The sequence below is a fragment of the Ruegeria sp. AM2 genome (assembly GCF_056540685.1).
This window is the reverse complement of the sequence record NZ_JBQFXE010000011.1, coordinates 1-57,671: the sequence shown is the minus strand read 5'-3', so window position 1 is coordinate 57,671 and position 57,671 is coordinate 1. Positions and strand designations below refer to the sequence as shown.

General features: G+C 56.6%; 50 protein-coding genes (1 of these 50 running past the window's edge). 22 read left to right on the top strand and 28 right to left on the bottom strand.

Annotated features, from left to right (window positions below):
- From ACR0CR_RS17045 to ACR0CR_RS17025, 5 genes are all read right to left on the bottom strand, one after another.
- Window positions 1–212, bottom strand: partial view of an NAD(P)/FAD-dependent oxidoreductase gene (locus tag ACR0CR_RS17045; protein WP_480601385.1) — the start only. 1,024 nt of this gene lie to the left of the window's left edge; the window shows 212 of its 1,236 coding nt (coding positions 1–212); its start codon is at window positions 210–212; its stop codon lies off the left edge, out of view.
- A complete protein-coding gene (locus ACR0CR_RS17040; protein ID WP_480601383.1) occupies window positions 209–1,141 on the bottom strand; it encodes a 4-hydroxyproline epimerase in 933 nt (310 codons plus the stop codon). The genes ACR0CR_RS17045 and ACR0CR_RS17040 overlap by 4 nt, the downstream gene beginning before the upstream one ends.
- Window positions 1,132–2,091 (bottom strand): dihydrodipicolinate synthase family protein, encoded by a 960-nt coding sequence (locus ACR0CR_RS17035; RefSeq protein WP_480601381.1) that lies wholly within the window; start codon window positions 2,089–2,091, stop codon window positions 1,132–1,134. The genes ACR0CR_RS17040 and ACR0CR_RS17035 overlap by 10 nt, the downstream gene beginning before the upstream one ends.
- A gap of 155 nt (window positions 2,092–2,246) precedes the next feature.
- On the bottom strand, window positions 2,247–3,305 hold the full coding sequence (locus ACR0CR_RS17030; RefSeq protein WP_480601379.1) for an ABC transporter ATP-binding protein: 1,059 nt from the start codon (window positions 3,303–3,305) through the stop codon (window positions 2,247–2,249).
- Window positions 3,302–4,108: an IclR family transcriptional regulator gene (locus tag ACR0CR_RS17025; protein ID WP_480601376.1), complete on the bottom strand. Its 807-nt coding sequence runs from the start codon at window positions 4,106–4,108 to the stop codon at window positions 3,302–3,304. The genes ACR0CR_RS17030 and ACR0CR_RS17025 overlap by 4 nt, the downstream gene beginning before the upstream one ends.
- 139 nt (window positions 4,109–4,247) lie before the next feature.
- Here ACR0CR_RS17025 and ACR0CR_RS17020 point away from each other — a divergent pair, with 139 nt between their 5' ends.
- The 12 genes from ACR0CR_RS17020 (at window position 4,248) to ACR0CR_RS16965 (ending at window position 17,663) form a co-directional block, all read left to right on the top strand.
- Window positions 4,248–5,507: an ABC transporter substrate-binding protein gene (locus ACR0CR_RS17020; RefSeq protein ID WP_480601374.1), complete on the top strand. Its 1,260-nt coding sequence runs from the start codon at window positions 4,248–4,250 to the stop codon at window positions 5,505–5,507.
- A 96-nt stretch (window positions 5,508–5,603) separates the two neighbouring features.
- Window positions 5,604–6,527: a carbohydrate ABC transporter permease gene (locus tag ACR0CR_RS17015; RefSeq protein ID WP_480601372.1), complete on the top strand. Its 924-nt coding sequence runs from the start codon at window positions 5,604–5,606 to the stop codon at window positions 6,525–6,527.
- Between the two features lies 1 nt (window position 6,528).
- Window positions 6,529–7,377 carry a carbohydrate ABC transporter permease gene (locus tag ACR0CR_RS17010; RefSeq protein ID WP_480601370.1) on the top strand — a complete coding sequence of 283 codons (849 nt, stop codon included), beginning with the start codon at window positions 6,529–6,531 and terminating at the stop codon, window positions 7,375–7,377.
- Between the two features lie 22 nt (window positions 7,378–7,399).
- Complete coding sequence (gene melA / locus ACR0CR_RS17005; protein ID WP_480601368.1) at window positions 7,400–8,740, top strand: alpha-galactosidase; 1,341 nt, start codon at window positions 7,400–7,402, stop codon at window positions 8,738–8,740.
- Between the two features lie 290 nt (window positions 8,741–9,030).
- On the top strand, window positions 9,031–9,798 hold the full coding sequence (locus tag ACR0CR_RS17000) for an SDR family NAD(P)-dependent oxidoreductase (protein ID WP_480601366.1): 768 nt from the start codon (window positions 9,031–9,033) through the stop codon (window positions 9,796–9,798).
- Between the two features lie 4 nt (window positions 9,799–9,802).
- Window positions 9,803–10,696 carry a 2-dehydro-3-deoxygalactonokinase gene (locus tag ACR0CR_RS16995; RefSeq protein ID WP_480601364.1) on the top strand — a complete coding sequence of 298 codons (894 nt, stop codon included), beginning with the start codon at window positions 9,803–9,805 and terminating at the stop codon, window positions 10,694–10,696.
- On the top strand, window positions 10,693–11,298 hold the full coding sequence (locus tag ACR0CR_RS16990) for a 2-dehydro-3-deoxy-6-phosphogalactonate aldolase (RefSeq protein WP_480601361.1): 606 nt from the start codon (window positions 10,693–10,695) through the stop codon (window positions 11,296–11,298). Before ACR0CR_RS16995 ends, ACR0CR_RS16990 begins: the two co-directional genes overlap by 4 nt.
- Entirely contained in the window at window positions 11,295–12,155 is an 861-nt protein-coding gene (locus tag ACR0CR_RS16985; protein ID WP_480601359.1) for an SMP-30/gluconolactonase/LRE family protein, read from the top strand. The genes ACR0CR_RS16990 and ACR0CR_RS16985 overlap by 4 nt, the downstream gene beginning before the upstream one ends.
- Window positions 12,152–14,062 (top strand): beta-galactosidase, encoded by a 1,911-nt coding sequence (locus ACR0CR_RS16980; RefSeq protein WP_480601357.1) that lies wholly within the window; start codon window positions 12,152–12,154, stop codon window positions 14,060–14,062. The genes ACR0CR_RS16985 and ACR0CR_RS16980 overlap by 4 nt, the downstream gene beginning before the upstream one ends.
- 88 nt (window positions 14,063–14,150) lie before the next feature.
- Window positions 14,151–16,016, top strand: a complete 1,866-nt coding sequence (locus tag ACR0CR_RS16975) for a family 1 glycosylhydrolase (RefSeq protein ID WP_480601354.1) — start codon at window positions 14,151–14,153, stop codon at window positions 16,014–16,016.
- A 39-nt stretch (window positions 16,017–16,055) separates the two neighbouring features.
- Complete coding sequence (locus tag ACR0CR_RS16970; RefSeq protein ID WP_480601352.1) at window positions 16,056–16,982, top strand: carbohydrate kinase family protein; 927 nt, start codon at window positions 16,056–16,058, stop codon at window positions 16,980–16,982.
- Window positions 16,983–16,997: 15 nt separating this feature from the next.
- Entirely contained in the window at window positions 16,998–17,663 is a 666-nt protein-coding gene (locus ACR0CR_RS16965; protein ID WP_480601350.1) for a D-lyxose/D-mannose family sugar isomerase, read from the top strand.
- 68 nt (window positions 17,664–17,731) lie between these two features.
- Here ACR0CR_RS16965 and ACR0CR_RS16960 read toward each other — a convergent pair whose 3' ends face one another.
- From ACR0CR_RS16960 to ACR0CR_RS16950, 3 genes are all read right to left on the bottom strand, one after another.
- On the bottom strand, window positions 17,732–18,997 hold the full coding sequence (locus tag ACR0CR_RS16960; protein WP_480601348.1) for an ABC transporter permease: 1,266 nt from the start codon (window positions 18,995–18,997) through the stop codon (window positions 17,732–17,734).
- The gene (locus ACR0CR_RS16955; protein ID WP_480601345.1) at window positions 18,994–19,800 is read right to left on the bottom strand and encodes a taurine ABC transporter ATP-binding protein; all 807 of its coding nucleotides are present in this window, start codon (window positions 19,798–19,800) and stop codon (window positions 18,994–18,996) included. The genes ACR0CR_RS16960 and ACR0CR_RS16955 overlap by 4 nt, the downstream gene beginning before the upstream one ends.
- Before the next feature lie 77 nt (window positions 19,801–19,877).
- Window positions 19,878–20,873: a taurine ABC transporter substrate-binding protein gene (locus ACR0CR_RS16950; protein ID WP_480601342.1), complete on the bottom strand. Its 996-nt coding sequence runs from the start codon at window positions 20,871–20,873 to the stop codon at window positions 19,878–19,880.
- Window positions 20,874–21,052: 179 nt separating this feature from the next.
- On the opposite strand from ACR0CR_RS16950, the gene ACR0CR_RS16945 reads away from it, so the two are divergent.
- Entirely contained in the window at window positions 21,053–22,027 is a 975-nt protein-coding gene (locus ACR0CR_RS16945; protein ID WP_480601340.1) for a LysR family transcriptional regulator, read from the top strand.
- Between the two features lie 14 nt (window positions 22,028–22,041).
- Here ACR0CR_RS16945 and ACR0CR_RS16940 read toward each other — a convergent pair whose 3' ends face one another.
- The 7 genes from ACR0CR_RS16940 to ACR0CR_RS16910 all read right to left on the bottom strand — a co-directional run bounded on the left by ACR0CR_RS16940 (window position 22,042) and on the right by ACR0CR_RS16910 (window position 32,601).
- Window positions 22,042–23,751 (bottom strand): ABC transporter ATP-binding protein, encoded by a 1,710-nt coding sequence (locus ACR0CR_RS16940; RefSeq protein WP_480601338.1) that lies wholly within the window; start codon window positions 23,749–23,751, stop codon window positions 22,042–22,044.
- 4 nt (window positions 23,752–23,755) lie between these two features.
- Complete coding sequence (locus ACR0CR_RS16935) at window positions 23,756–24,706, bottom strand: ABC transporter permease (RefSeq protein WP_480601336.1); 951 nt, start codon at window positions 24,704–24,706, stop codon at window positions 23,756–23,758.
- Complete coding sequence (locus ACR0CR_RS16930) at window positions 24,703–25,680, bottom strand: ABC transporter permease (protein WP_480601334.1); 978 nt, start codon at window positions 25,678–25,680, stop codon at window positions 24,703–24,705. The genes ACR0CR_RS16935 and ACR0CR_RS16930 overlap by 4 nt, the downstream gene beginning before the upstream one ends.
- A gap of 48 nt (window positions 25,681–25,728) precedes the next feature.
- Entirely contained in the window at window positions 25,729–26,676 is a 948-nt protein-coding gene (locus ACR0CR_RS16925) for a glutathione S-transferase family protein (RefSeq protein ID WP_480601332.1), read from the bottom strand.
- A 4-nt stretch (window positions 26,677–26,680) separates the two neighbouring features.
- A complete protein-coding gene (locus tag ACR0CR_RS16920; RefSeq protein ID WP_480601330.1) occupies window positions 26,681–28,246 on the bottom strand; it encodes an ABC transporter substrate-binding protein in 1,566 nt (521 codons plus the stop codon).
- A gap of 150 nt (window positions 28,247–28,396) precedes the next feature.
- Window positions 28,397–29,977 carry an ABC transporter substrate-binding protein gene (locus tag ACR0CR_RS16915; RefSeq protein ID WP_480601328.1) on the bottom strand — a complete coding sequence of 527 codons (1,581 nt, stop codon included), beginning with the start codon at window positions 29,975–29,977 and terminating at the stop codon, window positions 28,397–28,399.
- A gap of 179 nt (window positions 29,978–30,156) precedes the next feature.
- The gene (locus tag ACR0CR_RS16910; RefSeq protein ID WP_480601326.1) at window positions 30,157–32,601 is read right to left on the bottom strand and encodes an alginate lyase family protein; all 2,445 of its coding nucleotides are present in this window, start codon (window positions 32,599–32,601) and stop codon (window positions 30,157–30,159) included.
- Window positions 32,602–32,764: 163 nt separating this feature from the next.
- Here ACR0CR_RS16910 and ACR0CR_RS16905 point away from each other — a divergent pair, with 163 nt between their 5' ends.
- From ACR0CR_RS16905 to ACR0CR_RS16885, 5 genes are all read left to right on the top strand, one after another.
- The gene (locus ACR0CR_RS16905; RefSeq protein ID WP_480601324.1) at window positions 32,765–34,075 is read left to right on the top strand and encodes a UDP-glucose dehydrogenase family protein; all 1,311 of its coding nucleotides are present in this window, start codon (window positions 32,765–32,767) and stop codon (window positions 34,073–34,075) included.
- A gap of 36 nt (window positions 34,076–34,111) precedes the next feature.
- Window positions 34,112–34,765 (top strand): glutathione S-transferase, encoded by a 654-nt coding sequence (locus tag ACR0CR_RS16900; RefSeq protein ID WP_480601322.1) that lies wholly within the window; start codon window positions 34,112–34,114, stop codon window positions 34,763–34,765.
- Window positions 34,766–34,853: 88 nt separating this feature from the next.
- Window positions 34,854–35,666, top strand: a complete 813-nt coding sequence (locus ACR0CR_RS16895) for an ABC transporter substrate-binding protein (protein WP_480601319.1) — start codon at window positions 34,854–34,856, stop codon at window positions 35,664–35,666.
- Complete coding sequence (locus ACR0CR_RS16890) at window positions 35,667–36,500, top strand: amino acid ABC transporter permease (RefSeq protein ID WP_480601316.1); 834 nt, start codon at window positions 35,667–35,669, stop codon at window positions 36,498–36,500.
- The gene (locus ACR0CR_RS16885; protein WP_480601313.1) at window positions 36,500–37,231 is read left to right on the top strand and encodes an amino acid ABC transporter ATP-binding protein; all 732 of its coding nucleotides are present in this window, start codon (window positions 36,500–36,502) and stop codon (window positions 37,229–37,231) included. Before ACR0CR_RS16890 ends, ACR0CR_RS16885 begins: the two co-directional genes overlap by 1 nt.
- Before the next feature lie 66 nt (window positions 37,232–37,297).
- Here ACR0CR_RS16885 and ACR0CR_RS16880 read toward each other — a convergent pair whose 3' ends face one another.
- The gene (locus ACR0CR_RS16880; RefSeq protein WP_480601310.1) at window positions 37,298–38,017 is read right to left on the bottom strand and encodes a glutathione S-transferase family protein; all 720 of its coding nucleotides are present in this window, start codon (window positions 38,015–38,017) and stop codon (window positions 37,298–37,300) included.
- Window positions 38,004–38,612 (bottom strand): NAD(P)H-dependent oxidoreductase, encoded by a 609-nt coding sequence (locus tag ACR0CR_RS16875; protein ID WP_480601308.1) that lies wholly within the window; start codon window positions 38,610–38,612, stop codon window positions 38,004–38,006. The genes ACR0CR_RS16880 and ACR0CR_RS16875 overlap by 14 nt, the downstream gene beginning before the upstream one ends.
- 125 nt (window positions 38,613–38,737) lie before the next feature.
- Here ACR0CR_RS16875 and ACR0CR_RS16870 point away from each other — a divergent pair, with 125 nt between their 5' ends.
- On the top strand, window positions 38,738–39,160 hold the full coding sequence (locus ACR0CR_RS16870) for a winged helix-turn-helix transcriptional regulator (protein ID WP_480601305.1): 423 nt from the start codon (window positions 38,738–38,740) through the stop codon (window positions 39,158–39,160).
- Here the strand turns inward: ACR0CR_RS16870 and ACR0CR_RS16865 are convergent.
- Entirely contained in the window at window positions 39,125–39,997 is an 873-nt protein-coding gene (locus ACR0CR_RS16865; protein ID WP_480601303.1) for a glycosyltransferase family 2 protein, read from the bottom strand. The two genes, ACR0CR_RS16870 and ACR0CR_RS16865, sit on opposite strands and share 36 nt — an antisense overlap.
- A gap of 43 nt (window positions 39,998–40,040) precedes the next feature.
- Window positions 40,041–41,822, bottom strand: coding sequence for an ABC transporter ATP-binding protein (locus ACR0CR_RS16860; protein ID WP_480601300.1), 1,782 nt, complete (start codon window positions 41,820–41,822; stop codon window positions 40,041–40,043).
- Window positions 41,823–42,319: 497 nt separating this feature from the next.
- Here ACR0CR_RS16860 and ACR0CR_RS16855 point away from each other — a divergent pair, with 497 nt between their 5' ends.
- Window positions 42,320–43,768 carry a mannose-1-phosphate guanylyltransferase/mannose-6-phosphate isomerase gene (locus ACR0CR_RS16855; protein WP_480601297.1) on the top strand — a complete coding sequence of 483 codons (1,449 nt, stop codon included), beginning with the start codon at window positions 42,320–42,322 and terminating at the stop codon, window positions 43,766–43,768.
- Here the strand turns inward: ACR0CR_RS16855 and ACR0CR_RS16850 are convergent.
- From ACR0CR_RS16850 to ACR0CR_RS16810, 9 genes are all read right to left on the bottom strand, one after another.
- Window positions 43,765–44,763, bottom strand: a complete 999-nt coding sequence (locus ACR0CR_RS16850; protein ID WP_480601294.1) for an ABC transporter ATP-binding protein — start codon at window positions 44,761–44,763, stop codon at window positions 43,765–43,767. The genes ACR0CR_RS16855 and ACR0CR_RS16850 overlap by 4 nt on opposite strands.
- Window positions 44,760–45,755, bottom strand: coding sequence for an ABC transporter ATP-binding protein (locus ACR0CR_RS16845; protein WP_480601291.1), 996 nt, complete (start codon window positions 45,753–45,755; stop codon window positions 44,760–44,762). The genes ACR0CR_RS16850 and ACR0CR_RS16845 overlap by 4 nt, the downstream gene beginning before the upstream one ends.
- Window positions 45,752–46,882: an ABC transporter permease gene (locus ACR0CR_RS16840; protein ID WP_480601288.1), complete on the bottom strand. Its 1,131-nt coding sequence runs from the start codon at window positions 46,880–46,882 to the stop codon at window positions 45,752–45,754. The genes ACR0CR_RS16845 and ACR0CR_RS16840 overlap by 4 nt, the downstream gene beginning before the upstream one ends.
- Window positions 46,883–46,887: 5 nt before the next feature.
- Window positions 46,888–47,892, bottom strand: a complete 1,005-nt coding sequence (locus ACR0CR_RS16835) for an ABC transporter permease (RefSeq protein WP_480601286.1) — start codon at window positions 47,890–47,892, stop codon at window positions 46,888–46,890.
- A 69-nt stretch (window positions 47,893–47,961) separates the two neighbouring features.
- Entirely contained in the window at window positions 47,962–50,001 is a 2,040-nt protein-coding gene (locus ACR0CR_RS16830; RefSeq protein ID WP_480601284.1) for an ABC transporter substrate-binding protein, read from the bottom strand.
- 26 nt (window positions 50,002–50,027) lie between these two features.
- Window positions 50,028–50,882, bottom strand: a complete 855-nt coding sequence (locus ACR0CR_RS16825) for a DeoR/GlpR family DNA-binding transcription regulator (RefSeq protein WP_480601282.1) — start codon at window positions 50,880–50,882, stop codon at window positions 50,028–50,030.
- A 164-nt stretch (window positions 50,883–51,046) separates the two neighbouring features.
- Window positions 51,047–51,826: a carnitinyl-CoA dehydratase gene (locus ACR0CR_RS16820; RefSeq protein WP_480601280.1), complete on the bottom strand. Its 780-nt coding sequence runs from the start codon at window positions 51,824–51,826 to the stop codon at window positions 51,047–51,049.
- Between the two features lie 3 nt (window positions 51,827–51,829).
- Entirely contained in the window at window positions 51,830–53,845 is a 2,016-nt protein-coding gene (locus ACR0CR_RS16815; RefSeq protein WP_480601278.1) for an acetate--CoA ligase family protein, read from the bottom strand.
- A gap of 2 nt (window positions 53,846–53,847) precedes the next feature.
- Complete coding sequence (locus ACR0CR_RS16810) at window positions 53,848–55,008, bottom strand: acyl-CoA dehydrogenase family protein (RefSeq protein ID WP_480601535.1); 1,161 nt, start codon at window positions 55,006–55,008, stop codon at window positions 53,848–53,850.
- 98 nt (window positions 55,009–55,106) lie between these two features.
- On the opposite strand from ACR0CR_RS16810, the gene ACR0CR_RS16805 reads away from it, so the two are divergent.
- Window positions 55,107–56,024: a GlxA family transcriptional regulator gene (locus tag ACR0CR_RS16805; protein WP_480601276.1), complete on the top strand. Its 918-nt coding sequence runs from the start codon at window positions 55,107–55,109 to the stop codon at window positions 56,022–56,024.
- A gap of 87 nt (window positions 56,025–56,111) precedes the next feature.
- Window positions 56,112–57,419 carry an aminotransferase class I/II-fold pyridoxal phosphate-dependent enzyme gene (locus tag ACR0CR_RS16800; RefSeq protein ID WP_480601274.1) on the top strand — a complete coding sequence of 436 codons (1,308 nt, stop codon included), beginning with the start codon at window positions 56,112–56,114 and terminating at the stop codon, window positions 57,417–57,419.
- Window positions 57,420–57,671 lie beyond the last annotated feature (252 nt).

The window sequence follows — 57,671 nt, the reverse complement described above, 5'->3', positions numbered from 1 at the left end:
TCAAGCAGCCATTTCGGGGCCTTTCGCATGATCCCCGGCGTTGCCAGAGGCTCAACTTCGGGGAACGCAAACGCCCCGGCATTCCCGGCTGACGTTTGCGCGGCCACACCGTCACGATCCAGAACAAGAACCGAATGCCCTCGGCGCTGTAGTGCCAGAGCGGTTGTGATCCCGACCACACCAGCACCGATGACAACAACGGGGTGCGTCACATTTCGATCCCATCTTTGAACGGATCGCTTTCGCCGAATATCAGGTGTGACTTTGCCATGACGAAGGCCTGCCCTGTGATTGATGGGGTGACCCCACCCTTTTGCCCAAGTTGATAGGACAATCGGTACGGGCTGCCGATAACGCTTTGCTGCACAATCTCCTCTCCAGGGCTCAAAAGACCGTCGGCGGCAAGACACGCGAGACGCGCCGAGCTGCCAGTGCCGCACGGGGACCTGTCATAGTTATCATCCGGGCAAAGGACAAAGTTGCGACTGTGAACACCTTCGACCGAATGCGGATCCTGCAAAATGACATGGTCGACTGGCTCACCCTGCTCGCCACCAATGCCTTGCGCAATGGATGCCTCGCGGATCGCGATGGTCAGATCGGTCAACTTGCGGATATTTCCGGGCTCAACGGTAATTGGGCTGGGGTCCACGATGAAGAACCAGTTGCCACCAAAAGCCACGTCTCCGGTCACAGGGCCAAACCCTGGCACGTCCAACGTCACTTCTGCGGCTACGCGGCGGCTTTCGATGTTGATCACGGTGACGGTGTTGGCGTCCCGCAGCTCAACTGTCACCACACCGACCGGTGTTTCAATCCTGTGAATTCCAGCTTCGATTTGCCCGAGATGCGCAAGAGTCACGACCAGACCAATCGTGCCGTGGCCGCACATACCCAGAACGGCTTCGGTGTCGAAATAGATCACTCCGGTCACGCAGGTCGGGTCGACGGGTTCAACCAATAGAGCCCCGACCATGGCGGGTTGACCCCGAGGTTCCAGCAGTATGGAGCGGTAAAACGACCTGTGTCTTTTCGCCAGACGTTCCGCCCGATCCGCAACTGATCCGCCCCCCAAGTCGGGACCGTCGGATAGGATGACCCGCGTCGGCATCCCTCCGGTGTGGCTGTCGATCACATGCATTCGGCGATAACCCCGCCCTGCCCCGCCCAGTCCTTAAACCAGTTTTGGAACAGGCGATATTGCGCTTCGCAATAGTTGCGCTGCGCATCTGTCAGCTCATCCGTTTCGTTGAAATGCAGGCGATATTCCTCTTCACCGTTCAGGACCAAAAGGTGCTTGTAATACAGCACCAGATCGGGGCCTTCGTCAAAGCTGGACAAGACGTGGATTGCCTCGGTCAATTCCTGTGCTCGTAGCCGTGCCTCAGCATGGCCCTGCGCAGCTTTTTGCGACAGGGCAGCCAACAGCAACGCCTCATGCGGCAAGGCCGTTCCGATGCCCGTTATTGACCCCGTCGCACCGCAATTGACGAATCCATGGTAGACCTCGGTGTCGACCCCGACCATAAGCGTCACCTGATCGTCCTGGCTCGTAATGTTTTCCGCCGCGTAGCGCAGGTCATCTTTTCCGCCGAATTCTTTGAAGCCGATCAGGTTGGGGTGCTCGTCGCGAAGCGCAAAGAACAGATCGGCCCGCGTCGCAAACCCGTAATGCGGGCTGTTGTAGATGATCGCGGGGACGTCGGGTGCCGCTGACAGGATCGCTTTGAAGTGGTTTTTCTGTGCTGCCGGAGAGCTGCCGCGCGACAGAACCCGAGGGATGACCATCAGCCCTACGGCACCCGTCTTCTGCGCATGGGCCGCGTGGTCGACGGCGGATTTTGTGTTGATCGCCCCAGTCCCGACGACAACCGGCAAACCTGCCGCGATCAACCGTTCCACGCCTTCCATACGCTGTTCATCCGTCAGCAATGGCCAGTCACCCATCGAGCCGCAGTAGACAACCGCCGACATCCCTGCCTCAATCATCTGCTTCCCCTTGCGAACAAGCGCGTCAAAATCCGGTGTACGGTCAGCTGTGCAAGGCGTCATCAGCGCGGGCATAGTTCCCGAAAATATATTGGCTGGCATAGGTTTTGTCCTTTGATTTAGCGCCAAAAACGGGCGGCCTTTGGTTTAGTCTATTGCGTACTAATGGATATTGGATACAAAATCTATTGATAATTGAAATGGAAATCGTGCCAGAGTTGCGGGCTGGCACGCTGAACAGTTTTGAAACGTATGGTTTAGCGGAACCGTTGGCCGCTTTGGGGATCAAACATCATAGAGCGTTCGGGGCGCACGATGATACCGATCTTGTCACCCTGTTTGCTGCGCTGATCATCGCGTTCTTCGACAATCAACTTGTCGCCGTTCGGAGCCACCAGATACGAATAGCTTACACCGCCAAGCGCCTCGGTCAGATCAACCGCACAGGTGTCGCCCGATCGATCAATCTCGATATGCTCAGGGCGAATGCCAAGTGTTACTTTGGTGGACCCTGCAGGAACAGTCCCCGTCAATGGCACAGATGTACTGAGCGCGGGATGAGTGACCTGACCATCGACAATATCGCAGTCCAGAAAATTCATCGCCGGAGAACCAATGAAACCAGCCACAAAGCGATTGTCCGGATCGCGGTACAGGTCCATTGGTGCGCCAACCTGCTCGATCCGGCCATCGCGAAGCACAACGATCTTGTCGGCCATCGTCATCGCTTCGACTTGATCGTGGGTCACGTAAATCATGGTCGCGCCGATTTCATTGTGAAGCCGCGCAATCTCAACCCGCATTTCGACCCGCAATTCGGCATCGAGGTTGGACAGCGGTTCATCGAACAAAAACACCTCGGGGCCGCGCACGATCGCCCGTCCGATGGCGACACGCTGCCGCTGGCCGCCGGACAGGGCTTTGGGCTTGCGTTTGAGGTATTGGTCCAGCTTCAGGATATTCGACGCTTCCTGAACCTTTTTGTCGATCTCGCCTTTGGCGACTCCGTTCATACGCAGACCGAACCCCATGTTCTCGGCCACCGTCATATGTGGGTAAAGCGCATAGGTCTGAAATACCATCGCGACCCCACGCTTGGCCGGGTCCATATGGGTCACATCGCGGGACCCGATATGAATCTGACCCTCGGTGGTTTCTTCCAACCCCGCGATCATACGCAACAGCGTGGATTTTCCACAGCCAGAGGGGCCAACGAAGACACAGAACTCGCCATCCTCAATCTGAAGATCAATGCCGTGAATTACCTGCGTCTCGCCATATCGCTTGATCGCCTGGTTCAGAGTGACACCTGTCATGTCGCTTGCATCCTGTCATTGTTTTCGTTTGGGCGGATTTCAGGGAACCGCCATGCCTGGGCCTCGGCCCCGATCTGATCGGCCACACGGCGTACACGGGGCACCCAAGCTTGCAACTGGTCAAACTTCATCCGTTCGGTCGATCCGGTGATTGAGATCGCCCCCAACATCCGTCCTTTTTCCGTCAGGACCGGGCAGGCAACGCAGATGATGCCGGGTTCGTGTTCTTCATCATCAACGGCATAACCCCGAGCACGGATCACTTGCAGATCGGCGCGCAAAAGCTGCTCCGAAGCCAGCGTTTTTTCAGTAAACCGGTGAAAACTTTGCTGCGAGACCGCCTTGTCCAACGCGTCAGGCTCAAGATGTGCCATCATCGCTTTGCCGACGCCCGTGCAATAGGCCGGTCCGACTTTGCCCGCCTGCGAATACATTTCAACCGGTTGCGTCGCATTGCGCTTGTCGACGTATAAAACCTGCCCGGCATCCAACTGGGCGAGGTGAACGGTTTCCCCGGTTTCCCGGCTAAGCGCATCCAGAAACGGCCGTGCAATCGGCGCAAGTGAACTTTGGGTCCAGGCCGCATGCGCAAGACGTACCAGCCGCAACCCAGGCGTATAGGTCTGCCGGTCAGGATCGTAGGACAACATTCCCTGATTGGTCAGCGATTGCAGAAACCGGTAGAGTGTCGCCTTTGGAAAATTGCTTTGATCCAGCAACTCGCCAAAGCGGACCGGGCGCGCGAAGGCCGCGACCTGATCCAGCACATCACAAGCTTTGCCAATTGTTCCGTCACCAGCCACGAGCGGGTTTTCTCCTCCTATTCCCCGCGGCCATTGGCACGAGGGTCTTGACAAGACTAACCGAGTCGATGTGTAGTTTTCAACATATAAAACTAAGTTCCACAATTTGGAACCAGTATGGAAGCTAAGGGAGGACACTATGCATTCCATCTACAAGCGCACAACGGCCGCGCTGGCCATGAGCGTTGCACTTGCTGTTCCGGCATATGCCGAGCTGAGCGGCGAGCTGCGAATCTTTCTTGATACATCGAACCCGGCGCCACGCGCGACGATGGAAGCGATGATCGACCGGTTCGCGGCAGAACACCCCGGACTTGAGATCGAAACAACGGTGATCGACCGGGAGGCGTACAAAACGCAGATCCGCAACTTCCTTACGGCTGACACTCCGGACGTGGCCACATGGTACGCTGCCAACCGCATGAAGCCTTATGTCGAAGCCGGCCTGTTCGAAGACGTCTCGGACCTGTGGGCCGAGCCTGAGATCGCAGAGAACCTTGCCTCGACCAAAGGCGCGATGACCATTGATGGCAAGCAGTGGGGCGTGCCCTACACCTATTACCAGTGGGGCGTTTATTACCGCAAAGACATCTTTGATGAGTTGGGCCTGTCCGAGCCGACCAGCTGGGAAGAAGAACTGGCCAACTGCCAGAAAATCGTCGATTCCGGCCGCGCCTGCTATACCATTGGCACCAAATTCCTGTGGACCGCTGGTGGTTGGTTCGACTACCTGAATATGCGCACCAACGGGTTTGACTTCCACAATCAGCTTGCCAACGGTGAAATCAGCTGGGAAGACGACCGTGTCAAGCAGACCTTCGCCAACTGGAAACAGCTGATCGACATGGGCGCGTTCATCGACAATCACCAGACCTACAGCTGGCAGGAAGCCCTGCCCTTCATGGTGAATGGTGAGGCCGCCGCGTATCTGATGGGCAACTTCGCTGTGGCTCCATTGCGCGAAGCGGGCCTGTCCGACGACCAACTGGACTTCTACCAGTTTGTTGCCATCAACCCAGACGTTGAACTGGCCGAAGACGCGCCGACCGACACGTTCCACATCCCTGCCAACGCATCGAACAAAGAAGCAGCACGTGAATTCCTGCGCTTTGTGGTCTCGGCTGATGAACAGACCGAAATTAACAACGGTTCGAACCTTGGTCAGTTGCCGGTCAACGCCAAATCCTCGGTGGACAATGACAAGTTCCTGCAGCAGGGATTCAACATGCTGTCATCGAACAGCCCCGGTGGCGTAGCGCAGTTCTGGGATCGTGATGCGCCTGCTGAAATGGCCAAAGTATCGATGGAAGGGTTCCAGGAATTCATGGTCAAGCCCGACAATGCTGACCGCATTCTGGCCAAGCTGGAACGCGCACGCCAGCGTATTTACGACAACTAAACCGGACAGAGCGGGCCATGGCCCGCTCTGATCCGAAACCTGCGTAAGGCGGGTGCAGACCCGCCTTACTCCATTGACCAAACCCCGAGATTCAAAATGTCCGCTGTCGACGTTCCCGAACAAGAAAGCTGGTTCCACAGAAACCAACAGCGCATCGCGCCATGGCTGTTTCTGGCCCCGGGCCTGCTGTTCTTCATGGTTTACGTGATTATCCCGGTCTTTCAGTCCTTTAACCTATCGCTTTACGAATGGGACGGGTTGGGTGCCGCGGAATATGTCGGTGTTCGCAACTACGAAGATCTCTACTGGGAATTGGTCGACCGCGACGCGTTCTATATTTCGCTCAAAAACAACCTGATCTGGCTGATCCTATATCTGGCCGCGATCCCGGCGGGTCTGTTCATCGCCTTGTTCCTAAATCAGACCGTAGTCGGTATTCGCCTATATAAGTCTCTGTTTTTCTTCCCCTTCGTGATTTCGCAGGTCGTGGTTGGGCTTGTCTTTACGTGGTTCTACGACCCCACGTTTGGCCTGCTGAACGAATTCCTCGGCCTCTTTGGCCTCGGCCCGCTCAACGTTCTGGGCGACGAGCGGTTCGTCACATACGGCATCATCTTCGCGGGGCTTTGGCCGCAAACCGCCTATTGCATGATCCTCTACCTGACCGGCTTGAACGCCGTAGACCCTGAACAGATTGAGGCTGGACGTCTGGACGGGGCCAAAGGCGCGCGGATGCTATGGCACATCATCCTGCCGCAACTGCGACCTGCGACGTTCATCGCCTTTGTCGTTACAATCATTGGCGCGCTGCGCAGCTTTGACCTGATCTCGATCATGACCCAAGGCGGTCCGTTCGGGTCCTCTCGCGTCTTGGCCTACTATATGTTCGAGGTCGCCCTGTCCGAGTACGGTTTCCGCATGGGGTACGGCGCGGCCATCGCGGTAATACTGTTCCTGATCATGCTGTGTTTCATCGCCTATTTCCTCTGGTCGATGTACCGCGAAGAAAGGGGGCATTGAGATGTTTCCCAAACCCATCGAAAAACAACCCCGTGCTGCGCAGATTACTTACCAGGCCATGTTACCTCTTGCCTTGCTTTTGTGGCTTGGCCCCCTGCTGGCAGTGGCTTTATTCTCGGTCAAACCCGCTGCGGATTTCACCAACGCGAATTATTGGGGCCTGCCGTCAAGCTTTGAGGGTGCATTCAACTACGGCCAGGTGTTCTTTAATTCAGACATGCCACGGTATCTTTTGAATTCATTCCTGATCACCATTCCCACGGTGATCGGAGCCGTGGCGCTCAGCTGCATGACCGGCTATGCACTTGGCATCTACAAGTTCAAATCGAACTTGTGGATCTTTTTCATGTTCGTCGCAGGCAACTTTGTGCCCTTCCAGATCCTGATGGTTCCTGTTCGCGATCTGACCTTGCAACTTGGCCTGTACAACACCAAGACCGGGCTGGTCCTGTTCCACATCGCTTTCCAGACCGGATTCTGCACCCTCTTTATGCGCAACTTTATCCGCGCCCTGCCGTTCGAGCTGATCGAGGCCGCACGGGTCGAAGGTATCAGCGAATGGCGCATCTTCTGGTACGTCGTGCTGCCGCTGATGAAGCCAGCAATTGCGGCGCTCAGCGTGTTGATCTTTACCTTCATCTGGAATGACTATTTCTGGGCGGTTGTCCTGACCCAGGGCGCTGAAAGCCAACCTGTCACGGCGGGCATTACCAGCTTTAACGCGCAATTCCGCGCGGCCTACCAACTGATGAGCGCCGGTTCCATTGTCGCGGCGCTGCCGCCGGTGGCCATGTTCTTCCTAATGCAGAAACACTTCATCGCGGGCCTGACCCTCGGTGCCGTAAAATAACGTCAAGCCAAAGGTTTGCCTGATGACCAAGATAGCTTTCGTCGGAGCGGGTTCCACGATCTTCATGAAGAACATTGTGGGCGATGCGCTGCTGACCCCAGCCCTGGCCGATTGTCACTTTGCGCTGATGGACATCGACGTTCAGCGCCTTGCAGAAAGCGAATCCGTGGCACGCGCCATGATCCGCTCGGTAGGAACAGGCGCGTCGGTCTCAACACATACAGACCGGCGCGCGGCTCTGGACGGGGCCGATTTCGTGATCACCGCCTTTCAAGTCGGGGGCTATAAGCCCTGCACCGTCACGGATTTTGAAATTCCCAAGCAGTACGGCCTGCGTCAAACCATTGCGGATACACTGGGTGTTGGTGGCATCATGCGCGGATTGCGTACAGTCCCGGTCCTGTGGGACGTGGCGCGGGACATGATGCAGCTTTGCCCGGACGCAACACTGCTGCAATATGTCAACCCGATGGCCATCAATACCTGGGCGTTGTCGCAGCAATTTCCGATGCTGAAACAGGTCGGTCTGTGCCATTCGGTGCAGAATACAGTTGAGGAACTGGCCCACGATCTGGATTTGCCCAAAGCCGACATTCGGTACAAGGTCGCAGGCGTCAATCATGTTGCATTCTTCCTGCGCCTGGACCATGACGGCCGCGATCTCTACCCGGCGCTGCGCCAGGGATATGCGGATGGACGATTGCCAAAGGCTCCCCTGCTGATGCCCCGCTGCCCGAACAAAGTGAGATACGAAGTCATGGATCATCTGGGCTATTTCTGCACGGAAAGCTCGGAACATCTGGCCGAATATGTTCCATGGTTCATCAAGAATGGCCGCCCGGACCTTATCGAGCAATTTTCGGTTCCACTGGATGAATATCCCACCCGGTGCGAAGAACAGGTCGCGACATGGAAAGAGCAGGCTAAAACGCTGACCGATGGCAAAGCCATGGACGTAGAGCGCAGTCACGAGTTTGCTGCCGATCTGATAAATGCGATTGTCACGGACACACCTTATGTGGCCTATGGCAACTTGCCCAACACGGGGCAGATCCCGCAACTCCCGCTGGGGGCTGCAGTTGAAACACCTTGTCTGGTTGATTCAAATGGCGTCCAGCCCTCACTCGTCAAGGACATTCCGCCACAGTTGGTCGCGCTGATGCGCACGCAAATCAATGTGCAGGAGCTGACCGTCCGTGCCCTGACCGAGCAGAACCCGGAATACATCTACCATGCCGCCATGATGGACCCGCACACCGCTGCCGAGCTGGACCTGCGCCAGATCCGCAGCCTTATCACCGACTTGCTGACTGCGCACGAGGATTGGCTGCCTGAATGGTGCCTCCCGGCGCGCGCCGCTTGATCATCACCTTTTCAAAAACACTCAGTTCCAACATCCGCCAAAGAAATACAACCAAGTATGAAGACTCGTCACTCACAACACTGGTATGGCAAACCGGCCCCTGACGAGGCCAGTGTAAACCTTTCGGCAGCGCAGGATGACTTGTTGGAGACCAGAGCCAAAGCGTTCGGCGTTGCGAGCTCCAAGGATCCAAAGGCCAACTTCGGCCATGTTTTTCAGTCAGGCCGCGGCGCGGAACTTGATTTTCTGGTGGGCAAAGACACCCACCTTGTGACCATAGTGAGCCACTGATGGAACAACCTGCAACTTTCCACGATCTGAACGGAGCCTCGGTATTTATCACCGGTGGAGGCTCGGGCGTCGGCGCCGCTTTGACCGATGGGTTTTTGGCACAGGGCGCAAATGTCGCCTTTATCGGTCGGTCAGATGCGAGTTTGTTTGTCGAGGAAATGCGTGACAAACATGGCCGCGCGCCGCTGTTTTTACAGGGCGACATGACAGACACAGAGCTGTTGCGCGCAACAATGGCAAAAGCGGCCGAGGCTTTTGGCCCGATTGACGTACTGGTCAACAACGCCGCCAATGACAAGCGCCATTCGCTGGACGAGACCACGCCCGAGTTTTGGGACTGGATGATCGAGGTCAACCTCAAGGCCTATTTCTTTGCTTGCCAGGAGGCCGCGCGCCAGATGCAGGGCAAGGGCGGATCGGTCATCAATTTCAGCTCAATCAGTTACATGATGGGCAATGCAGGATATCCGATTTACACCACATCCAACGCGGGCATAACCGGTATGACCCGGTCGCTTGCGCGAGAGCTCGGGCCGCAGAACATCCGGGTAAACGCACTTGCACCGGGCTGGGTTCTGACACAAAAGCAACTGGACATGTGGGCGACACCTGAGGATCTGGCCGCACATATGGACCGCCAATGCCTGAAAGAACATCTGACCCCCGAGGATATGATCGCGCCCACTTTGTTCCTTGCGTCCAAGGCCAGCCGCGCCATGACCGGTCAATGCATGGCAGTAGACGGCGGCGTTGTGGTGACGGGGTGATGCGATGAACGCGGATTGGATTGCGGTCGACTGGGGAACTTCTCATCTGCGCGCGTGGGCTATGCAGGGTGATGCGGTTCTGGATCAGGCGCATTCCGAACGTGGCATGGGGCGGGTGGTCAATGGCGCGTTTCAGGCCGCACTGCTCGAACTGATCGAACCATGGTTGGGCCCGTCACGGCTTGACGTGGTTGCCTGTGGCATGGTCGGTGCGCGTCAGGGCTGGGTTGAGGCGCCTTATTCAGCGGTGCCGTCGGAGCCTGTGCCGGCTCCTCCGATCCGGGTCCCCAATACCGATCCCCGTATTCGGGCCTTCGTTGTCCCGGGGCTTAAGCAACAATCGCCACCCGACGTCATGCGCGGCGAGGAAACGCAGATCGCGGGCTTCCTGGCCGAACGGCAAAATTGGGACGGTGTCATTTGCCTACCCGGAACACACACGAAATGGGTGCAGGTCAGTGCCGGAGAGGTCGTAAGTTTCCGTACATTCATGACAGGTGAAATGTTCGAACTTCTGCGCGGTCAGTCCGTCCTGAAACACTCGATTGGCGAGGGGTGGAGCAACGATGCGTTTGCCCAGGCCACAGCGGATGCATTGTCAAAGCCGGAACAGCTGGCTGCCCGCCTCTTTGGTCTGCGCGCAGCAGATTTATTGCATGGCCAGGATGGTGGCGTCGCGCGTGCAACGCTTTCCGGTTATTTGATCGGCGCAGAATTGGCTGCCACGCGCCCTTATTGGCTGGGTCAGCAGATCGCGATTATCGGGGCCAAGGGCCTTTCCGACGTCTACGCAAGCGCGCTGAGACAACAGGGCGCGTTTGTTGAGGTCGCCGACAGCACTCAATCCACTCTTGCAGGCCTGTTGAAGGCCAGAAATCTGACGAGGCAAACCGTATGAGCCGTCCTATCATTGCGATCCTACGTGGCCTTAAGCCGACCGAAGCCGCAGATGTCGGTCATGCTCTGATCGATGCGGGTATCCACCGGATTGAGGTGCCGTTGAACTCGCCCGAGCCCTTGGAAAGTATAAGGATCCTGGCAGACCGTTATGGCGATACAGCACTGGTCGGTGCGGGCACTGTATTGACCCAGGCGCAGGTTGATGCGGTTGCCGCGGCTGGTGGCAAGCTGATTGTTTCACCCAATTGCGATACCGACGTCATCACACGGTCGGTTGCGCTGAACCTGCAAAGCTGGCCGGGAATTTACACGCCCACCGAAGCTTTTGCCGCACTCAAGGCTGGCGCGACCGGGCTGAAACTCTTCCCCGGCGTGATGGCAGGCCCAAGCGGCATTGGGGCTTTGCGCCCCGTTCTACCAGAAGGGACGCTTGTCTTCGCTGTAGGTGGTGCTGGACCCGAGAACTTTGCGCAATGGATCAAGGCGGGTGCCGATGGCTTTGGCATCGGTTCGGCGCTTTACAAACCGGGTATGACGGTTGCCGATGTCGCAACGCGGGCCAAAGATATCGTTGCGGCCTATGATGAGGCCGCTGCATGAGTTTGGTTTTTGACGACCGCCCCTGCGCGCTTGGCGAAGGCCCGCTGTGGCACCCGGAACGTCAACAACTGTTCTGGTTCGACATCATCAACAAGTGCCTGCTGACTCAGGTCGACGGATCGCAAATGCGCTGGGATTTTTCCGAGCGAGTTTCGGCTGCGGGTTGGGTCGATCGGGACACGCTTCTGATCGCATCCGAAACTGCGCTTTGGACGTTCGGGCTGGAAACCGGGCGGAAAGAAAAAATAACTCCGCTAGAGGCCGACAATCCGGACACGCGGTCCAACGATGGGCGCGCTGATCCCTGGGGCGGGTTCTGGATTGGGACAATGGGCAAGAATGCCGAAAAGGGTGCCGGATCAATCTACCGGTTTTGGCGCGGAGAGTTACGGCGGTTGGTGCCGGATGTAACGATTTCAAACGCGATCTGCTTCGCCCCTGACCGGTCTTGCGCGTATTTTGCGGACACAGCAACCAAACAAGTCATGCGCCAGACTTTGAACGCGGACACCGGCTGGCCCGAAGGCGACGCCTCGGTCTTTCTGGACATGCGTGCCGACGGGCTAAACCCGGACGGTGCTGTGGTGGATGCCAAGGGAAACATCTGGATCGCGCAATGGGGCGCAAGCCGGGTGGCTGAATACGACAGCAACGGCAGCTTTCTGAGCGCAACCGAATTTCCCGCCGCTCACACCTCGTGCCCTGCTTTCGGCGGAGAGGACCTGACGACGCTGTTCTGCACCTCGGCACAAGAAGGGCTGGACGCGGACGCCCTGCGAGGGCAACCCACAAACGGAATGACATTTGCCCGGCCCGGTGCGGGCAAAGGGCAAGCAGAACACAGAGTCATCATATGAAACCCGAACTTGGCGTTTGCTATTATCCCGAACATTGGCCCGAGGCGATGTGGGCGCAAGATGCTGCCGCGATGGCCAAAGCGGGCCTGTCCTGGGTCCGGATCGGTGAATTTGCCTGGAGCAGGATGGAACCCGCACCCGGCGATCTGCAATTCGACTGGTTGGACCGCGCAATCGAAACATTGGGATCCGCCGGGCTGAAGGTCGTGTTGGGAACGCCGACCGCGACACCCCCGCGCTGGATGCTGGACAAATACCCGGACATGCTGGCCGTGGATGAACATGGGCGGACGCGCAAATTCGGATCGCGCAGGCATTATTGCTTTAGTCATTTGGGCTATATCGACGAATGTGTTCGCATCGCGCGCATCATGGGCGAGCGTTATGGGCGCAATCCCCACGTCGCGGCATGGCAAATCGACAATGAGTACGGATGCCATGACACGACGATCAGTTACAGCCCGGTCGCGTTACGCGCATTTCGTCTCTGGTTGGCTGATCAGTTTGGCAACATTGACGCATTGAACAAAGCCTGGGGCAACGTGTTCTGGTCGATGGACTATGGCAGCTTTGATCAGATCGATCTGCCCACCCAAACAGTAACCGAGCCCAATCCGGCGCATGTTTTGGCATTTCGGCGGTTCAGCTCGGATCAGGTTGTCACATTCAACGCGGCGCAGGTCGACACGCTGCGACCCCTGACCGATGCGCCATTGCTCCACAACTATATGGGTCGCGTGTTGGAGTTTGACCATTTCAAGGTGGGTGCAGATCTGGATATTGCCACCTGGGACAGTTACCCCATCGGGTTCCTGTCTGACCGACTGGAAGCCGATCAGGCGCACAAAACGACCTTTTTGCAGCAGGGCGATCCGGATATGCAGGCCTTTCACCACGACCTCTATCGCGCAGTTGGGCGCGGTCGATGGTGGGTGATGGAACAACAGCCCGGCCCGGTGAACTGGGCCCCATACAACCCTGCTCCGCTGCTCGGTATGGTTCGGTTGTGGTCGCTGGAAGCTGTGGCGCATGGGGCCGAAGTGGTCAGTTACTTCCGGTGGCGGCAAGCACCGTTTGCACAGGAGCAGATGCATGCAGGTTTGCTGACTCCTGACAACCGCCCTGCCCCGGGCCTTGCCGAGGCGCAACAGACCGCGGGTGATCTGAAGGAACTTGGTGACGTCCAGCCTTGCAAAGCTGAGGTTGCGATCCTTTTTGATTACGCCTCTGATTGGGCCTGGAAAACGCAGCCTCAAGGCGCCGGGTTTGACTATTTCATGCTGGTGTTTGCGGCGTACCGCGCTCTGCGCCGGGCGGGTCTGTCGGTTGACATTGTTTCGGCGTCCAACCCGGCACCTGAGGGTTACAAGGTGGTGCTGGCCCCTGGATTGGCGACAATTTATAATGCGTTGGTATCCAGTCTGGCTGGCAACGCGCTGACGATTTTTGGCCCGCGTTCTGGGGCAATCAGCACCGATTTTCAAATCGCAGGCCGCCCTGGATTGAAGGATCTTGAATGCGCCGTTGATCTGATCGAAACGATCCCGCCAAACGTAGAACGGTCTGTACAGGGCGGAGGCGCTGCAGTGCATTGGATTGAGCGGTTGTCGGGCAACGCCCCGGACCTGCTCGTCTTTGACGACGGCACTTCGGCACTAAAAGGGTCCGGCGCCCTATGGTATCTGGCTGGCTTCCCCAACGACGCGCTTTGGGACCGGATAGTGGAACTTGCCGCGCACCAGACAGGGTTGAAGTTGCATCCAATGCCGCCCGGACTGCGCCGACGTGAAACGGCCACGCATGAGGTGCTTATCAATTATGGCGCGAATCCCGTGGATTGGGACGGAACGCAAATCGACGGCTGCGATGTTGTCTTTCGCAAGAAACCGTCTACCGACGCCGCTTGATCCGCACGGCCAATCAAAAAAATTGATAACGCTAACATAACCTGCTAGGTGGCGTGAGGCTGTCCACTCCATCTGACAGGTCGCAAGAATGAAATACACCCGCGCTGACTTTCCCACAGGCTTCCTTTTTGGACATACGGGCCCTGATTCAGAGTCCAGAGTATTCGATTGCCAGGAAGTCCTGATCCGCTGGTCAGATGTGATGCCAGAGGGCCGCGGAAAGCCTGACGAACGCGCGCTGGGTCGCTATGATCGGCTGGTGGATGACATCTTGAAACCGGGGCAGCGGCCGTGCCTTTTGCTCGATCAATCCTCCTTGCCTGTTTCGCTGGACGACTTGGGAGGGTGGCGCAATCGCGATGTCGCGCGCTGGTTCGCGGAATTTACCGAACACGTGGTCGCACGGCTCGGAGATCGTGCGTTCAGCGTTTCTCCGGGCCCGTTGGCGTATGCCGAACAAATTGATACGCGAAGCGCGGCGCGCGCGTTGCACCATCGCCTGCTGGCACATGGTTGGGCCATCCGGGTGATGCGGGGTTACGGCATGGGCAACCTCGGCCTGTCGGTAGACGCCAGATCAGATGGATACCGGGACGTCCTTTGTGCGGCGTTCTTGGGTCGATATCCGGAAGCACTGTCAGAGGTAATGTCAACATCTTTGCCGGATGATTGGGATAAGGATCTTGAAGCCATTGCCGAACCTGTTGATTGGTGCGGACTGACCATTGATGAAGCAACTTCCGAGGATTTGGCTCAAATTTCACGGCGATTCACCAAAGACACGCCGCTATGGATGGCGGCAAGCGCATCGACCGCCGAGGAATTGCGCAGTCAGCTGGGTGTCCTCAGCAGCGCTTTGGATAAATCCGTTCCGATCAAGGGGTTTACGGTAAGCGGCACGGCGAAAAAAACACTGCAGCATATCCTTGAAATGGACGGGGTGCCAAAACCCTGGACGCGACCCTCCGGTAACATCCATGCGCATTGGAATCTTGTGGCCGATATTGGGGGCACAAATACCCGGTTTGGAGTCGTCACGAACGGTGAGTTGACCGAATTGCGCAAACACCCCACCGGAACACTGGAAGACCTGCGCACCGCGTTGCATGAGTTGTGCGATGACATTGGCACCTCTCCGCGCGCGGTTGTTGCGGCAGGTGCGGGTCCTGTGCAGGATGGCACAATCCACTTGACCAACGCACATTTGAAACTGTCCGAGAGTGAACTTGCCCACGCCACCGGCGCAAAGCACACGTTCGTAATCAACGATTTCACCGCGGCGGCATGGTCGGTCGCGGAAATCACTTCCAAGGACGTCGAAGTTCTGCAAGGCGCGTCCGAACCCCAACAAGGAACGCGGCTGGTGGTCGGACCGGGAACGGGCTTGGGCGTGGGTGCATTGCTTTTCTCCGAGGGGCATTTTCACACCGCCTCGGGCGAAGGCGGTCACATGGGCTTGTCCCCAAGACACAAAGACGAGGTAGATGTCTTTGATGCTGCACGGCGGATCGCGCCTGAATGTTTCTTTGGCGACACCCTTGTCCTTGAGGCTGAGATGTTCTTGAGCGGCACTGGCCTTCCCGTTCTTTACCAAGCCGTCAGTATGGCCGCCGGAACTGAAATGCCCATTGCGCGCTCAGCGAAGGATATTCTCCAGGACGCCCGAGATGGAACTGACGTTTGCGCCATCAGAACCGCGCGCATGTTCACAGAACACCTTGGAGCGATCATGGGTGACCTGGCCGTGGCTCTTGTTCCGAGAGGAGGCGTTTTCCTGGTTGGTGGTGTTGCCGAGAAAAACCGTTGGCTGTTCGGACAGGACTTTCTGGACGCCTTCAATGCAGGCGGGCGCTTTGATGATTTACGCCGTTCCATGAACCTGTATGTATCGAAACAACACGAATTTGGTATCGTTGGGGCCAACAACTTCTGCAAAAACGCGCTTTTGCACTAGTTTTGACCTGCGACTGCCGTCGGGAAAGAGGACTTCGGTATGATCCTTTGCTGTGGTGAAGCCCTGATTGATATGATCGCTGCGCCAACCGTTTCTGGTGAGCAGGGTTTTATTCCCCATGCCGGGGGGGCAATTTTCAATACTGCAATAGCTCTTGGTCGACTGGACGCGCGGACCGGAATGCTGACGGGCCTGTCGTCGGACATGTTTGGCCAAACCCTGACCGCGTCGCTGCAAATCAGCCACGTGGATACAAGTCACGTTGTTGAATCAGACAGACCGACAACGTTGGCTTTTGTTCAGCTGGAAGACGGGCATGCATCCTACAGTTTCTTTGATGAGAATTCGGCCGGGCGGATGTTGCGACCGGAGGATATGCCGGATCTGCTGCCCGGCGTCACGGCACTTTACTTTGGGGGGATCAGCCTTGCCTGCGAGCCATGCGCAGACGCATATGCGGCGTTGCTGGAGCGTCAGGGATCGGACCGTGCGGTTATGATCGACCCTAATATCCGCCCTACTTTCATCAAGGATCAGACCCGCTACCGCACGCGTTTGAACAAGATGATTGCGCAGGCAGACATCGTAAAAGTCTCGGACGAGGATCTGAACTGGATCGTGCCCGGTCCGGAAAGCATCGCGGAAAAAGTCCCGTTGCTGCTTAAGGCGGGGCCTTCCGTGGTGATCGTAACGCGCGGCAGCGAAGGCGCGACCGGATACATCGCCGATGGGTCCGAAGTTTCCGTCCCGGTGACCGAAGTTCAGGTCGTGGACACGGTAGGTGCAGGCGACACGTTCAATGCTGGTGTCTTGGCGGAACTCGATCGCTCGGGGAACCTGACCAAAGAAGCCCTGCGGGTTATGTCGCCGGAAACCCTCCGATCCGCCCTGGAATTGGGGGCCAAAGTGGCCGCGATAACCGTATCGCGTGCAGGTGCAAACCCACCGTGGGCAAGAGAACTCTGAAAACCGGAAAAGCTGATGAAACGTTCTGAGATCAACCGTATCAAATCCGACGCGCAAAGCTTCATACAGTCGTTTGGCGCCGTCCTACCACCCTTTGCGAACTGGTCGCCTGAGCAAATGCGCAGCGACGAGGCTCAGGGCATTCGTGAACGTGGTTTAGGCTGGGATATCACAGACTATGGGCAGGGCCGATTTGACGAACTGGGTCTGTTTCTGTTCACCCTGCGCAATGGCGACGTCAACGATCTGAGCCAAGGGCGCGGGATGCTCTACGCGGAAAAGCTGCTGATTTCACGCGACAAGCAATTGTCCCCGATGCACCGCCACATCCTCAAGGCCGAAGACATCATCAACCGAGGCGGCGGGGATCTGGTGATGGAGCTTTACGCGTCAGACCCCAAAGGCGGCATTGATCGGGACAATCCAGTGACGGTTCCCAGCGATGGCTGCCCTGTTACGGTTCAACCCGGCGAACTGATGCGCCTAAAGCCAGGTCAAAGCGTCACGCTTATGCCGGGCGTCTGGCACGCGTTCTGGGCTGAGCAGGGCGATTGTCTGATCGGCGAAGTTTCAACGGTAAACGATGATCGCACGGACAACGTGTTTGAAGATCCGATCCCACGATTTGCCACGATCGAAGAAGACACGACACCGGATTTCTTGTTGGTTGCCGACTACTAAAACGGAACACCCAAAAGCAAAACGGCCCGCCAATTGAGCGGGCCGTTTTTATTGAAATGGGTATCAAGTCAGCTGCGGCCCTTCCAGGGCACCAGCCAGTTCTCGGCCTTGCGCATCAGGATGTCGATGCCATAACCGATAACCCCGATCAGAACGATGCCCATGATCACGATATCGGTCAGCTGGAACTTCGACGCCGCGATGATCATCATCCCCGCGCCTTTTTGTGCCGCAACCAGTTCCGCCGCAACAACCGTACCCCAGCACACGCCCATTGCGACGCGCGCGCCTGTGAAAATCTCAGGCAAGGAGTTCGGCATGATCACATAGCGCATGATCTGCCATTTTGAGGCACCCAGCGAATAGGCCGCGTGGATCTTCGAGATATTTACGCCAGACACCCCAGCCCGCGCCGCGATGGTCATGATCCACAAAGCGGCGAGGAACAGCAGAACGATCTTGCCGGTCTCCCAGATGCCGAACCAGATGATGACCAGCGGGATCAGGGCCAGAGGCGGCACCGGGCGCATGAATTCGACGATGGGATCAAACCAACCCCGGAACCATCCGGACAGACCCATGGCGTAGCCCAGTGGAATTCCCACAATCGCGCCCGCCACAAACCCGGCGATCACGCGAAGAAGCGACCATCCCAGATGCTGCCAGAGTGAGAAATTCTGATAGCCTTCGCTCGCGATCTCAAAGAACCGTGCGACGACGGTTTCCGGCGCGGGCAACCAGATCGGGTTCATCTGCAGACCCTGATTTGGCGTGAAACTGATGGCCCCTTTGTCGGTCAGAACAACGCTGCCATCTCTGGTATCAACACGTACACCCGGTCCAATTGGCGTGCCGTTGATTGCGATGATCTTGGCACCTTCTTTCCGCGTCACATCGTCGTTTTTGTCGAACAGAATAGTCGAGGACCGACCCGCAGCGGCGGAGAACGCGTCATCTTTGGCGAAACCGCTACCAGGTTCTACTTCGAACTTTTCAGCTTCTTCGCCAAAGGCCGGAACACGTACAAACACGGTTGCGTCGTCCGTGGTGCCATCTGCGTTTTCCAGTGTGTAGGTAAATTCAGTCTCGCCAACGAATGGACCCGGCACATGAAGTGGGATCAGCTTTGACCCTGTGAAGGCCCCCCAGATCACAAAGATCACAAGCACCGATATTATAGATGCCGCGCGATCCGCGCGTACCGCGCTTTCGTCACCAAAGGTCACCGTTTTCAAGCTGGTAAAATCATGGCGTGCAGTCAATCCGCGCCGCATGAAATGGACGATGAAGAACGCCCCACCAAAAAGGCCAACATAGAAGAGAAGTACAATCATGCGACCTCCTCCGTCCGACCCATGATTTCCTCTTCCATCTCCCAGATCATCGAGAGGATCTCATCACGTTTTTCAGCAAATCCTTCGGATTTCTTGACGTCGCGCAAATCTGCGTTCACCCCGCGCTCGGCGAATGGCAGATTGTACTCGCGGTGAATGCGGCCCGGACGCGGGGCCATCACGATCAGCCGCTCACCCAGCAACAACGCTTCTTCGACCGAGTGCGTAATAAGGATGATCGTCTTGCCAGTCTCTTTCCAGAGCTTCAGCACCAGACCTTGCATCTTTTCCCGCGTCAGCGCGTCCAGCGCGCCAAGCGGTTCATCCATCAGGATAACATCAGGTTCATTGGCAAGACACCGTGCCAGCGCGACGCGCTGCTGCATACCGCCCGAAAGCTCGTAAACGGCCTTTTCCTTGAAGTCCTGAAGCCCGACGACCTCAAGCAGATGATCCGAGATTTTCTCTCGCTCTGCTGTGGCCATGCCTTTCATCCGCGGACCGAATTCAACGTTGTCTCGGACATTCATCCACTCGAACAGCGCGCCCTTTTGGAACACCATGCCGCGTTCCGCGTCAGGACCCTTCACATCATGGCCGTTCAATATGATGCGGCCTGATGTAGGAGCCAGAAACCCGGCGACAATGTTCAAAAGGGTCGTCTTGCCGCAGCCCGATGGGCCAAGGACTGACATCAGCTCACCCTCTTTCAAACTGAGGGACACGTCCTGCAGCGCCTGAACCGAAGAACCGTTCGGCAGGTCAAAGCGCATGGACAAATCGACAATGTCCAACTCGGGCATCCGGTTTCCTTCCTGCTAAAATTTTTTTTCAGACCGGCCCGCCACGGGGCCGGTCATTAGTTTGATTACGGTCGTAATCAGTTGCTGGCTGCAGTCAGCGGCGCAGCGTTCACTGCACCATCGTATGAATCCAGTGCGGACTCGATGCTTCCGGCAGAAACAAAGACGTTTGCAACGCCCTTCATGAATTCCTGCGCACCGCCGCCCAGCCACTTGTCAGACAGCTGCTCGTCGACCGACGGGAAGGTGAACGTGGCGATGGTGGCCTCGGCATCTGCCGGGTCCATACCCGCGTCCTTGGCGATCACGGGCAGCATTTCATCCTTGCTGTCGCCAGCGTTCCATTTCGCGTTGGCATCTGCGGTCACTTTCAGGAATTTGGACAGCAATTCAGGCTCTTCTTGGATGAAGCTCGACGGCGCGCTGGTCACGTCGAAGACGAGGATGCCGAGTTCTTCTTTCTCAGCACCGGTCAGAAGGATGTTACCGTGTTCGACCATCCGACGCAGAGCACCGCCCCAGCCGCAAACCATGTCGAGGTTGCCTTGTGCAAAGGCCGCCGCACCATCCGCGGGCGCCATATCCACAATTTCCATCGATCCGACGTCAACGCCGAAATGGCCCATCTGGGACAGGAAGCCGTAGTGCGCCGCCGTACCGATCGGAACACCGACCTTCTTACCATTCAGCTCTCCGGCGTTTGACTTGTCGATTTCAAGCGCTTCGGCGACAACGCAGTTGTCGTTGTCCGAATAGCTGACGGCCACGTCGACGATCTGGATGTCCTGTCCTGCCGAAGTTGTCACAACGAAAGGCGGCACACCCTGGCTGACCGCAATCTGTACGTCGCCCGAGGCCATGGCCGCGGACATTGCCGTACCTGTGTCAAACGACACCCAGTTGATTTTGACACCCAGCTCTTCTTCATAGGTGCCATTGGCCTTGGCATATTGGAACGGCATCGGCCATTCCAGGAAATACGCAACGGTCAGTTCATCCAGTGCCGCCGCCTGCGAAGCAGTCAAAGCAGCCACACCGGCAAATGCTGTCGAAAGCAGTTGTTTCTTGATCATTTTGTCTATTTTCTCCCTGCTGGTCTCGTTTGTTCGATTGTTCTGAGTCTTCCGAACTTCGGATCAGTCCCAAAACCATAGACGGCGGGTCCAAAAACAGTGAAACAATTTCTTAGTTGCGAAAAAAGCGAAACTTTGTTTCGATCATCGGGCAAGGTTCATCGTACAAAAGGCCGAAAGTGACCAATAAATCACTCAGTTTGAAATGGCTCGATGTCTTTCAGCTTATCTCCAAGCTCGGCTCCATTCAGAAGGTCGCGGCTGAGACCGGATTGTCGATCAGCACAGTTTCTAACCACCTGCGCAGTCTGGAGGCGGCGCTTGAGGTTGAACTGGTTGATCACAGCCGCAGACCCATGCAATTGACACCCGCCGGGACAGTGTTTGCGCGCTATGTGCAAGAGGGGCTGCTGGCGCTTCAACGCGGCGAGGCTGAACTGCGTTCCGGCACATGGCAACATGCGACCGACCTGCGGCTGGGTTTGATTGACGATTTCGATAACCAGATCGTACCGGAACTGTTCCGTTTGCTTGCTGCCAACCTGCCGCGATGCAGCTTTCGTCACTTTACCCGGCCGAGCCACGAGATCGTTGAAAAGCTGCAAACCCATAAACTGGATGCCGGAGTGGCAACACGCCCAGCCGAAAGGATCACGGGTTTGATCGAATACCCTTTGATGCGTGATCCCTTTATCATCATTCTGCCAAAGGCCTACGATGAAGCCGTTGAAAACTTGCTGAGCGCTCGTAGTTCACTGCCGTTTTTACGCTATTCGCGCGATCACACGATAGGTAAGCTGATTGAAATCCAACTGACGCGCAGCAAAATATCGCTGCCCAATCGGTTCGAACTGGAAGGCAACCAATCCCTGATTGGCCTTGTGGCCGAGAACAGCGGATGGACGATCACGACCGCTGCCAGTTATCATCAGGCCGGGCGTTTCCACGATGACACACGCATCTTGCCGTTCCCGGGCAAAAGCTTTGCCCGCACGGTGTCTTTGTTCACCACAGACGTGTATCCTGAAACAACATCCCGGATGATCCATCGAACGTTGCTGAGCCTGATCCGCCGACATGTGACTGGGCCAACGACCGCGCAATATTCTTGGCTGGCGGATGATTTCCGGACGTTGTCCGATCAGGCTGTGTGACAGAGTTCGGTATGCTAGTCCTCAGGCCCTAGCCCTTCGGTCGACAGGTCATCCAATTTGGGCATCAGGCGTAGAAGCTCGCGGGTGTAATCTGTCGTGGGATTGGTGAACAGATCATTGGTTTCCTGCAACTCGACGACCTTGCCCTGCTTCATCACCGCCACCCGGTCGCACATCTGACGCACCACCGGCAGGTCGTGACTGATAAAAAGCAGTGTCAGGCCCAAATGTTCCTGCAAATCCTTCAGGATATTCAGGATCTGAGCCTGAATGGACACGTCCAGCGCACTTGTCGGTTCGTCACAGATCAGAAACCGAGGCTGCGTCGCCAAGGCCCGCGCGATTGAGATGCGCTGACGTTGCCCGCCCGAGAATTCATGCGGGTATTTCATCCCCGCCTCATGGCCCAGACCCACCTGATCCAACAGTTCATCCACGCGGCGCTTGATATCCTCGCCGTCCATCAGACGGTGATGACGGATCGGTTCGGCGACGATGTCGTCTACCCGCATCCGCGGATTGAGCGAGGAATATGGATCCTGAAAGATCATCTGGATGTTTTTGCGATAAGCATCCAACGCGGCTTTGTTTGTCAGGTCACTCACGACCTGACCCTGAAAGCTGATGGTTCCTCCATCGACGGGGTACAGCCCCGCAATCATTCGTGCGACGGTCGATTTGCCAGAACCGGATTCGCCTACGACCCCAAAAACCTCTCCTGCGCGGATATCGAAGCTGACATTGTCAACGGCAGTGAAATAGGTGCGGTCCCACGGCAGCAGGCCCCGTTTTTGCAGGAATTTCTTGGTCAGGTCCCGAATTTCGAAAATGGGTTTGCTGGTGTCATTGTCCACCTTGGGCCAATGACGGGCCATGTCTTCAATCGCGAACCGCGTCTCGCGCCCGCCATAGCTAATCTGAGGGAAACGGTGCAGCTTGAGCGTCGGGCGCGGCACGGCAGCAATCAGAGACTTGGTGTATTCGTGGCTTGGCTGGCCCATGACCTGAGACGTCGGGCCGCTCTCGACCACTTTGCCTGCATACATCACGGTCACCTTGTCAGTCGTGTCGGCGATCACGCCCATATCGTGGGTGATCAGGATGACCCCTACCTGCCGTTCTGTGGCAAGCTCCTTGATCAGGTCCAGAATCTGCGCCTGAACGGATACATCCAGCGCCGTGGTTGGTTCGTCCGCGATGATCACGTCGGGTTCCGTGCAAAGCGCCAGAGCGATCACTACGCGTTGGCGCATTCCGCCCGAAAACTGGTGCGGATACTGATCCAGCCGCGTGTCGGGATCGGGGATACCCACCCGGTCGATCAGATCACGGGCGCGCTGGTTAGCCTCGGCATCCGATCCGCCCAGATGCGCCTGAATCGTCTCGACAAGCTGTTCGCGCACGGTGAATAGCGGGTTCAACGAGGTCAGCGGGTCTTGGAAGATCATCGAGATCTTTTTGCCACGCAGCCCGCGCATCGCCTCGGCATCCAGACCGCTGATCTGATCGCCACTCAGCTTGATCGTGCCGCTGGCGATGCGGCCAGGGCGGTCAAGCAACCCCATGATGGCCGCGCCAATTGTGGATTTACCAGCCCCGGATTCGCCCACAAGCCCGTGGATTTCTCCGGGTTCCACCGACAGGTCCACGTGATCGACGGCGGTGAACAATTGGCGGCGGGTCGGGAATTCGACCGTCAGGTCATTGATCGTCAAAAGGCTCATGAAATCACCGCAGCTTGGGGTTCAGCGCGTCGCGCAGCCAGTCGCCCAGCAGGTTTACTGATAAGGCCAGCGCCAGAAGGGTGCAGGCCGGGAAGAACAGGATCCACCACTCACCCGAGAACAGGAACCCTTGCCCGATCCGGATCAGAGTACCCAGCGAAGGTTGGGTTGGTGGGGCGCCAACGCCAAGGAAACTCAGCGTCGCCTCTGCAATGATTGCCAAGGCCAGTGAGATCGTCGCGATCACCAGAACCGGGCTGAGGACGTTGGGCAGGATGTGGCGGAACATGATCGGGAAGGACCCGCGCCCGATCAAGCGCGCGGCCTGAACGTATTCCTTGTTTTTCTCAACCAAAGCCGCGCCGCGTACAACCCGCGCAAACTGCACCCAATCCGACAGCGCAATTGCGATGATCAGCACATAAATCGCCATCTCATCCCGGTATTCCGGCGGCGTGACCCCCTTGGCGATCCCAAAAATCAGCATGGCGACCAGTATGGCCGGGAAGGTCAGTTGGACATCGGCAATCCGCATGATCAGCGTCTCGATCCAGCCGCCGAAATAGGCGGCGACCAGCCCCAGAACGACGCCGATGATCAACGCCAACAATACAGCAGCCGCGCCGACAAACAGCGAAATCCGCATCCCGTATAGAATGGTCGAGAATACGTCCCTGCCCTGATCATCGGTGCCCAACAGAAATGTTTCCTGTGTGAACGCGTTCGGCGTACCGGGCGGCGTAAAGCCGTTCATCAGGTTCAGCGTTGCTGGGTCGAACGGATTATACGGCGCAATCAAAGGCGCAAAGACAGCGGCCAGCACAAGGATAACCACGACAAGTGAAGCAGTGATAGCGACGGGCGAGTGCCGAAATGACCACGCAAAATCGCTGTCCCAGAACTTGGCGAAGCGCGATTTTTCGGGCGCTTTGGAGGTTTCGAGAGTATCGGTCATGTGGCCCTCGCGTCGACACGCAGGCGCGGGTCAATGGCATAATATAGAAGGTCGACAATCAGGTTGATCGTCACGAACATGACTGAGATCAGCATGAGATATGCGGCCATGACGGGAATATCGACGAATTGGATCGCGTTGATGAACAGAAGGCCCACGCCGGGCCACTGGAACACAGTCTCGGTGATGATGGCGAATGCAATGATCGACCCCAACTGCAGACCGGTAATGGTGATGACTGGCACCAGCGTGTTTTTCAGCGCATGGCGGAAGTTGATCACGCGGTCTGACAGCCCGCGGGCGCGGGCAAAGCGGACATAATCAGCGCGCATCACCTCCAGCATTTCGGATCGGACCAGTCGCATGATCAGCGTCATTTGATAAAGCCCCAGCGTGATCGCCGGCAGGATCAGCGCTTTCAGCCCCGAGGCGGTCAAGAACCCCGTGGACCAATTGCCAATCATAACGGTCTCGCCCCTCCCAAAGCTAGGGAGGAGGTCCAGTTCGACCGAGAAGATGTAGATCAGCAATATCCCGATCAGGAAAGTTGGTAGCGAGACCCCTATTAGACTGACCGTCATGATCACGTTCGCCGCGATCCCTTGTCGTCGGATCGCGGTGAAAACGCCCAAGGCGATCCCCATGGTGATTGCCAAAAAGCCCGAGACAAATGCCAGCTCCAATGTCGCTGGAGCACGTTCGACAATGATTGTCGAAACCGGGCGGCCCTGTCTGTACGAGACACCAAAGTTTCCCTGCACAGCGCCTTGAAGGAATTTGAAGTACTGAACCGGGAATGGCTGATCCAGCCCAAGCTCAGTCCGCAACCGGTCGATATCGGCCTGAGTCCGCTCCTGCCCCAACATGTTGTCGATTGGATCGCCAACAAATCGGAACATCGAAAACGCGACCAAACCCACGACCAGCAGCACGATCACGGATTGGAACATCCTTCGGACGATATATGCGAACATTTAGCTTCCCCGTTGATCTGCCTGTCTACGCATGGGCTTGGGAGATGGTCAAGATGCCGCGGCGGTCAGTTCGTGTCTGTCATGCGGAACGCTCCAATCGACGTCTGGCCCAAGGGGCACGATGCCCAGCGGGTTGCGCAGTTCCGATGGCGAGAAATACCCGGCCTTGTAGATGTCAAACTTCACCGTCTGCGCGATGTCCGGACGCGAATAGAGGTCTCGCGCATAGCCCCAGAGGTTTGGATAGTCGATCAGCCGTCGCAGATTGCAGCGGAAGGCATAGTGGTAGGCCACATCGAACCGTGCCAGCGTTGGGAAAAGGCGAAGATCGGCCTCGGTGAGAGTGTCTCCACAGAGATACCGGTTTGTGGCCAAATGCGTTTCAATCTCGTCCAGCATCGAGAAGACATCGTGAAACCCGGCCTCATAAGCCTCTTGCGTCCGGGCAAACCCCGCACGGTAGACGCCATTGTTCAGGCGCGGATAAATCTTCGCGTTCCAATCGTCGATCTGATCCAGTTTGTCTGGCGGCGCGAGGTTTGGGCCATAGCCTTCAAGCGATCCCAGCATCCGAACCAAATCCGCAGATTCGTTGGACACGGCGCGGTTTTCCAACCGATCCCACAACAAGGGCACGGTGATCCGCCCCGTGTAGGACGGATCAACCTTGGAATAGACCTGATGAAGCGCTGAGGCTCCAAACAGAGGGTCTGAAAACGCGCCGCTTTCGTCATAAACCCAGCCATCCGGTGTTCGGCGCGGACGGGCGTAGGCGACGGTGATCACGTTCTCCAGCCCTTTAACCGCGCGGGTCAGCAATACCCGATGCGCCCATGGGCAATTCCAGGCGGCATAGAGGTGAAACCGTCCGGCCTCAAACGGCCCGTCCGGCAGGTTGTTGCGGATGGTAGACGCCTGACGGCGAAATTCACCGTCAAGCGTCGTGTCTGGCGCGGGGTCTTCCACATGGTAGACTCCGCCTATCATCACGCCCATGAGGTCAGTTCACCGTCACCCAGCGCAGGATGAAGAAGTTGTCGGGGCGTTGGGTCAGCTCGACGTTGCTGCGTGTACCCCAGACAAGCGGCTGCACGTACATCGGCACATAGACATGCTCGTCCTGATAGATTTGCGTGACCTCATCCAGCATGGCCTGGCGTTTCGCGGCGTCCAGTTCGGATTGAATCATCGGCAGCAGTTCATCTACACGTGCGTTTGAAAACCCGCCGAAGTTCCAACTGCCCAGCTTCTTTTCTTCGTTCGGAGTGGCCACGAGGAAACGCACCGGGTGTTCAGCGTCGAAAGTGCCTGGGCTCCACCCCAGCAGATACATGTCGTAATTGTCTTCACGCAGTTCCGGCCAGTAGTTGCGCACCGGCATGGCGTCGAGTTCCGCCGTGACCCCAATCTGGGCCAACATGCTGACAACGGCCTGACAGACCGCCTCGTCATTCAGGTAGCGGTCATTGGGACATTTCAGGCCAAAGGAGAACCCATCGCCGTAACCCGCGTCGGCCAGCAACGCTTTCGCGCCGTCGACATCAAAGGCCGGGCGATCCGCATTTGCCGCCGAATAACCGCTCATCGCCGGGCTGACGAGTTGTGAAGCGGCCTCGGCATTGCCACGCATGATGGTGGCCAGAATGGCATCGACATTCACCGCTTTGGCGACCGCTTCACGCACCCGCGCGTCACGGAACGGGTTCGGTTTGCCCGCATCGTCTGTGTACTTCAATGTCTCGGATTCGTGGTCGAATCCCAGCATAATCACGCGTGCCTCAATCCCTTGAATGACGTCCACATCCCCGCTTTCTTTCAAGCGCGCGACGTCCTGAATCGGAACCGGGTTGATCATATCCACTTCACCTGACAATAGCGCCGCAACGGCGGTGGCCGGGTTCTGGATCGGGTTGAACTCGGCGCGGGTCACGTTGTGCTCAACCTCGCCCCACCAGCCTTCGTGCGGTTCCAGAACAGTCTTCAATCCCGGCTCACGGGCGGTCACCTTGAACGCGCCTGTACCGTTGGCATTGATTGTCGCATAGTTGCCGGACTCTTTGTCAGGCACGACCGCATCATTCGCCTCGGTCCAACCCTGATCCATGATCATCCAGTTGGCGATCGACGATGGGAACAAAGGGTTGGGCGCTGAGGTCATGATATCGATAGTGTAATCATCGACCACGATCACATCGCTCACCGGGGCAAACCAGCTGCGTGTATCGGATGCCTCACCTGAGGCGCGTTGGTAACTGAACAGTACGTCCTGCGCGTTGAATTCGCTGCCATCGTGGAACGTCACACCTTCGCGCAGGTTGAAGCGCCAGCCGTCGCCGTCTCCAATCGGCTCCCAACTCACGGCCAATGCGGGTTCGACGGTCATGTCTTTGCCGCGACGAACCAGACCTTCGTAAACGTTGTTAAGAAACCCAAGCACGGGTGCCGAATTGACCGCGTGCGGGTCCATCGTTTGCGGGTCGGTGGTCGAGGCCCATTTGAACTCGGCGGCCTGTGCCGTGCTGGCAAGCAACATGGTCAGGCCGATGGCGCTGTTCCTGAGGATCATGACAATACTCCCTGTTTGTTGACCGAAGCTTGGTGCTTTTTTGCGGTCAGGTAAAGGAATTCTCACGTTGAGATCACAGGACCGTTACCGCTAGCACAAATAAAAAACAGGGCGCGAGGTCGCGCCCTGCCCTGATTACGATATGATTCCTTAGTTCATCTCGAAGTATTTGATCTTGGGCGAATCTTCTGGCTCGACAATAGTGCCAACGCCAGACTTCATGCCCCAGTTCAACACCTGGTGGTGGATCGGGATGTACAGTTGATCATCCTGAACCACCTGCCAAATCTCGGCGATCTGCTGATCACGCGCGGGCAAATCCGTCTCGGATGCCAGAGCTTGAATTTTGGCGTCCAGATCCGGGTTGCTGTAGCGGGTTGCGTTCCACGAACCGTATTTCTCACCCTTGGTATGGACCAGGAAGTTGAAGATGTATTCCGAATCGTAGGTTGGCACACCCCAGCCCAGCATGTAGAAATCGGTCTCGAGGTTCGACAGCAGCGGGAAGTGTTGCGCCTTCGGCTTCGCGTCCAGATTCACAGTGATCCCGATTTGGGCGAGCATACCCACCGCCGCCTGGCAGATCGCTTCATCGTTGATGTAGCGGTCATTCGGGCAGTTCAGTGTCAACGAGAAGCCATCCGGATACCCTGCCTCGGCCATCAAAGCCTTGGCGCCTTCAATATCGGTGGTCGAGGACGCATCCATGCCCTCATCCCAGCCATTTACGAAGGGCGGAGCGATCATCCCCGCAGGGGCGGACTGTCCGCGCATCACGATCTGCTTGATCGCATCACGGTTGATCGCCTTGGACATCGCTTGACGCACACGCACATCGGCCAACGGGTTCGCGCCATCAACGCTGTCCGAAGCCAGATCGGCGTCACCCAGGTTCATCCCGAAGAAAATCACCCGGTTCTGAGGCGCGGTTCGTACGTCCAGCCCATCAGTGCCAGCCACGCGGGCAAGATCCTGAACCGGAACGTCCTGAATGAAGTCCACTTCGCCGGACAACAGCGCCGCCACACGGGTCGCAGCATTCTGGATCGGGGTATAGATGATCTCGGTCACCTGAAGCGGGAACTCATCTTTGCCCCAATAGTTCTCGTTGGCGGTCAGAACAGTTTTCACGTCCGGCTCGCGGCTGACCAGCTTGTAAGGGCCAGTGCCGTTGGCATTCTTGGCCGCAAACGTATCTTCGCCCCCCTCATAGTCCTGAACCTTCACCGCATTGTTCGCCTCGGCCCAGCCTTTGTCCATCATGAACATGTTGGTCAGGTTGTTGGGCATGATCGGGTTCGGACCGTCGGTTTCAATCTCGATCGTGTATTTATCCGGCGCGCGCACCTCTTTGACCGAGGCCAACAGTTCTTTGTAATCAGAGTCCGGTGTCATCGCGCGGTTGAGCGAGAACAGAACGTCTTCGCTGTCGAACTCTGCCCCGTCATGGAAGGTCACGCCTTCGCGCAGTTTAAACACCCAAACATTTGGGTTGTCTTCGGATGGTCCCCATTCGGTGGCCAAAGACGGAACCAGCGCGCCGGAATGATCGCGCATCACCAGCGTTTCCATAATCTGGTGCGCAAAGGCCGAGGTCGGCCCCTCATTCTGTGCGTGCGGATCCAGCGTCAACGAGTCCCCGGCACGGGCCCACCTCAAGGTCTCCGCGGATGCGCTGGTCGCGACCAGAGCGATCGCACTGGCCGCCAGCATCATTGATTTCAATGACATTTTAGTCTCCCCATTTATTTTGTGACCGCAATTCTCTTGCGGCTGATCGAATTGTTCGATCTTCATGGCACTGATCATCCAGATGATCGCCCGAGTTGCAACACCAGAATGTCAGAACTTGAGACCTTGGCTTTGTCCTCGACGGCCACCCGACGGTATGGGCGGCCAAAATTGCCGGCTTAGGCCCGTGCAAGCCCGCGCGTCAGACGCCAAAACGGTGGAATTCCGTCATGAGGAAAGAAGCATGCCGGTGCGTCGTCGGTTTGTAGAATGGACTCACCACCGCGATTTTGAAGCGCATAGTCCAAGGGAACCAAACGAGCGGCTTCAAACGGCTCGATTTGGGCGTGCGACCAACCTTGCGACGACTCGGCCAGCACACGGCGTATCGCACACAACAGTCGTTCGGCGGCAGCGCTGCTCCAAGGCTTCAGGCCAGTGCCTTCCAGAAGATCGAACAGGTTGATCCAGCTCTGCAGATTAAATGCGCAATAGTGCTGTGTCAGAGTGCGCTTCATTTCGTGCGGCTGCGCGCCATCAGGCGTAATTGTGCCCAAAAGTCTGGCTTGGGCCCTTAGGTTAATGTCCTGCAACGCCTCAACGTCACCCAGGAAGGCAGCCAAAGCCGCTGCTTGCAGATCAAAGCAAGTACCGTGGTTATTGGCTGCCCGACTTTCCTCAATGCCTTGGTCGCTGGTCCGGAACCAATCAAAAAACTCGCGGCTCCAGTCTTTCACGCCATCTTTAAGCGTTGGGTTGTCCAACATCCGCAGGGCATCGAAAAAATAGTAGAGGTCCTTGGTTTCGATCAGCCCGTGGCAAAGACCCCTGTTTTGCGCGTGCCCGCGCCGAACCTGCGCATAATAGAGATGCGGATTCATTTTCGTGTCCGGATTGATGAACCAGGTGTGAACCAAATTCTGGGCATGGTCTGAGTACCGCCGATCCCCACTCAATCGCGCAGCCAGTGCCAAAGACGTCGTGTCGTCAAACACCCTCTGCAACCGGGTCCGGTCGTAGCGGTCACTTTCAGGTTCATAGAGTTGAGTTCCAGGGACGCGCTGGCCGTCTTGCCGAACGTAAGGAAGACCATCCTTTTTCTTTGGGTTCGGCCACCAATAGGGCGCAGGGTGGAAATAGTCATGCAAATCTCCGCCAGGGCCCGGTTCCGGCTTGTCCGTTACCGAAAACGGACCGCGTTGCAGGGCGTCATCCGCTGTGGACAGAATGGCGAGGTGATCCGGATGGTCTGGCATATCAGTCAGCGCCCTAATCCGATCCTTCGCATAGAATATCGGTTTCCCTGGCGCAGAAAGCTGCGCCATCTCCTGCGCTTCCAGCATATTCAAAGTAGCCCGGATTGCATCGTTTCTGGCCGAGCCACGTACGACGACACCTTGCTGACCGGTCACCTCTAGCTGCGCTTTGCCTGAAAACAAACGTGCGACCCAACCTGCTGTGCCGACCCGATATCCTTCCGGACTGACCTTGCGCGGCGGCAGGTCAAACGGCAAAAGCGGCCACTTCTGCCAGGGCCCTGGAATGCCCAGATGCAAGAACAGCTCGACCTTGGGGCGCCGACCATAGGGGTGCGCTTCGTCGAAACGCAGCGGCGCGTCGCATCGAAAAGCAAGTTGCGGTTCTTCCACGGCCTCAGGTTTCGATTGATCCGTAAACAGGTCCGCATTGTCATGGATACGCGCCATCGGAACGGTGAAGTACCTTTTGTTCCCTTGCGACAAAATATCGGACGTCAGCTCATCCCAGGCGGACTGCGTGAAGAAGCAGTTTCCATCAAATGGCAATGCCCATTTCGCATGTCGGATACATAGCTCTAACGCCGCATTCCGGGCACCGTTATTGTTCATCACGTAGTTGTTCTTAAGCCGGTATGCCTGAGCGACCATCCGTGACTTGGCGTCGTCTACTTCACCTTCTACGGCGCCATCGACAAAGACCATCGGGTCATCAAAGGTCGAAAAATCGTAACCAATCCGCTGAAATTCAGTCGCGTCAAAGGGGATACGTTCGAAGATCTGGCCATGCTCTTCCAGAAGAGCGATCAGTTGATTTTCGTTCTCCGAGTCAAAAATGCGGTTGAGAATCCAAAGCTTGGTGCAATTTTCAAACTGTGGCTCGTTTTCCAGAATGAATGCGACATTCCTGAGGGATTGCCCGGCTGTGTGGCGGGGAACAAGGTCATTACCGATCACGCGGCACAAGGCAAATGTGTTGGCCAGCGCGTCAATGCGCGCTTCTTCGGATGGGTTCGGCTGCTCCGGTTTAACTGTGCTCAGCGTGCCTGCGACCGCACCCATTTGACGTATCCGAGCGGGTTTTCGCCCACCCTTCTTTCGGAACCACAGAAAGTAGATCGGAACCAAAACCGGGGACAGTAGCAACAAGACCGGAGAAAGCAGGATCAAAAGCCGATTGCGTACCCGTTTGCGCCGGACTCTTTCTTCCAATGTCTGCAAGGGTTTTGCTCCGCGATGTGCCACTGTTGCAGGCGCAAAAAGCGTGTTCGGGCCTGCGTCCGCTGCCTTCCTTACCCTTGTTGCACCGCAATGGGCAACCAGTTCAACCGCACCTGGCCCCGCAACGCCACGAGGTGAATTCTTCAAGGATGTCCTACACCTGACAAATCCGCTTGAATTACACCCCGCGACCCGCATATTCGGTCGCCAACAAAGCTGTGCGACTTGCACAGCCCAAAGCTTGCCCCGCAGAGTGTTCTGTTGGGGCACCCGCCGCTACCAAAGCTGGCAACAGAAAGGAATTTAAAAAATGCGCATTGCGATGATTGGCACCGGTTATGTCGGCCTGGTTTCCGGGGTCTGCTTTTCCGATTTTGGACATGACGTGATCTGTGTCGACAAATCCGAACAAAAGATCGAGATGTTGCAAGCTGGCGAAGTTCCGATCTACGAACCGGGGCTGGATGTCCTCATGGCCAAGAACGTAGCCGCCGGGCGCCTGAGTTTCACCACCGATCTGAAGTCCGCCGTAGATGGGGCCGATGCGGTTTTCATAGCGGTCGGCACGCCCACCCGGCGCGGTGATGGTCACGCAGACCTGACATATGTGATGGCGGCGGCTGAGGAAATTGCGCATGCAATCAAGGACTACACGGTAGTGGTGACCAAATCGACAGTGCCGGTCGGCACGAACCGTCAGGTCCATGAGGTAGTATCAAAGGCCAACCCGGATGCCGAATTCGACGTGGCATCGAACCCCGAATTCCTGCGCGAGGGCGCTGCGATTGATGACTTCATGCGGCCTGACCGAGTTGTCGTCGGTGTGGAAAGCGAACGTGCTGCCGAGGTGATGGCCGAGATTTACCGGCCCCTCTACCTTCGCGACTTCCCGATCCTGACCACGGATGTTGAAAGCGCCGAGATGATCAAATATGCCGCCAACGCGTTTCTGGCGACAAAGATCACCTTTATCAACGAGATCGCGGGCCTGTGCGAACGGGTTGGTGGAGACGTAAAAGAGGTCTCGCGCGGCATCGGGCTGGATGGTCGGATCGGCAACAAATTCTTGCACGCGGGCCCCGGCTATGGCGGATCGTGTTTCCCCAAGGACACCGCGGCCCTGGCTCGGATCGGCCAGGACTACGCCTATCCCATGCAGATCACTGAAACCGTCATCCGAGTAAATGACAGCGTCAAAGCCCGTATGGTCGAGAAAATCCGTGAGGCCTGCGATGATAGGTTCAACGGCAAAACGATTGCGGTGCTGGGGGTGACCTTCAAACCCAATACCGACGATATGCGCGATGCGCCGTCTTTGACAATCGTTCCGGCTCTGATCGGTGGTGGTGCCCAAGTGCGCGTCGTTGATCCACAAGGACAGGCCGAGGGCGAGGCTTTGTTGCCGGGCGTCCATTGGATGGATGACCCCTATGCCGCAACCAAAGATGCCGATGTAGTGGTATTGCTGACCGAATGGAACGAATTCCGCGCGCTGAACCTGAACGATATGGCCGAGGCCATGAAAACCGCTCGTATGGTCGATCTGCGCAACATCTACTCGCCCAAAATGGTATTGGGGTCGGGATTTGAAACCTATGTGGGGGTCGGTGTTACTGCTTGATTTGACGATCTGGCCGGTTGCGAGCTAAGCAACTCTATGACCCATCATCCTGTTCTTTGGTCATTCCGGCGCTGCCCATATGCCATCAGGGCGCGCCTGGCGCTTGTCAGCGCCGGTCAGAAGGTCGAATTGCGAGAGGTCGTGCTGCGGGACAAACCTCCGGCTTTTCTGGAAACGTCGCCCAGTGGCACCGTCCCGTCTCTGCGTCTTGACGACCGTGTATTAGACGATAGTCTGGACATCATGATCTGGGCTTTACGCCAGAACGATCCGCAAAGGTTGCTGGACATGCCCCAGGTTGGGTGGGACCTTCTCGAAGAGAATGACGGCCCGTTCAAGCAGGCCCTGGACCGCACGAAATATGCCACCCGGTATCCGGAAGCAGACCATGCTGCTGAACGCGCCAGAGCGTCGGAACACCTGATGAAGCTGGATGCGCAATTGAAGGGGCGCACCTGGCTGTTCGGAGACCGCCCGACGCTCGCCGATCTGGCCCTTCTGCCCTTTGTCCGGCAATTCGCGTATATCGACCGGCCATGGTTTGACACACAGCCTTGGCCCAACTTGATTGCCTGGCTCGACGCTTTCCTTGCCAGCGACTTGTTTCAGTCCGTGATGGCCAAAAATTCACAGTGGAGTGAGGGCGACGCCCCGCTCTGGTTTTCCGGCGATGCACCACCCATTGGCTGAGATTCGGGCGCAGTGATTACCAATGCTGGACAGGCTGTCAGGCCAGAACTACCGTAGCGGCCAAATACCCAACAGGAGGGAAATTCATATGTCGAGGACGCTTACGATCTCTGTTGCCGTCTTAGCGCTGGCAACGGCCGCGCATGCGGATGGGCACTGTGCTGCAGGGAAAACCCTGACCGATGGGAAACTCACCATCGCAACCGGTAACCCCGCGTATTACCCTTGGGTCCTGGACGACGCCCCGGAAAGTGGCCAGGGGTTTGAGGCTGCTGTAGCCTATGCCGTCGCGGAAGAGATGGGTTTTGCGGCCGAAGATGTCGTCTGGGTCCGATCGTCGTTCGACGAAGCGATTCAGCCTGGCGCGAAAGAGTTCGATGTCAATATGCAGCAATATTCTATCACGCCCGAGCGTGATCAGGTGGTCGATTTCTCGGCCCCCTACTACACCGCGCCCATGGCCGTGCTGGTCAGCGCAAATGCCGCTGAAACCGCGCCATCGCTAGATGCGTTGAAATCGCTACAATGGGGCGCCGTAGGATCGACAACAGCCGTTCCGAAACTGGCCAGCATCATCAAGCCCGATAGTGACCCTCTGCTCTATGGGGATAATGCCGATGTCAACGCGGCGATGACCGCCAACCAGATCGACGCGGCACTGTTTGATTTGCCAACTGCTCTGTTCTTGAGCGCGGTCATGATCGAAGGATCGAAGGTGATTGGTCAGTTTCCACCGGATCAGAGCGACAACCCAGACCAATTCGGGATGTTGTTAGAGGAAGGAAACCCGCTCAAATCCTGCATCGATGCGGCCATTGTCACGCTGTCGGAAAATGGCAAGCTGGCAGAGATCGAAGCCAAGTGGCTGCAGGACACAACCGGTGTCCCTCTGATCAAGTAGATGACCAGTCCCAAGGCGGCGGGGTTGACCCGCCGCGAACGATATGAGGCGCAGCAGCGGCGGCGCTCGGCGATTGTTGCGGCGACCAGCACGGTCATCGTTGTTGCTGCGATATACTTTCTGGTGCCACTGGCACCCGGCTGGATAAAAGTTCAGCAGAGCTTTTTTAACTGGGATACGCTAACGAAGACGTTTCCGAAGCTGCTTGAGGCCTTTCGGATCAACGTGATGATCTTCGCGTGGTCGGCCCCCGCTATTGCCGTGCTTGGCTTGTTGATTGCATTGGCCCGCGACGCGAAATCACCGGCTTTGTTCCCACTTCGCATCTTTGGTGCGGCCTTTACAGATGTCTTCCGAGGCGTGCCTGTGATCCTGACGGTCTACCTGATCGGCTTTGGTATTCCGGGTCTCGGCCTGCCACGCCCGTGGAATTCACCCTACATTTGGGGCTCATTGGCGTTGATCCTGACCTATTCCGCATACGTCGCCGAAATCTTCCGGTCCGGCATCGACAGCGTCCACCACAGCCAAAGGGCTGCGGCCCTGTCGTTGGGTCTTTCAGAACGGCAGGTCATGCGGGATGTCGTGTTGCCGCAAGCGATCCGCAACGTGGTTCCGTCGCAGATGAACATGCTGATTGCTCTTCAAAAAGATGTCTCGCTGCTGAGCTTTATTGGTCCGGTTGAAATCTTCCGCCAGGCTGGTGTCTTTAAGTCCCTATTGGCCAACTTCACGCCATATGTCGGGGCGGCGATCATCTTTCTGATCGTGACCATCCCTGCGACGCGATATGCTGACCACCTTATGGCGCGCCAGATGCGAGAGAGGCGCTGATGCCGAAACTGGACCTTCAAGGCGTCGTCAAACGGTTTGGCGACCGAACTGTATGCAACGGCATAGACCTGACGGTGGATGAAGGGCAAATGGTCTGTCTGATCGGTGCGTCGGGGGCCGGAAAGTCGACCGTGTTACGCTGCATCAACCTTCTGGAACCGATCGAGGATGGGGCCATTTTTTTGGATGGCGAGGACATTTCGGTTCCTGGCCTGAACCCGCAATCGGTGCGCGCGCGTATTGGGATCGTGTTTCAGAGCTTTAACTTGTTCCCTCATATGACGGCTTTGGAAAACGTCATGCTCGCCCCGCGCCGGGTGCGCGGATTGACCCGCGATGAACTCAAGCCAGAGGTGGAAGCTCTGTTCGCCCGATTTGGTCTAGCGGATCGACAGCACAATTACCCCGATCAATTGTCAGGAGGCCAGCAGCAACGCGTCGCCATTGCGCGTGCTTTGGCCATGCAGCCCGAGGTCATGTTGTTTGATGAAATCACCTCGGCCCTCGACCCCCAATTGGTGGGTGAAGTTCTGGACGTTTTGCTGATGCTAAAAAAACAGGGAATGACCATGGTGATGGCGACCCATGAGATGGGATTTGCTCGGGAAGCCGCCGACAAAGTTTGCTTTCTTCAGGACGGGCGCATTGTTGAAGAAGGCCCGCCGGAGCAATTGTTCGGTGCCCCAAAACAGGAGGCCACGCGGGCGTTTTTGGCGCGAGCACTCAAGTGATCGCATAGGGCAAGCTAGCAACCTTGGAAGGTTCTTGCATTCCGATTTTGACCACAGGCTAAGGCACTACCCCTTTTTGACATCACCTGCGAACCGCGCGGCGTTTTCTTTTGCAAAGGCACTGGCATCCGCCTTCCCATCCCAAAAATGTGGATTGGCCTTGGGAATCGTCAGCGCTTTTTGCACAGCAGGTCGGGCATCAATTCGGTCAAACCACGCCTTCAGATGGGGCAGATCATCCACCTCGACGCGCGCCCAGACATATGCCCGAGCCCAAGGATAAAGCATCATGTCGGCAATGGTGTATTCATCTGCTGCGATCCAGTCGCGGCCATCCAGCCGGGCGTTCATCACCTCCATCAGGCGTCGGCTTTCATCGACATAGCGGCGGGTCGAAAAAGGCTCGTGGTGGCCGTTTGGTGCGGCAATGTGCTGGAAATACATTGCCTGACCCATCATGGGGCCAACGTGGCCCACCTGAAAAAACACCCATTGCATAACTTCGGATCGTTTGACCGGATCAGAAGGCAGGAACTTCCCGTATTTCTCTGCCAGATGCCACAGGATCGCACCGCTTTCGAAGATCGCGCGCCCCTCGGCCCGGTCTACGATCGTCGGTATTTTGCCGTTTGGGTTCAACGCCAGAAAGTCCGGCGTTTTTTGTTCCTGCTTTGAGAAATTGATATGCGTCAGATCGTAGGGAACGCCCGCCTCTTCCAGAAAAATAACTGGTTTGTAGCCGTTCATCGTTCCAGCGGTGTACAGGTGGATATCAGGCTGGGACATTGGCAACCTCGGCAAACAGAGTTTTCAGATGCGCATCGAAGCGCGCAAAATCTGCGTCGATTGTCGGGTTCTTCATCACATCATAGGCCGCAAATGTCGGAAGGGCTTCCATCCCTATGAACCGTCCGTTCAAATGCATAGGTCGCAGCAAGTCGTCGACGCTGTCACCATTGAAGAATGGTTCCGAGGGGTCGTCGAACGCCTCTTTCGGAGCGTTAAATGTGACAGATAGCATGTATTTCTTGCCTGCCAGACTGCCACCCATCCCGTAGTTGGCTTTTGGCGAATCCGACGTTCTGCCGTCACCTACTGAAAGACGACCGTCCATGCCAATGGTGTACACCTCGTCGATGTACTTTTTGAATAGCCAAGGGACCCCCATCCAGTTCACCGGAAACTGCATGATGACGACATCCGCCCAAAGATGTGCGTCTACTTCGGTATTTGCGTCATATCCATCGGCAATCGTTGTTGCGCGTACTTCATGCCCCAAGGCTTCCAAAGTAGCGCGCGCGCGATCCACCAGGCTCGCGTTTAGCTTTCCCGGTGCAAATTCATAGGGTTGTGTGCCGTTTAAGATCAGGAATTTTGTCATCTCAATGTCCTTGAGTTTGCCATGTTGACTTGACTTTTCGTTCGCTCACCGAGAAATTGGGCACTTAGGTAAAAGTTTTCAACCAGTATACTTTTTGTAACCTATATCAATGCCAAGGAACGCCGATGGAAGCCAAAGTCGCAACAAACAAAAAAGGGCAACGTCAAGTGACGCAGGCTTGTGCGGAACCCTGCGCGATTGAGCGAGGTATGCGAATTATCGGTGGAAAATGGACCGGATCGATTTTGTGGCACCTGAAAGATGGGGGCGTGCGGTTCAACGACCTGTCCAGAATGATCGGCGGGGCCAGCAAAAAGATGATTTCAGAAAGGCTTCGTCAACTTGAAGCACAGGGCCTTGTTCATCGAGAGGTCATGCCGACCTCGCCGGTGTCAGTCGAATACTCAATCACTGCGTTTGGGCGCACTGCATTGGGATTTCTGGAAGAACTTCGGCAATGGAGTGAAAGTTTGCCGGTCGGTTTGCAAGCAGAACCGCCAAACCAGAAAACCTCAGGTTCTTTGGTCAGGCCGTCTCAGCCACAGTAGGCGAATGGTCTCTGTTATTTTCACTACGCGGATCGCGTAGTGCACGCCCCAGACAGATATCGCCTGACTGAAACTCAAGTCCGGGGTTCTAAGCAGGTTGCTTAATGTCTTAAATGACGGGATGAGTTTCTGGATCGGCGGGATGTAGTTGATAAACCCCCGATCTGCATTTCGCCGCAACCGCGCGCCTTCGATCCGGCGCGCCTTTGCCAGATGTTCGCGTAAACTGCCGCGCGCGGGGTGACGCACAATGGCATCTTGCGCAAAGACAATGGGTTCACCTGCTTCGGACGCGCGCGCGTTCCATTCCATGTCACCGCCGGACAGAACCGTGTCATTGAACATTCCTACATGTTCAATGGTCTTGCGACGCACGATCAGGTTGGCCGTCACAGCCCGGCCCCGTTCCACCCATTTCTTCTGCTCAAGCCCCAGGTGGTGGTCAAACAACTCGGTCGTCGTCCACTGGTCGCCATTGGGTATCAAAACAACGTCGCCGCCAAAACGGCCGCATTCTGGGCGGGCCTTTGCGATTTTTAGACCCGCCTCAAGGTATTTCGGGTCAGGTCTGCAATCGGAATCCGTAAAAAACAACAAATCTGATTTGGCATTTTCAATACCTCGGTTCCGGGCAGCATATGATCCGGGCTTTGACTGCCCAAGGACACGGGCGTTCGCTGGCAACCTCAAGCTTTCCGGAACCGGATCAGAGGGGTCATTATTGACCACAAGGATCTCGAACTTGTCCGGATCAATCGACTGAGCCGCCAGACAGTCCAGGCAAAGCTGCAACTGGCCCCAGCTGTGATAAGTTGGAATAATTACAGACGCATCCATATCGCATCGTCCATGATGTTGGTTCGACCGTAGCAGGCAGCCGTCACTCAGATTTGATCGCGTTCGAGAACTGATGATCGTAAAGCGTCCGGAAGGGTCCCGGATGTTTCAGCAACTCTTCTGCCCGACCCTGCTCCAGAACCTGACCGCTCTCGATAACCACGATCTTGTCGGCATGAAGTATGGTCGACAATCGGTGCGCGACGATGATCGTGGTACGCCCTTTCGTCAGGCGATTGAACGCTTCCTGCACCATATGCTCGGACTTTGAGTCGAGCGCGCTGGTCGGTTCGTCGAGCAGCAGGATCGAACTGTCCCGCAACAATGCACGGGCAATGGCCAAGCGTTGTTTCTGTCCACCTGAAAGGAACGCGCCGTTTTCACCGGCCATAGTGTCAAAGCCATCTTCAAGGTTCATGATGAAGTCATAGGCATTTGCAGCTTTGGCCGCTTCGATCACCTCGTCAAGCGACGCCCCCTGTCGTCCGAGCCGGATGTTGTCGGCAATCGATGCTGAGAACAGGAAAGTCTCTTGACCGACAAAGGACATCTTATTGCGCAGGGTTTCGAATGACGCGTGTTTGACGTCGTGACCGTCGACAGTGACGGTCCCTTCCAGCGGATCGTAAAGGCGCAAGGCAAGGTTTAGGATGGTCGACTTGCCTCCGCCGGACAACCCGACAAGAGCGGTCGTTTTCCCAGCCTCGAACGTCAATGAGAGGTCTTTCAGGATCGGGTCGCTTTCGCGATAGCCGAAGGTGACATCCGAAAACACCACCTCGCCTGGACCCTCTGGCAGGCTTAGCGGGTCTGCGTGTTCTATCAGTGTCTCCGGCTGATCAAGTAGGTTAAACAGCATTTTGACTCGCCGCAGACCAATTTCCAGCTTTAGCCGAACTCGCGACAAGCGTTTGGCGGGCTCATAAGCCATCATCAATGCGGTTACGAAAGACATCAATTCACCCGGAGTTGATCGGGCCGACCCAAAAATGTTGGCCGCACTCAAACCGATAACAGACGCAATAGCAAACCCCGCCAGGATGTCCATCAGTGGGCTAGTTGCCGCCTGGAGGCGAGCCAGCTTGTTTCGGCGCTTCTCAACGCTTTTGACAGCCGCAAACATCTGTCCGGCCATCTTCTCCTCAAGGGCAAATGATTTAACCACCCGAATACCGGAAGACGTTTCCTGGATAACCTTCATGATCGCACCAAGCGACTGCATTTCCATGTCGGCAATTTCGCGCACTTTGCGAAGCAAGGTCCTGACACCCCAGATCGCCAGCGGACCGATAACCAAAGTGAACAGGGACAACAAAGGTTGCTGATAAAACATCACCGCAAGCAGGCCGATCAACGAAAGCGTGTCGCGCACTGCGGTCGTTACGATAATCTCAATGACAGACCGGGCGGCCTGCGCGGACTGGGTGACCTTTAATAGAAGGTCCGAGCTTTCCGTAAGGTTGAAAAAAGACACGCCCTGGCGCAGCAGCTTGTCATAGAGTCTGATTTGCTGCTGGGCCACGATGCGGTTGCCCGCGCGCGTCAGTGCGACCACCTGCACGTATGTGGCGACACCTTTCACCAGGAAAATGATGAATACTGCCATCGACACGGAAAAAATCTTTGCTGAATTGTCACTGTCAAAGAGCGAATCCACAACGTCGCGCATGATGAATGCGACGGCGGCGGTCGTTGCGGCAACGAAAACCATCGCGATGATTGCGACGATGTACGGAACAGCCTGAGCCCGCAGGTTTTCGGCCAGCAATCGCCACAGGATCGAGTCGCTTAGCGTGTCAGCGAGTTTTTGCTTTATTTTTGGCAATACGTTTTTCCGCCGTCATTTTGTGAGACAAGCATAACGAGTCTTGGCTCTTCCAGAACCGTCTACGCTAGATAGTCGCCTACTTCTTTTTGGGCAAGTACGCTTTCGAACTCAGCTATGTTCCGAAATTCGCCACGTTGGGCAGAGTGTCGGGTTTTTGCAGGCTCCGGGGGCGAACCCGGACAACATGCCGAATTGGCATTCAATATGGGAAAAGCCGTTCTCTTTGATCCCAAATCCAAAAAACGGATCAAACAAACAACACGGTAAAAAACCAACAAGATGGATTGAGACTGTGCTCAGGCATGCGCTGCTCAGTACAATGCTCACACCCAAAAATTGCCAAATTTATTGCCTAAACGTACCAAAGCCAGCTCATGTAGCTTGTGCATTAAAGTGGTACTGCTACAGCAGAATTATGCGGTGTTTCTTGAGAATCACTGATGCCTGCGCCGATAGTGAGTTAATAATAGTCTTTGCCGTAAGGAATTTGAGAAATGAATCAAACCGTTCACCCGTTGCTCCTGTGTGGTGGATCAGGGACGCGGCTTTGGCCCCTTTCGCGCAAAAGCTATCCAAAGCAGTTTTCCAAGCTGACCGGGGAGAAAAGCTTGTTTCAAGCCTCGGCGCTCAGGTTGTCCGGTGAGGGTTTCGCGGCTCCGATGGCCATAACCGGGTCCGACTTTCGCTTCATTGTTTTAGAACAATTGGCAGAGGTTGAAATTGCACCAGCCGCTATTTTGATAGAACCCGAAGGGCGCAACACGGCCCCAGCCATTTTGGCGGCAGCAATAGCGCTGGACAACACGGACCCTGGGGCGCTGATGCTGGTCGCTCCGTCTGACCACGTGATCCCGGACGACGCGTTATTCCGAAATACTGTGCAAGCCGCGACCGCAACCGCCAAAGACGGCCAAATCGTTACCTTCGGCATTCGCCCGGACCGCGCCGAGACAGGATACGGTTGGCTGGAACTGACTCATTTGCCGGATGAAGCCTTTTCACCGACGCCTCAGAAACTGGCGCGATTTGTTGAAAAACCAGACGCCGAAACGGCCCAAAGCATGCTTGAAGCAGGGAAATTCCTTTGGAACGCTGGAATATTCTTGTTTTCGACAACAACGCTGATCAAAGCATTCGAGACTCATATGCCAGAGATGCTCGATGACGCGCGTCGTGCAGTAGAAGGCGCGGAATCAGATCTGGGCTTTTCGCGCTTGGCCAGCGAACCATGGGCTAAACTTGAAGACATTTCAGTCGACTACGCTGTCATGGAAAAGGCGAATAACCTTTCTGTGGTTCCGTTCAACGGCGGCTGGTCGGATCTTGGCGGGTGGGACGCGGTTTGGCGCGAAAGCGGGCCGGATGAAAACGGTGTGGTTGCTGGCGGTGCCGCCACCGCGCTGGGTTGCACCGACACGTTGCTACGGTCCGAATCTGAGGCGCAACAACTGGTTGGTATCGGGCTGGACAACATCATCGCCGTGGCCATGCCTGACGCGGTCTTGGTCGCCCACAAGGACCGCGCGCAGGACGTTAAATCTGCTGTTGCAGCGCTGAAAGCCAAAGACGTGCCTCAGGCCGAAACTCTGCCGCGCGACTATCGCCCGTGGGGCTGGTTCGAAAGCCTGGTTGTTGCCCCGCGCTTCCAGGTCAAACGCATTCATGTGCATCCGGGCGCATCTCTGAGCCTTCAAAGCCACCATCATCGCGCAGAACATTGGATTGTGGTCGAAGGTACCGCAAAGGTCACAATCAATGATGATGTTCAGTTGGTGTCAGAAAACCAGTCGGTCTACATCCCGCTGGGCGCAAAGCATCGGATGGAGAACCCGGGCAAGGTGAACATGGTCCTGATCGAGGTTCAGACCGGGTCGTACCTGGGCGAAGACGACATCATCCGATACGAGGATGTTTACGCCCGCGGACAAGGTGCCAAGGGTTAACCCGTCAATTGCAATTCTTCCCACCTGTGGCAGGTGACAGAATGCCCCTGTTCACAGGTCTCAACTTGTGGTGCTTCTGCTCTGCACTTGTCAGCGGCAAACGGGCAGCGTGTGTGGAATTGGCAGCCGGTGGGTCGGTTGGTCGGAGAAGGAATTTCACCTTCGAGCTTTTGGGCGCTTCCCCGGTTGTCCGGGTCAAGCGACGGAATCGCCGAAAACAATGCTTTGGTATAGGGATGGCGCGGTGAACGAAACAGAGCGCGAGTAGGTGCGCTCTCGACGATCTGACCCAGATACATGACGGCAACGTGGTCGCAGGTATGCGCCACAACAGACAGGTCGTGGCTGATAAACAGAAATGTCAACCCCATCTCTTTCTGAAGAGATTTCAACAGGTTCAAAATGTCTGCCTGAATGGACACATCCAGCGCGGCGACGCTTTCATCCGCAATCACGAAACGGGGTCGCGATACAAGTGCGCGGGCGATCGAGATACGCTGACGCTGTCCACCCGAAAAGGCGTGCGGAAAGCGCCGCAAATGCTCTAGGTTCAATCTGCACAGGCTGGCGATCTCACGCACGCGGTCATCGACCTCTTCGCGCGAACGGCACAAACCCATGACTTCCAGCGGTTCAGCAATGATGTCGCGCACTGTCATCCTGGGCGAAAGCGCTGCATAAGGGTCCTGAAAAATCAGCTGCGCGCGGCGGCGGTATTCTTTCAGATCAGACCCTGCCAAATTGCCCAATTCACAACTGAATTCGCCATCATCATACTGTGCAGTCCCATTTGTCAGCGGTGCGGCGTTCAACAAAGCCCGACCAAGCGTAGTCTTCCCGGACCCGCTTTCCCCCACAACTCCAAAGAACGACCCCCGCGGAATGGAAAGCGAGACGTCGTCCACGGCTTTTAGTGACTGTTTGTTGAAAATTTTGCCACCGACAGGAAAGCTCACCGACAACCCGATGGTTTCGATCAACATTTCGCTGCTCATGAAGAGTGCTCCGTTTGGCAGAGATGACAGGCTGTTTGGTGGTTTTGCCCGGTCTCGGCCCAGGTCGGCTCGGTCAATCGGCAAATGTCGCCGATCACTTTGCTACAGCGTGTGTGAAACACGCACCCGTCTGGTCGCTCTAATGGCGAAGGGATGTCACCCGGAACCGGCGTCAGCGGTTTGTCCAGGTCATCCAGCTGTGGCAAAGCGTCTATCAAACCTTGTGTGTATGGATGGTAGGGGTTGCGGATCACCTCTCGCACCGGGCCCTGCTCGACGATCTTGCCGAGATACATGACCGCGACCTTGTCCGCAGTTTGCGCCACGACGCCCAGGTCATGGGTGATAAAGATAATCCCCATTCCGAATTCAGCTACGAGATCCTTCATCAGATCGATGACCTGAGCCTGAATGGTTACATCCAGCGCGGTTGTCGGTTCATCTGCGATCAGCAGCTTGGGCTTCGTCGACAAGGCCATGGCGATCATCGCCCTTTGGCGCATTCCGCCCGACAATTCAAAGGCATACTGACCAAATCGAGTCGCAGCATCCGAAATCCCGACCCGGTCCAGCATTTCGATCGAGAGGTCGCGGGCCTGTCTCTTGGACAGGTCTGTGTGGATCAGCAATTGCTCGACCATCTGACTGCCGATGGTCAGAGCGGGGGCAAAACTGGCCATGGGTTCTTGAAAGATCATTGAAACCGCCCCGCCCCGAACAATCTCCATATCGCGCGGGCGTTTGAGGTCCATGACATTGACCGGTCCGTCGTCCAGATGCAGCGTAATCCGACTTTCAGGCGCATAAACGGCGTTGCCGGGATTAAGCTTCATCAACGATTTCGCTGTGACGGATTTCCCTGATCCGCTTTCACCAACAAGGCCCATCACTTCTCCTGGCGCTAGCGAAAACGACACGTCTTCAACTGCGGTGATCAACCCTTCGTCGGTTCGAAACTGCAGTGTGAGGTTTTCGACATCGATCAGGCTCATTTGCGGGTCTCCGAATAGGGGTCGGCCGCGTCGCGCAGGCCGTCCCCGACAAAAACGAATGCCAGCACCAAGGCCACAAAGAAAAACACCGGGATAAAATACCAGTGGTAGTTCAGCAGAACATCGGCCTTGGTTACGTTCTGCAGCATCACACCCAGAGAATTCACAGGGTCCTTCAACCCAAGACCGATGAAACTCAGGGCGGTCTCGGACAGTACCACATAGGGAAACGAAATCACCAGATCGACGATGATATAACTGGTGAAGCTGGGCAGCAGATGGCGGCGGATGATATGCCCGGCGGGCGCGCCGCACAGCTGAGCCGCCAGAACATATTCCTGATTGCGTTCGGTCAGCAGATGGGTCCGGACCCTGCGGGCCAGTGTTGGCCATCCGACGAGGCCAAGGATCAAGGTTATAACGAAGAACCGGGTCTCGGCAGACCACTCGGGCGGGATGAAGGCGGCGATTGCCATGAATAATGGAATGGACGGCACGGTTCGGACCGCGTCGGTGATCATCTGGATCACGCTGTCAACGACCCCTCCGTAATAGCCCGCGATGCCCCCAATCGCGAGGGCGAGCACGAAGGAGATCAAAACACCCAGAGTTCCGACCTGAAGCGAAGTCCAAATCGCGTGAAGCGTCCGCGAAAAGATATCCTTTCCGGCGCTGTCGGTGCCAAACAGGTGGATATATCCCTGCTCCATTCCAAACAGGTGAATGTCCCCGGGGATGAACCCAAACAGCTTGTAGTCATCGCCGCGAACAAAAAATTGCATGTATCGGCGTTCATCTTCGTTGACCTTTTCGACCCAGCGAAAATTTGTGGCCAGCGACCGTTCACGAGTAACAGTGTGCAGGAAGGGCCGAATTGAGCAGCCATTCTTGTCGCAGAATTTTGGTATTTGGGGCGCACCGTTCAGGTAATCTTTATCACGCCCAGCCACTGTCGGATCGTAAGGCGACAAGAACGGCGCGAAAAGGCCGGACAGGATCAGTACGACAAGCACCGTCGCGGCAATCATCGCCGCGCGTTGTTTTTTGAAGCGGGCCCAGATCAGTTGTCGCTGGGAGGCGGTGAAATAGGCCTCTTTGGCTTTCTGATCGACGGATTTTGTGGACATCGACTTCACCTCAGAATGCTCTTGCGTACACGCGGGTCGATGACGGCCAACAAGATATCCGTGGCGAAATTCAGCGTCACAATGGCGGCCGTCAGCAGGAAAATGATGGCTCCGGCCAGCTGTTGGTCATTGGACCGCGCCAGCGCTTCGAGCAGCAGCGAACCGGCCTCGGTCAGGGTCAGGATCAAAGCGACGATGGGCAGTTCATTGAAGATGCGGTTCAAATCAAACCCCAGCGAGTTGACGATTGGTCCCAACGCGTGACGCGCCGGGTATCGCCACAATAATCGTCGCCCGTAAATCCCCCGTGCAGATGCTGCTGTGACATAGAGTTTTCCGATCTCATCAGACATAAGCGCCCGAACGGTCTGCAACGCGAAGGCGGTCGCGGACCAGCCGAGGATGAAAATCGGCAGCCAGGCGTGTTTCAGTAGATCGACGACCTTGGCCCAAGACCAAGGCGCTTCGCGATATTCGGGGCTAAATAGGCCGGTCAGTGTTTCACCAAAGTAGATGGTCGAGAACAACATCACCATCAACGCCAGCAGAAAGTTCGGCAGCGCAAGACCCAGATAGCTGAGCAAACGCAACGAATTATTCAGAACGGCATTGTTGGACGCTGCCGAAATGATGCCGACTGGCAATGCGATCATGTAGGCTAGGGCAAGCGACCCTAGGCAAATCCAGAGTGAAATCCAGAATTTGTCCCCCAGCAGTTGGGCGATATCCACACGCAGGATGCAGCTTTCACCAAAATCACCGCGAAACGCACCACTCAACCAACTTGCCCAACGGGTCAGAAAGGGACGATCGAGCCCTAGACGGGCACGCTCGGCCTCGATATCGGCAAGGGTAATGGCCGAGCCTTGGGTGTTCTTGTAAGCAAGGTATCGTTCCGCACAATCGCCGGGCACCAACTCCATCAGCGAAAACACGATGAGCGAAACCAGCACCAGCGTGACGACGGCCATCACCGCGCGTGTGGCAGCAAATCGAGCGAAGTGAAGCATGTACCTGTTCCCGGAAATGCAAGGAAAGGGGCGCGAACGCCCCTTCCCGTTGGCTAAAGTCCTATACGATTATTCAGACAACCACCACTGCGCGGGGCGGTACGGATATGTCCGATAGAACTCATAGGATGAGGTCTTGAACGACGGAACATTTTCCAGAACATTCGCGTGATAGACCGGCGATGGCGCATTGATGGTCCCGATGAACAGGGTCTGACCTGCCATGATCTCGACCATCTTCTGCGCAGCGGCCTGCGACGCTTCGGACCCCGGAGCGCTGGACTGATAGATGTCCAGTTGGGCCTTCAACTCATCAACCCAGGCCGGAGGTTCAACGCCGTTGGCCCCGCCCGAGCTGATGTATTCCGCCCACAGCATCCCGGTGCGCACGTCAAAATAGCCATCGAACGGCGGCACCCAAATTTCGCTGTCGCCCAGGATCGAGCCTGCTGGCTGGCCCTTTGTCCACATCAGAACATCGAGGCTGTTGGCTGATTGGGCGGTTCGGTACTCGTCTGAGGTGACCTCTTTGATGGTTGTATTCACACCCACATCGGTCCAGTTCTGAGCGACCAGTTCAACCAGTTGGGCAGGTATTTCCTGCGTACCGAACTGCCAATCCAGAACCAACGGCGCGCCGCTTGGAAGATCGCGCATTCCGTCGCCGTTCTTGTCCACCAGACCGGCCTCATCCAACAGAGATTTGGCACGCTCAGGGTCGAATGCGGCCTCGTAAGACGACCAGCTTTCGTCGACATAATCAGGGCGCGGCGAGAAGCCGATATACTGGATCGGCGTACCCAGACCAAAGGCGACCACTTCGTTCAACTGATCCCGGTCAATAGCAACGCTCATCGCCTTGCGGAAATTCAGGTCGTTGAACAGAGCGCGACGCTCGGGGTCTTCGGATGTCACGTTAAACGCAATGGTCGCGGATGCGATCGATGGCTGAACCTCAACCGTATAGTTGCCCTTTTCTTGATTTTCGAGAAGCACCGGAGCCGAAGTCAGGTTGATCCCCTGGGATTTATAGTCGACCTCACCATTGATCAATTTCAGCAGGCGCACTTCCTCGTCCGGGACATAGACCTCATCCATTTCCGAGATGTACGGAAGCTGGTTGCCCGCCGTATCTACCTGGAAGAAATAAGGGTTGGCGACGTAGTGACGACCTTCCGTGCTTTCCTTGACCAGGATGTGGCTTTCCAGGGTCGGCATGGTATCCGCGGGCAGACCCGCAAGCTTGTCCCCGGCCGTCAGCATCGGTGACGGCGTATCCATCCAGTCGGAGTTGCCATAATAAGCTTTGATCAGGTCATAGCCGTTCTCATATCCCAAGGCTTGCGCATTGGCGTCCGCATTCTTGTCCAAAGCTGGGTGGAACTTCGCAAAGAAATGCTTGGGCTGATAGGGCTGGACGTAGGTAAATGAAAAGGTTTCCGTCAGGCCGGGTTTTGGCGCGGCCAGTTTGAACCGAACGGTGGTGTCGTCCAGTGCCTCGACCTGCATGGGCTGGCCGCCTGCCAGCGCGTAGTCTTTGGTCTCGGCAATGACATTGCTGTCCAGCATCAGATTGTCATACCAAAAGACAATGTCATGCGCTGTGAACGGTTCCCCGTCCGACCATTTGTGACCTTGTCGAAGATGGACGGTCAGCTCGGTGAAATCATCGTTCCAATCCCAGGATCTGGCGACATTGGGCACCAGAGTTTGCAAATCGTCGGAATAGCGGAACAGGTTCACATGGCGGACGGAAAGGAAGTCCGATGTGCCACTTTCGGTCGCGTTGGACAGCGCGTCCAACACGCCACCATACTGGCCGATCTCGTCATAAGGGACGACGACAAGCGGATCTTCCGGAAGACGATCCGCAACAGCTGGCAGATCTCCGTTGCCCCGGATCATCGCGTTCAAGTCACCTATTGCGGGGTTTTCGGAAAAGCTCAGCGTACAGCCAGCGGCAGACTCGAGCTCATCCAGGTCAAATTGCTGCGGAAAGGCACCTGCGGATACGCCCTGCATATCAGCAACGGTGAGCGTCGGACAATCAGCCCACGCCGTTCCCCCCAAGGCAACGACGGCGACACCTGACATTAGAATTTTTTTCATGGTTTCTCCCTAAGATAAACTCTTGTCTATGGTTTGGGTTTACGTGAAACCGCTTTGCCGACTGCCGCGGCGGCGGTTTTCCTGTTTTTGTCGAATGCATCCGCCGAGGCGATGTGCACATTGACCCCGGCCCTCTTCAGATGAGGAGCAAAGGGTGCTGGCGGCGCGACATCGGTAACCAGATCCGTAACCTGATCAAACCTACATGCAACATTAGGCGCGCGCGCACCAAATTTCGTGTGATCCGAGGCAACAATGACCCGTTCCGCGTTCTCGCGTGCCGCCCGCGTCAAATCCGCCTCCAACGGGTTTGATGCCAGCACGCCTCCTGCCGTTGAAATTGCGTCCGCACCACAGATCACTGCGTCATAGCTGTACCGCCGGGCCAATTCTTCTGCTGCACGACCAAAGCTGCCACGTTCCGACCGGATCACGTCCCCACCTGCAAGAACCGCGCGCGTGCCATTGTTGTCAGCCAATGACCCAACCACTGACAGCGAGTTGCTGACGACCGTCAAGCCATGCAATTCGCGCAATTGTTCAGCCACATGGGTCATGGTCGAGCCGACAGCAATGAACAGCACCATATTATTGTCGATTAACGCCCTGACCTGCCTGGCGATCTTGGTCTTTTCTTCGGCATTGTGTTCGAGCGCGCCGGAAAACATGGGGGTGTCCTGCGCCCGAGACAGGTAGGTTCCACCGTGCACACGTTCGACCAGCTTCTGTCGCGCCAACGCCTTGACCAGACGTCTCACGGTCTCTTCCGAGACATCCATGACCTGAGCGATCTGCGTATTGCGCGCAGACCCGCCCAATCGCGCCAACACGTCCAAAAGCTCTCGCCCGCGATGAGGTATGTTGCCGCTGTCGTCGTCCATTTGGGAATTCGGTCATAATTTGACGCGAAAATCCACAAATATTGTAAAGCTATTATGACGACTTTGGATTTTTGCAGTTTTTTCTTGGGTTCCGCTGTCAAAACGGGCGGCGCGTGACGACAGACGTCAAACGCAGCTTGAATATTCTCTCAGGTGACCACCGTTTATTTACCCTTCCAGACAGGGTCACGTTTTTCGGCAAAAGCACGCGCACCTTCCATCTGGTCTTCGCTGGCGTACAGGACATCCACCGTCCGCAACTGGCGCTTGGTGATGCGGTTCATCGTCTCCTGAAATTTGGAATCTTCCGCCTCACGCACGACTTCTTTGATTGCGGCGTAAACCAAGGGCGGACCGGAGGCCAAGAGACGCGCCAATTCCCACGCACGCTCCATAAGCTGATCTGCGGGCACGATCTCATTCACCAGCCCCCAGCGGTTGGCTTCCTCGGCATCAAACCAACGCCCGGTCAGCAAAAGCTCCATCGCGATGTGATATGGAATACGCTTGGGCAGCTTCACGCTGGCGGCATCTGCAACCGTGCCAGATCGAATCTCGGGCAGTGCAAATGTAGCGTGATCCGCTGCCAGGATCATGTCTGCCGAAATCGCCAGCTCTAGTCCTCCACCGCAGGCTATACCGTTCACGGCAGCGATGACGGGTTTATTCATGTCGCGCATTTCCTGCAATCCGCCGAAGCCGCCCACTCCGTAGTCACCGTCAACAGCATCCCCATCTGCCGCGGCTTTCAGATCCCAACCGGGGCAAAAGAACTTTTCGCCCGCACCGGTTAGAATGGCGACACGCAGCGAAGGGTCGTCGCGAAACTCGGCAAAGACTTCGCCCATGATGCGACTGGTTGCTAGGTCGATGGCATTAGCCTTGGGTCGGTCCAACGTCACTTCGAGGATCGCACCATCGCGCCGGGTTCTGACTGGGTCCATATCTCAGGCCTTTCTGATGAGGGCATCAACTGCGACGGCCTTGTTAGGCGTACAGAGAAGCGGGTTAATCTCGACCTCGCCAAGCGTGTCAGCGTTTTCCACGACATAGGCCTGAACGGCCTGCACAGCGTCAACAATGGCATCCATATCAGCCGGTGGCTTGCCGCGATAGCCTGCGAGCAATGGCGCAATTTGCAGCTTGCCAAGGGCCGCGCGGATGTGATCATCCGTACTGGGAACCAGCAAGGATGCCGTATCCCGCAACACTTCCGCAAGCACCCCGCCTGCACCAATGGTCAGGACAAACCCGTGGGCCGGGTCGCGCACGACCCCTACCAGCAGCTCGATCGCGTCGCCCGTAATCATCTCTTCAACTAAAACCGAGTCGGTGCCCGTGGCCGAGACAGCCTCAGCCAATTCGGATAAATCGACACCCAATCGCACGGCGCCGGATTCGGATTTGTGCGCAAGGCCTACGCCTTTGACTACAAACGGAGGTCGCATCTCAGCCGCTGCAGACAGTGCCTCAGCCGCGCTATGAACGGTTCGGTGCATTGGGACGGGCAGCCCGAATTCAGCCAAAGCTTGCTTGGCTTCCGCCTCAGTCAGTGTCCGCATCTCGCGCGCCTCGCCAGGGCGGCAAACCGGCTCGCCTGCGGGCGCAGAGACCTGACCTGCCGCCCGAACTGCGGACAAAGCCTCGCGCAGCCCCATCAAAGGCACCACGCCGCCTGCCATCAGCTTTTGTGCCACAAGTTCGGGCAGGAGTTCTGGCAGAGTCGCCGCAATGGCAAACCGCGCACCGGTATCCGCGCGCACCTTCAGCGCGGCCTCTGACGCACACGCCCAATCCGTCGCGTCGGTCGTGGGATAGTCGACGATCGACAGAGTCAGGTCGATATCCTCACCCGTCATGGCCGCCCAAGCACCCGCCATCGCATCCGTGTCGCGCCAGATATATGTGTTGTAGTCCAGAGGGTTATTCAGCGCGACCATGGGTCCAAGCGCATCGCGCAAGCTGGATCTCTTATCATTACTTAACGTTGGGAACGAAAGGCCCGACCTAATCGCCATATCCGCAATCAGGCTCGCCTCGCCGCCAGAGCAGCTGATTGAGGCAATATTGCCGCCTGGCAAGGGGCCATAGCAATGCAGAAGCTTCAGTGTTTCCAGAAAATCGGGCAGAGCTGACAATCGTGGTATACCCAACCGTTCCAGCAAAGCCTGCGCACCCGCATCGCTGCCCGCAAGGGAGGCAGTGTGCGACACTGTCGCGGCCTGTGCCTGCTCGGATGCACCAACCTTCAGGGCGATCAGGGGGATGCCTTTTTGATGTGCTTTTGCCGCCAGCGCCTCCCATTCCCGGATGTCTCCGAACCCTTCGATATGCAGGCCCACTGCGGTCACGCGGGAATCGTCCAGCAGCGATGCGGCGATTTCGGCCTGGCTGGTCTGCGCCATGTTCCCGCAGGCCACCATATAGGCAATTGGCAGTGCCCGTTTCTGCATGGTCAGGTTGATCGAGATGTTGGAACTTTGCGTCAGGATCGCAACGCCCCGGTCCACAGGTTTGGCCCCATGCTGATCCGGCCACAACAAGGCTCCGTCCAGAGCGTTGATGAAGCCATAACAATTCGGACCAAGGATGGGCATGTCACCCGCAGCTTCTATCAATTGGTCTTGCAGACCCGCGCCAGCGCCATCCTCCGCCGCAGCCTCAGAGAACCCGGACGCGAAACACACGGCACCGCCTGCGCCCATATCGGACAGCACCTGCACAGCTTCAATCGTGGCATGGCGGTTGATGCCGATAAACACGGCGTCCGGGGCTGAAGGCAGGTCTTCCAGCCGCTCGAAGGTCTGATAACCTAAGATATTCCCACCCTTCGGATGGACCGGCCAGATTTGACCGGCATACCCCATGCGTTCGCATTGAAGAATAACCTGCTTGCACCACGCACCTCCCCCAACCACAGCGATCGACCTGGGGCGGAACAGTCGGGACAGATCCTTGGCCATCGTCACGCGCCAAGTGGACGGAGGAGATCGCGGCTGATGATATGGCGCTGAATTTCGCTGGTTCCATCCCAGATGCGTTCGACCCGCGCGTCGCGCCAGAACCGCTCGATCGGAAAGTCATCCATCAGGCCCATTCCGCCGAAAATCTGTAATGTGGTGTCCGTGACGCGTGCCAGCATCTCGGACGCGTACAGCTTGGCCGAGGCAATCTCGCGGTTTGCCGGCAGCTTTTGATCCAGACGCCAGGCAGCAGACAAGGTTAGCCAGTCAGCAGCGTCTATTTCGGTGATCATATCGGCGATCTGGAATCCCACGCCCTGAAACTTGCCAATGGGCTGGCCGAACTGTTTGCGTTCGGCCGCGTAGTTGAGTGCATAGTCAAAACACCTGCGCGCCCGCCCGACGGAAAACGCAGCAACGGTCAGCCGGGTCGCGTACAACCATTCGTTCATTACGGCGAATCCGCCATCGACCTCACCCAGAACCTGGGCATCGGGTAGGCGGCAATTGTCGAAATAAAGGATGTAGTTCTTGTACCCTTTGTGACTGACCGAACTATAGCCTTCGCGCACCTCAAACCCCGGCATTCCGCGATCCACAAGAAAGGTCGTGATCCGCTTTTTTGGCCCTTTCGGAGTTTCATCCACACCGGTCGCGATGAAGACGATGAAGAAATCGGCATGCTCGGCACCCGAGATAAAATGTTTGGACCCGTTGACGACCCAGTCGCCGCCATCCCGCACCGCCTGGCATTTCATCCCGCGCACGTCGCTGCCGGCATCCGGCTCGGTCATCGCCAGCGCATCCATCTTTTCGCCTCGCACTGCGGGAAGCAAATATCGCTCGCGCTGCTCATCGTTGCACGCCATCAGGATATTCTGGGGGCGGCCAAAGAAATGCGTAAGCGCCATCGACCCGCGGCCCAATTCACGCTCGACCAGCGTGAAATCCAAATGCGAAAGCCCTGCCCCGCCGACTTCCTCGGGGAAGTTGCAGGCATAAAATCCCAGCTCGATGCACTTTCTTTTGATCTCATCGCCCAACTCGATGGGCACGGTTCCGCTGCGTTCGATGGCGTCTTCATGCGGATAAATTTCGTTTTCAACAAAGCTCCGCACGGTTGAGACGATCATTTCCTGTTCTTCTGAAAGACCAAACTGCATGAGGCGCGTTCCCTGAATTGGTGTTTGACGCATGTGACCTCATGTTCCATGTTTCTGACATGCTGAGTTAGACAATTTTCGTGCAGGAAGCGAAAAATTTGCACCAACGCTACACCATTCTGTTATTCGACGAATTCTCGAACCATTGTCTGGCCAATCTGGTCGAACCGCTGCGTGCCGCGAATACTTTGGCGCGGCAAACCCTGTACGATTGGAAATTCTGCTCGTTGGATGGCGATCCGGTTCAAAGTTCCAGCAGCCTGTCTGTGACGCCCCAGGGCGCTCTGGCCGATCAAAGCGGCGACGTTCTGGTTGTCATGCCCTCTTACGGATACTTGAAGATCGATACTCGCGCCACGACGCGAACACTACGGGCGGCGGCGGCAAAACACGCTCAGCTGATGGGTCTGGATACCGGTAGCTGGCTGTTGGCGCGTGCGGGACTTTTGAATGATCATCGCGCTACCATTCATTGGGATGTACTGTCTCGGTTCGAAGAAACGTTCCCGCATATTCACGTTGTACGCGAACGTTTCGTCATCGACAAAAACAGGCTGACTTGCTCGGGCGCGATGGCAGCGTTTGACCTGGCTTTAGCTCTGATACGCAGCGCACACGGGCCGCTTTTACCTGTCGAAGTCGCACATCTTCTGATGAGCCGCGGGGCGGCAGATCAATACGCGCTGCCGCTGAAAACTGAAAACGTACTGATCAACAGGGCGCTGACTGTCATGCAGGAAAACTTGGAAACATCGCTGACGATCGCTGAAATTGCCCGCAAGATCGGATGTTCGCAAAAAAAGATCGAGCTTCGCATTCAGGCTGAATTGCAGACCACGCCGCAAGCCCTTTACCGACGATTGCGTCTGAACAGAGCGCGCAAACTGTCAGAGGAAACGGATCAATCCGTCGCCGATATTGCCGGGCAATGCGGCTATGAAAACGCAAGCGCCATGACCCGCGCGTTCAAAGCCGAGTTTGGCCAAACACCAACCGCATTCCGCAAAGGGGTTTGACATCAATGCAGCGCATGTTGTGCAATCTCGCATTGGAAGGATCCGCGGCAAGCCTGTAGAGTTCCAGAGGGATTTGGAGGGAAAAACATGACCATCGGACACAGAGATTGGGTCCCTGCCCAATGCGAAGCCCTGATTCAAGATATCGCCGCCCAAACACAAAAAGCGACCTCGTCGGATCTGCTTGCCCGGGTCGAAGCTTTGGCAATCCGCAACAAAGACATCCACCAGAAAGAGTGTTTCAACCTCAACCCCGCCACCAATGTGATGAATCCCAGGGCCGAGGCGCTTTTGTCCTCGGGCATCGGGTCGCGCCCGTCGCTGGGCTATCCTGGTGACAAATATGAAATGGGTCTGGAAGCAATTGAAGAGATCGAGGTCATCGCCGCTCAGCTTTGTGCCGAAGTCTTCGACGCCAAGTATGCCGAAATCCGGGTTCCTTCGGGGGCGATTGCTAATCTCTATGGTTTCATGGCGACATGCCGGCCCGGCGATAAAATTATTGCGCCACCCGCGACGATCGGCGGCCATGTGACCCACCACATGGCTGGCTGCGCCGGGCTGTTTGGCCTAACGATCATTGAGGCTCCGGTCGATGCCTCAGGGTATTCGGTTGATCTGGACCACCTCCGCGAACTTGTTCTCAAAGAGCGGCCTCGTCTTTTGACCATCGGTGGCAGTCTCAACCTGTTCGAACACCCGGTGGCCCAGATCCGCGCTATTGCGGATGAGGTTGAAGCAAAAGTCATGTTCGATGCCGCGCATCAATGCGGGATGATAGCGGGAAAAACCTGGCTCAATCCGTTGGTCGAAGGTGCGCATTTCATGACCATGAGCACGTATAAAAGCCTGGGCGGTCCGGCAGGCGGTTTGATCGTCACCAACGACGCCGACGTTGCCAAATCGCTGGATGCCATTGCCTTTCCGGGTATGACGGCAAATTTCGATGCGGCGAAATCTGCAGCTTTGGCAATCACAATGCTCGACTGGCGTGACTTTGGCCCAGCCTACGCACGCGAAATGGTGGACATGGCTCTGGCCCTTGCCAATGCACTTCAGGAAGAAGGCGTTCCAGTCTTTGGCGCAGATAGGGGCTTTACGACATCCCATCAATTTGCCGTGCTGGCCGAGCCTTACGGAGGCGGCCAGGCCGCGTCAAAGATACTGCGAAAGGCGGGGTTTCTGGCCTGTGGTATCGGCCTTCCCGTTTCACTGGTTGAGGGCGACATGAACGGGTTGCGGATTGGCACGCCAGAATTGGTCAGATGGGGGATGACCTCCAGTGACGCCAGCCAGCTTGCGACCCTGATCACAGAGGGTCTGAACAACAAACCTATAGCGCCGCAGGTCGCGAACTGGCGTCGCAGCTTTTCACAGATCCATTTTACGCATTAAGGACAAGCGAACGTTCAATACCCATCCCTGTCCGTTAGTCCAAGAGCATGGACCAAGGGCCTCTGCATCAGGATCGAACACGCGATACAATCACAGGGCGGTGGCGTAAATAACGTTTTAGATCAGTAAGTTACCCTCCTTCTGTCATCTGATCGCGCACGCCATGTTCACGAATCTTGTTATGGCGTGAAAAACTGAAGCCTTAATAGCCATCATTTCTTCGGCCCAGTTTGCGTTGCATCTGGCCTTGTA

Excerpts from the sequence above, each read along its gene's own strand:
- ACR0CR_RS17040 (WP_480601383.1), bottom strand. The coding sequence starts at position 1,141 with ATGCATGTGATCGACAGCCACACCGGAGGGATGCCGACGCGGGTCATC.
- ACR0CR_RS17035 (WP_480601381.1), bottom strand. The coding sequence starts at position 2,091 with ATGCCAGCCAATATATTTTCGGGAACTATGCCCGCGCTGATGACGCCT.
- ACR0CR_RS17030 (WP_480601379.1), bottom strand. The coding sequence starts at position 3,305 with ATGACAGGTGTCACTCTGAACCAGGCGATCAAGCGATATGGCGAGACG.
- ACR0CR_RS17020 (WP_480601374.1), top strand. The coding sequence starts at position 4,248 with ATGCATTCCATCTACAAGCGCACAACGGCCGCGCTGGCCATGAGCGTT.
- ACR0CR_RS17015 (WP_480601372.1), top strand. The coding sequence starts at position 5,604 with ATGTCCGCTGTCGACGTTCCCGAACAAGAAAGCTGGTTCCACAGAAAC.
- ACR0CR_RS17010 (WP_480601370.1), top strand. The coding sequence starts at position 6,529 with ATGTTTCCCAAACCCATCGAAAAACAACCCCGTGCTGCGCAGATTACT.
- melA (WP_480601368.1), top strand. The coding sequence starts at position 7,400 with ATGACCAAGATAGCTTTCGTCGGAGCGGGTTCCACGATCTTCATGAAG.
- ACR0CR_RS17000 (WP_480601366.1), top strand. The coding sequence starts at position 9,031 with ATGGAACAACCTGCAACTTTCCACGATCTGAACGGAGCCTCGGTATTT.
- ACR0CR_RS16995 (WP_480601364.1), top strand. The coding sequence starts at position 9,803 with ATGAACGCGGATTGGATTGCGGTCGACTGGGGAACTTCTCATCTGCGC.
- ACR0CR_RS16990 (WP_480601361.1), top strand. The coding sequence starts at position 10,693 with ATGAGCCGTCCTATCATTGCGATCCTACGTGGCCTTAAGCCGACCGAA.
- ACR0CR_RS16985 (WP_480601359.1), top strand. The coding sequence starts at position 11,295 with ATGAGTTTGGTTTTTGACGACCGCCCCTGCGCGCTTGGCGAAGGCCCG.
- ACR0CR_RS16980 (WP_480601357.1), top strand. The coding sequence starts at position 12,152 with ATGAAACCCGAACTTGGCGTTTGCTATTATCCCGAACATTGGCCCGAG.
- ACR0CR_RS16975 (WP_480601354.1), top strand. The coding sequence starts at position 14,151 with ATGAAATACACCCGCGCTGACTTTCCCACAGGCTTCCTTTTTGGACAT.
- ACR0CR_RS16970 (WP_480601352.1), top strand. The coding sequence starts at position 16,056 with ATGATCCTTTGCTGTGGTGAAGCCCTGATTGATATGATCGCTGCGCCA.
- ACR0CR_RS16965 (WP_480601350.1), top strand. The coding sequence starts at position 16,998 with ATGAAACGTTCTGAGATCAACCGTATCAAATCCGACGCGCAAAGCTTC.
- ACR0CR_RS16960 (WP_480601348.1), bottom strand. The coding sequence starts at position 18,997 with ATGATTGTACTTCTCTTCTATGTTGGCCTTTTTGGTGGGGCGTTCTTC.
- ACR0CR_RS16955 (WP_480601345.1), bottom strand. The coding sequence starts at position 19,800 with ATGCCCGAGTTGGACATTGTCGATTTGTCCATGCGCTTTGACCTGCCG.
- ACR0CR_RS16950 (WP_480601342.1), bottom strand. The coding sequence starts at position 20,873 with ATGATCAAGAAACAACTGCTTTCGACAGCATTTGCCGGTGTGGCTGCT.
- ACR0CR_RS16940 (WP_480601338.1), bottom strand. The coding sequence starts at position 23,751 with ATGAGCCTTTTGACGATCAATGACCTGACGGTCGAATTCCCGACCCGC.
- ACR0CR_RS16935 (WP_480601336.1), bottom strand. The coding sequence starts at position 24,706 with ATGACCGATACTCTCGAAACCTCCAAAGCGCCCGAAAAATCGCGCTTC.
- ACR0CR_RS16930 (WP_480601334.1), bottom strand. The coding sequence starts at position 25,680 with ATGTTCGCATATATCGTCCGAAGGATGTTCCAATCCGTGATCGTGCTG.
- ACR0CR_RS16925 (WP_480601332.1), bottom strand. The coding sequence starts at position 26,676 with ATGGGCGTGATGATAGGCGGAGTCTACCATGTGGAAGACCCCGCGCCA.
- ACR0CR_RS16920 (WP_480601330.1), bottom strand. The coding sequence starts at position 28,246 with ATGATCCTCAGGAACAGCGCCATCGGCCTGACCATGTTGCTTGCCAGC.
- ACR0CR_RS16915 (WP_480601328.1), bottom strand. The coding sequence starts at position 29,977 with ATGTCATTGAAATCAATGATGCTGGCGGCCAGTGCGATCGCTCTGGTC.
- ACR0CR_RS16905 (WP_480601324.1), top strand. The coding sequence starts at position 32,765 with ATGCGCATTGCGATGATTGGCACCGGTTATGTCGGCCTGGTTTCCGGG.
- ACR0CR_RS16900 (WP_480601322.1), top strand. The coding sequence starts at position 34,112 with ATGACCCATCATCCTGTTCTTTGGTCATTCCGGCGCTGCCCATATGCC.
- ACR0CR_RS16895 (WP_480601319.1), top strand. The coding sequence starts at position 34,854 with ATGTCGAGGACGCTTACGATCTCTGTTGCCGTCTTAGCGCTGGCAACG.
- ACR0CR_RS16890 (WP_480601316.1), top strand. The coding sequence starts at position 35,667 with ATGACCAGTCCCAAGGCGGCGGGGTTGACCCGCCGCGAACGATATGAG.
- ACR0CR_RS16885 (WP_480601313.1), top strand. The coding sequence starts at position 36,500 with ATGCCGAAACTGGACCTTCAAGGCGTCGTCAAACGGTTTGGCGACCGA.
- ACR0CR_RS16880 (WP_480601310.1), bottom strand. The coding sequence starts at position 38,017 with ATGTCCCAGCCTGATATCCACCTGTACACCGCTGGAACGATGAACGGC.
- ACR0CR_RS16875 (WP_480601308.1), bottom strand. The coding sequence starts at position 38,612 with ATGACAAAATTCCTGATCTTAAACGGCACACAACCCTATGAATTTGCA.
- ACR0CR_RS16870 (WP_480601305.1), top strand. The coding sequence starts at position 38,738 with ATGGAAGCCAAAGTCGCAACAAACAAAAAAGGGCAACGTCAAGTGACG.
- ACR0CR_RS16865 (WP_480601303.1), bottom strand. The coding sequence starts at position 39,997 with ATGGATGCGTCTGTAATTATTCCAACTTATCACAGCTGGGGCCAGTTG.
- ACR0CR_RS16855 (WP_480601297.1), top strand. The coding sequence starts at position 42,320 with ATGAATCAAACCGTTCACCCGTTGCTCCTGTGTGGTGGATCAGGGACG.
- ACR0CR_RS16850 (WP_480601294.1), bottom strand. The coding sequence starts at position 44,763 with ATGAGCAGCGAAATGTTGATCGAAACCATCGGGTTGTCGGTGAGCTTT.
- ACR0CR_RS16845 (WP_480601291.1), bottom strand. The coding sequence starts at position 45,755 with ATGAGCCTGATCGATGTCGAAAACCTCACACTGCAGTTTCGAACCGAC.
- ACR0CR_RS16840 (WP_480601288.1), bottom strand. The coding sequence starts at position 46,882 with ATGTCCACAAAATCCGTCGATCAGAAAGCCAAAGAGGCCTATTTCACC.
- ACR0CR_RS16835 (WP_480601286.1), bottom strand. The coding sequence starts at position 47,892 with ATGCTTCACTTCGCTCGATTTGCTGCCACACGCGCGGTGATGGCCGTC.
- ACR0CR_RS16830 (WP_480601284.1), bottom strand. The coding sequence starts at position 50,001 with ATGAAAAAAATTCTAATGTCAGGTGTCGCCGTCGTTGCCTTGGGGGGA.
- ACR0CR_RS16825 (WP_480601282.1), bottom strand. The coding sequence starts at position 50,882 with ATGGACGACGACAGCGGCAACATACCTCATCGCGGGCGAGAGCTTTTG.
- ACR0CR_RS16820 (WP_480601280.1), bottom strand. The coding sequence starts at position 51,826 with ATGGACCCAGTCAGAACCCGGCGCGATGGTGCGATCCTCGAAGTGACG.
- ACR0CR_RS16815 (WP_480601278.1), bottom strand. The coding sequence starts at position 53,845 with ATGGCCAAGGATCTGTCCCGACTGTTCCGCCCCAGGTCGATCGCTGTG.
- ACR0CR_RS16810 (WP_480601535.1), bottom strand. The coding sequence starts at position 55,008 with ATGCAGTTTGGTCTTTCAGAAGAACAGGAAATGATCGTCTCAACCGTG.
- ACR0CR_RS16800 (WP_480601274.1), top strand. The coding sequence starts at position 56,112 with ATGACCATCGGACACAGAGATTGGGTCCCTGCCCAATGCGAAGCCCTG.